Source organism: Pseudomonas sp. AC016, assembly GCF_979253365.1.
The window spans coordinates 57,672-115,342 of sequence record NZ_CEEDCC010000001.1 but is presented as its reverse complement, the minus strand read 5'-3'; the positions used below and the strand labels follow the sequence as shown (position 1 = coordinate 115,342).

Below are 57,671 nucleotides of genomic sequence, written 5' to 3'. Positions count from 1 at the left end.
CGGAAATCGGGTGTACGCATGCGAACTCGGCAAGCTTGCCTTTGAACTCATGGAGGCAACCCCAGCGCTTTTACGCAGGCTCGAATGCATCTACGACGAGATTTTGATCGATGAAGTCCAGGATCTTGCGAGCTTCGACTGGGAAATCCTGGAGATGCTGCTCGGCTCTACGATTGACGTGCGAATGGTGGGAGATGTCAGGCAGGCGGTTTTGTCTACAAATCCTCGTGGCAAAAAGAACAAGAAATTTGGATACGCCGCATCCCTCGAATGGTTCAGAGACCGAGAGGCGGAGGGTTTGCTGAGCATTGCCTACGCGACAACGACCTACAGGTGCAGAACAGAGATCGCGACTTTTTCCGATACCATCTTTGATGCCACCTGGGGCTTTCCTGGCACCACCTCGGAGAACCTGGACGAGACCGAGCACGACGGGGTATTCCTTCTTCACACTCAGCACGTCGATGAGTACGTCGGCCGGTATAGGCCGCAGTGCCTAAGAAATTCGGTGAGCTCGGCGAAGCACCTCGATCTAGATTTCCAGAATTTCAAAGGGGTGAAGGGGGCGACTTTTGATCGAGTATTGCTTGCACCCACTGTCAACATTGAAAACTTCATCAAGAAGGGCACGAGCTTGGAGGCCGCGGCTGCAGCGGCGTTCTACGTCGCGGTAACTCGCGCCCGACAAAGCCTGGCCATCGTTATCGACAAGGTCGGAACGTCCACGCTGCCGGTGTGGGCTCCATAGGTTCGATTGCGACAGGTTCGCAGGTTTACAGGCCCCTCCAAGGTTCGCTAGATCCGCCACCGCAGCTACGCAAGACCGGAACCTGTTGAGTAATTTCGCAGTCAGCGTCTCTGCCGAGCATCCTCTTCTAGGATACCATGTGCCAATTTGGCCTAGCCGGAGCAAAATGTCTGCGGCTCCCTTTTTAACAGGACGAAGTCATGGTTGGCAGGTACCGCGGAATTTCGGAAGAAGCAGTGGATGCTGGGATCGCTGATGGACGCTTTTCTGAAGCGAGCGTTCGCCAGATCACAGATCAAGGTGGGCGGTTCGTAAAGCACATCAAAAAGCCAGCTCACGCCAACTCGCTACTCCCGGCTTCCGTGATTCAAGTAAACCAGTTTTACATCTACCAGACTGACCTTCGCCCTGTCATGCAGGCTATTGCTCGCTCCCGTGATGTCAGGATCGCCGATGACCTAAGTGAGAGATACCGCTTGGTGCTATCGAAGCTTGAGCGGTTCTTGAATCACAGACGCTTTTTAGAGAGCCTCAATGAAGATGCCGGTGATGCTGCAGAAATATTTGCACTGCGGGTTAGTCCTTTATTGGACAAGATAAATCACAGAAACCCAGACGTCCCGGAGTGCAACATGCTCTTGGACATGCTGCGAGCACAGGTGAACATAGAATTTGTTTACCTCCTCTCGACCTTCTGGATCGACCGCGAGAGCGTCTCATCCGACACAGGCCTTCCGAGGCGCCTGGAAGCTTCAGAGCGCAAAATTTCTACTGCTCTGGAGCAGGTTCTCGCATACCAACACAACCCCAAGAATAGATTCATACTTCGAGATTCCCTGTACGGAAAGTATCTCGTGCAGGGAAGAGATGGCATATCCCACCTGCAGCTTTTTTTAGAAAGTGATTCTCGGTTTCAATCCTTTAACGAGTTCATTCAATTCGCCCTCAATCACAACCTCGAATATACGGGCGAGAAAGACTTTTACGGAAATCCCTCCGGAGATGCTTCATACGGCTTTAATTTCACGGTCGACCAAGTTCATTTCGAGAACGACGAACGTCACAGTTTGGCTCTAGGCCTTAACGAAGTGCTCCGTGACATAAGGCAGGTTCGTACCATCCTTGATGAGTTGACACAGGCTCGGACAATTGAACCTGAAGACATCGAGCGTGAGTCCGAGGGCGAGCTGGCTGGCCCGCTCAGCCTGATTGCTATACAGCCCCAGTTACCAAAGCTTAGTCTGGATTAGATAGCTGTTGGCTATCAAGGCTGGCTGCGCGGTCACGTTAAGTTCGGTAGCCGATAAGTAACCGACTATTACAAGGTGGAAGGGAGGGCTGGCGGTTCAAGCCCCCTTCGCCCGTCTACTGCGGCGCGTGTTGTTGGATAGTCACAACGTACCGGCTAGCCTAGCCTAGGCTGTGGCTCTGCGGATCATGATGGATCACCATAGATTCTGAGGCAGGGACTTCCAGCTCGATGTGGATCAGCCATTCGTGTGACCAGACCGCCAATATTCCAGTGTCGACTTCCGTGTTTATTAGGACATAGTAATCAGATGTCCTAGTGTACTGTCTCAAAAATAAATGCTCTGTAAAATCGTCTATGCTTGCTCGTTGATTACACCGTTGGAGGCGAAGAAATGAGCGCCCAAGATATCGTCCTGAGTCCTGAAGAAAGCGCCGAGCTGAGCCGTCGCACACGATCAGCCACCATCAGTCAGCGTGACGGTCGCCGCGCGAGGGTCATCCTGTTAGCTGCTCAAGGTTGTTCAAGGGTTGAGATAGCCCGCCTGGTTGGATTCTCTCTTCGCTCAGTCACTCTTTGGTGCAAGCGTTTTCAAGAACAGGGACTAGACGGTTTGATCGATAAGCCTGGCCGCGGACGTAAGTCATCCTTGCCGCCAGACGCTATGGCTCGAGTGCTTGAGCAAGTGGTTCAACCTCGTATTGGCCAACCTCGCTGGAGCTGCCGAAGCATGGCGCAAGTCGCAGGTATTTCTCCGGCCAGCGTCCAGCGTATATGGGCTGCCAATGACATAAAGCCGCACCTGACTCGTACGTTCAAGCTGTCCAACGATCCCAACTTCGAAGAGAAATTCTGGGACGTCATCGGGTTGTATCTGGACCCGCCAGACAAGGCACTGGTGCTGTGCTGCGATGAAAAAAGTCAGGTTCAGGCCTTGGAGCGTACCCAGCCGGGACTGCCTCTGGGCATCGGCCATATCCGCACGCAATCGCACGATTATATTCGTCACGGCACCGTAACCCTCTTCACTGCGCTCGATTACCTTGAGGGGAGGTTGATCAGTTCTATCGAGCGCCAACACCGGCATCAGGAGTGGCTGGACTTCCTCAAGAAAATCAATCGAGAAACGCCCAGGCACCTTCAATTGCACCTGATCGTCGACAACTACGCCACGCACAAACATCCGAAAGTGAAGGCCTGGCTCGAAAAGCACAAGCGCTTCCATATGCATTTCACCCCGACCTCAAGTTCGTGGATGAACATGGTTGAGCGCTTCTTTCGTGACATCACGGTATACCTGCGCGACGGTAGTTTCAGCTCGATTCGCGAATTGGAAAGCTCAATCACCACATTTCTGGCACTACGAAATGCCCAGCCGACTCGCTACGTTTGGAACGCCAAGGGAGAAGACATTTTGAACAAAATACAGCGAGCCCGCGCGGCAATGACCACGCAGGCATGAGAGAAGTTAATTTTGAGACGATACACTAGGGATGCACGCCCAGCCATGATCCGCAGTCCTCGGCGACATCTTAGATGGACTCGATATTTCAGGTAGCATGGTGGAGCCTCTGCGGGCCCGGCCGGGACTGCTCATGAACTGGTTAGGACTTACATATGAACAGGCATTCGGACGCCTTCATTCAGCTCGATCGTACATTCTCCAAAATCCTGCTGGCTTCTGATGCCTCCGATGACACCGACCTAGGCGGCCACCATGGTAGGCAAGGGGAGCTCTGCTGGCCTGACCTCCTCGGTCACAATCGAGTGGTTCTGCTGTCCGAGGCCGGTTCAGGAAAAACCGCTGAAATCCGTAATGTCGCTTTGGAGCTTCGCAGCCAGGGCAAATCCGCATTCTTTCTTCGCATTGAGAACGTAACCGCGGACTTTGAAGACGCCTTTGAGGTGGGCACGCATGAAGAGTTCGAGGCCTGGATCGATTCAGGCTCTGAGGGCTGGCTGCTCATGGATTCGGTCGACGAGGCTCGGCTGAATGATCCAAAAGATTTTGAACGGGCGGTTAAAAAGCTTGGCCGCCTCACCCGCAACATCGCATCCCATATGCACGTACTCATCACCGGACGAAGTACAGCATGGCGCGCAAGGACAGATCTTGCGTTATGCGAGACGGCCTTTGCATTTGAACCTGCAGCTCGGCAGGCATTTGTCACAAAGGATGACGGCTCTGGAAATGTTGTACAGACGGTACCAAGCCAGTCACAACCAGATACGGCGTTCCTCCTGGTGACGTTGGATGACATCCATGGTGAGCAGATTGATCGCTTCCTCATGGCCACTGGCGTTCAGGACATCAAAGCATTTCGCGCAGCCGTAGAGCGCAAGGAAGCATGGTCGCTCACCACACGCCCTCTAGATTTCCTGGAACTCGTCGACTTCTGGCTTGAGCACAACCGAATAGGCTCCCGCTTGGAGCTGATGCAAAGCAGCATTAATCGCCGCCTTGAAGAGCGAGACCAAGATCGGGCAGAACAAAGGCCCATCGCCCCGGATAGACTCAGGGATGGTGTTCGCCTTATCGCAGCAGCCACCACCCTGGGGCAAACTTCAGCAATCCGCGTTCCAGATGGTGAAGCCAATAAATCTGGAATTCCGATTCGCGCCGTCCTGAAGGGTTGGAACGACATAGAGTCAGCAGCATTGCTGAGCCGGCCAATTTTCGAGCCTGGCATCTACGGAACGGTTCGTTTTCACCATCGAACAGTTCGCGAATATTTAACTGCCGAATGGCTCCACGCGCTCATCTGTGGTGCAGCCTCGCGGGTCAAGATTGAGAATTTGTTCTTCCTGACGCAATACGGGTTGGAGGTTATCAATCCATCCATGCGGCCAGTTCTCCCATGGTTGGCGTTGTTAGATGAACGCATCTGTACACGTCTTGAGGAAGTTGCGCCGGAGGTATTTTTCGAGGGAGGCGATCCAGGACAACTCCCCCTGAGCACACGCCGTAGAGTGCTGCGCAAAGCGTGCGAGCACTTAGCGCAGCCGGCCCATAGCTGGACGATGACCGACTACTCGGCCGTACAGCGATTCGCGCACCACGATCTCACTGAAGACATCAAAGAGCTGTTGGTACTTTACGGTACCAATGATGACATCGCCTGGTTCCTTTTGAGAATGGTCTGGCAGGGCGAGGTGACTGGTGCACTTGCAGAGACCAAGCATTTTGCCCTCAACTCTGCGAATAAACACACTCGAATAGCCGCAATCCGTACCCTGATCGACCTTGGTACGCCGCAAGATCTTGCCGACATCCGCATTGGCCTGTTAGCAGGAGATTCAGAGGTGAACCGGGACTGGTTAGCTGAGGTGCTTGATGAACTGCCGCTGGACGACCTTTGGCTTCCATGGCTGCTGAAAGCGCTTGAGCGATCCGCCAATAAAGAACCTTATAGCGGTGGGGACAGCCTAGCGACCAAGCTTTCATCATTGGCAGCAGAATCGCCGCTGGAAAGTCTTCCCAACTTCATTCGCGGAATCAGTGCGCTTCTGAAGAAGCCCCCCGTTGAGGCACAAGGCTTCATCTGTATTTCGGAACGATACAGTTGGCTTGCCGAGATCGCTGGCATAGCGGTTCTCCGTTTGCTAAAGGCACGCGATCCGTCTGTATTCGACGAGTCAGTTCTCGCGATTCTGAGCACACTCTCCCAGGTGCATGGTCACGATGAGCGATCCGCTCGTGAACTTGACAAAGGGTTGAGGGAGTTCGTGCCTACGTGGCCCAAGCTCGATTACCGACTTTTCTGGTACGACGTTGCCTTGGCCCGCAAAGGAAAAGTGCATCGCGATCCTTTAGTTAATGTTCGGCAACTGCTCGGTTTCCGGCCGTTTTGGTCGGTGAATAGGGAAAACTTTGACGTCGCCTGTGACCAGATCGATAGCCTCCCTGAACATGACGATCGCCTGATGGCACTCAGCATGGCGTACAACATCTACACGGGGCATGGCGCCCCGGCCCCATGGGAGGTTCGGCTCCAACAGGCAACGGAGACCCACGTCGAACTCCGCGAGAAACTTGAATTGCTGTTGCATCCACCGGAGCGACAAGTAGAAGAGTGGGAAATCAAACAGGCTCAGAGGAAAGAAGAAGCAACCCGACAAAAGGCTGAGGAAGAGAAAAACCGACGAGCTTGGCGAGAAGGGCTTGCGGCCAATGTGACGCTGATTAACAGTCCTGAGGCTGGCGTCATGACGCGTAACCAGGCATATCTGATGGATCGGATGCGTGAAGACTCTACGGCCTCGAACACATGGAGTAGCGGGCATTGGCAGTCGCTTGTACCCGAATTTGGCACGACGGTGGCACAAACATTCCGGGATGGCGCTGTGCGCTTTTGGCGGGGATATCGACCGACGCTACCCTCCGAAGGGGCTCCCCCAAACTCAACGCCATATCAGGTGATATTTGGGCTGATCGGTCTAGCCATAGAGGCTCAAGAAGAGCCTTCTAACTTCTTACAGATGTCTATTGACGACGCAAAACTCGCATGCCGGTACGCTCTGCTTGAGCTGAACGGATTTCCGGACTGGCTCACGGAGCTTGCTAAGGTTCATCCGCTACCTATCCAAGATATTGTTTTGCGCGAAGTCGATTATGAGCTGGGTGTGGAGGACTCCAATCTGAGCACCAACAACGTTCTGCGCAAAGCGCGCTCAGGTGATGAGTGGATGCGTACGCTGGTGGCAGTCCCGCTGGTAGCCCGGATGCAGAAACCAATCAAAACTCTTGAAGCACTTCAGCGCGCATTGGGCGTCGTACAGAGCTCCTCAGTAGATGATCAAACCCTTGCTGGGCTCGCATCCAAACGTGCCGTAGAAGAACCCAACTTAGAAATGGCACCTAGCTGGTATGCCGTTTGGATTGGAGCGGAGCCCGGGATTGCCATTCCTGCACTCACAGCCCACATCGGCTCGCTTTCATCGGATGAAGAAAAGGCGAAGTTCGCCATGCGCTGCCTGACCTCCATTGTGGGAAACCACACCATCAGCCGGAGCCGTCAAAATTACAAAACGGTAGCGCATGCAAAATCTCTGTACCTGCTGACTCACACTCATGTACGACTCGAGGATGATATTGACCGCGCAGGTAAAGGTGTCTACTCACCAGGTCTGAGGGACGACGCCCAAAGCGCGCGTGATGGGCTTCTAGCATTCATTCGTGAGACGCCGGGGAAGGAAGCTTTTCTTGCCCTGGAGGAAATCGCTCAAGCGCATCCCGCTGAGCGTTTGCGACCATGGAGTGCATATTTCGCTCAGCAAAAGGCTGCCGCTGATTCGCAGACGCCACCTTGGCAACCAGCGAAAGTCATCGACTTTCACGAGTCACTGGAAGGCACACCGTCCACCCATCGTGAACTCTGGAATCTTGCGATCGATCGTCTGCTGGATCTGAAGCATGATTTGGAGGATGGCGACTCGAGCTATGCGGAGCTGTTGCTACTGACCAATCAGGAAACGTCCATCCGCAAGTTCATCGGTAACTGGTTGAGCGCGCGCGCGGCGGGGCGCTACGTCATTCCGCAGGAGGAACAGCTGGCCGACGACAAGCGCCCTGATTATCGATTCGAAAATAGTCAGATTTATGCGCCAGTACCTGTTGAGCTGAAGCTGTCGCAAAATTGGAGCGGTACAGAGCACTTCGAGCGGCTCGAAAACCAGCTTTGTGGAGACTATCTGCGCGACGTCAGCTCCAGCTGCGGCATCTTTTTGCTCCTGAACCATGGTGGCCAGGTTACCTGGGAGACACCCAATAAGGGCCCGCAACGATTTGAAGGTCTGGTCACAGCACTGCAGAAGTACTGGCTGACTATTGCCTCGAAATTTCCCAACGTAGAGGACATCAAGGTCATCGGAATTGACCTTAGTAAGCGAGGGGGGCGGGCAGCGTTGAAAGCCGTAGAGGCCAACCGAGCTCAAGTGGAAGCTAGCCGTGGGAGAGGCGGGATAAAGTCTTGAATTAAGCGGGGCTCTAGACACGGCCAGAGGAGGGCGGTTGTCCGGGCAATGACCCAACCCGCCTTCGCGCTCTGGACAAATTTGACCGGGGTGGATACGGTCGCAAGCGCCATAACCTCCGTGTCGCACGGACTAGCCGAACAGGTAGCCCTATGATTTCAGCAGTTGTCTTCGACGCCTTTGGCACCGTGCTCAACCTCCAAACCAAGCTTCATCCGTTTAGACAACTGCTCAAGGAAGGAATGGCATGTGGCCGCCGGGCTAGCTCAAGCGATGTGCGGGTGCTGATGAGCAACCCGTGGTCGCTAAATGAAGCTGCGGATCAATTGGGTATCCGGTTATCGCCCGCTCGCCTGCAAGAGCTGGAGGACGATCTGGATCGCGAAGTCGCATCGATCACTCCGTTCGAGGATGGCATTGAGGCGGTGGCTTTGCTGCGCGCAGAGGGCGTGCGAGTGGGCATATGCTCCAACCTTTGCGAGCCTTATGGGGCTGCGGTGCTTCAAGCTTTTCCGGAGCTCGATGGCTACGCCTTTAGCTATCAGGTCGGTGCGATGAAACCGGACGCCGAGATCTACCAGTCCATCTGCAATGCATTGCAGGTAACGCCTGGGCACTTGTTCGGCGATCAACATGACCAGATCGCGATGGTGGGCGATTCGCTAAGGTGCGATCAAGATGGGCCCAAGGCAGTGGGGATGCTGGGATTTCATTTGGACAGGTCGCGCAGGGGGCTGGTGCGGGATCTGGTTCAATTTGCCCAACTGGTCATCGAGTCAAGGCGCAGTAAGCAATTCCACGCGCATCAATGAGCAACTCCAACAATTCCGCATGGAAAAAAGCTATGGCAGGGACTCAGCAAAACTCGCAGGACACCTGGAACGGGGAGGAAGTGCTAGAGCCAAGTTTCATCACCATTCGGCGGCCATTGGAAACTGGCTTTTGCATTGACTTGTACCTTCAGGTTTTTGACAAAGTCGCCTCGAACAAATGGCAATCACTGCCCGAGAACAGATGGCATCGCCTGGCCACGATCGAGCCCGGCTGGATTACGATGTATCCCATCTACACCAATCCCCACACCCAGCGTTATCGTAGCCCCAAGCACGGAAATCTAGGCTGCATCATGTACAGCCATGAATCGACTCGCGACCTTCCAGACACTCCGGATGATGCCGTGTTCTACATCGACGTCAGCCTACCTCGGAAATTGTTTGATTCCTGTGATGAAGGGCTGGGGCTGGTGAAACAGCTCACCCCGCTCTGGCGAAGCTTGCGATTCGCCCCCGGTTTAAAAACCCTAGTCATATCGGATGATAGTGACACCTCGATCACAGACGATGTGGTATTTGTGAGTGAGGCAAGGGTGGATGAATGCCGTAGAACATGCATGCGGATTACGCGGGCCCGAAAAAAGAGTGAGACGTCAGCCCAGTTGCACTGGGTGATGAGCCAGGTCTTTCCGGCGCTCATGCCCAACGTGGTATTTGAAGGCAGCCGCCCTGTGCTGGTGAGCGATACGAATGCTCGTAAGGTCGGCAACCCGATTGCACAAGCTGCTGTGCGAGCGCGGCGTCACCAGCTTAGGTAGGTGAAGGTCGGTGTTGAGATGCTGGCTAAGGAAGTTCCTCGCGAACTCTTCGAGCTGCGCGCCGAGATCGAGAGGGTCACCTTGGCTGTGATGATCGAAAAGTTCGAGACCATGCTTGGCCAGAACCTCAGCGAGGGGTACTGGCAGCAGTTCTTCGAGGCCAACCTGTTCATCCTAGGGATTGTGTTCGCGCGACCGGTGGCACTTCTGCACACCCAGTTCCATGCCCATGGATCCATGGTCAATGGCGCTGGCGCCCACATCGGCGATCTGCTATTCGCGCAGGGCCGCGAGCTGGCGATCGTGGAGATCAAGAAGCCTTCCACTCCACTCATGCAGAGCAGGCCGTATCGCAATCGCGATGTATTCGGCCCTCATCTGCAGCTCAGTGGAGCGATTACTCAGGTACTACACCAGCAAGGCCTGATGCGCTCCAACTGGCTGTCGCATCTGCAAGATCCAACGATGCGAGACTTGCAACCTGACACGGCGAGGTGCGTTGTCATTGCCGGTACCAAGCCGACAGAAGATGGTCGGCGGCGGAGCTTCGAGATATTTCGCAACGCCTGCAAGGACGTCGAGGTCGTCACCTTTGACGAGCTGCTAGGCAAGCTGCGTATGCTAGCTCAGCACTTGGCACCAGCCGATCCGGCAGACATTCCAGATGTGTTCTGAAAGCACCTCACGAGTCCGTGAACGAAGACGCTTTAGTTGGTCGCTGGGGCAGATTAAGCCACTCGGCCATGAGCTCGGCATGGGATTGCATGAATGATCGCCAGGATCAACCCTCTGGAATTGAGCAGATTGCCGGGTTGTGTTGGCCGCAAGGTTGAGAAATGACGTCATGGCCGTGTTAGCCGGCAGCTATTTGGTAGCGTTCGGCAAATCTGGAGGATTTCCATGACAGCCATTACCCAGCCAGCACTAACTGCCCGCAAGACATGCTGACCGGTCGATATGCCGTTGAAGAGTACCAAGCCACTCTCCAACGGCAATTCGTTGATTACAGTCCTATAAATATCTGTGTATTACCGATCTCGGGCGCAGTCAACACGACGGCAATGTCATGCAGCGCCTTACCCTGCTCAACTGAGTCTTTTTTGAAGTCGAAAAGCTGCTGCTGCCGGTGACTCATGTTGCGATCCACTTGCCAATATGAGAAGCCCTGATCGAGACGAATCCGGATTTGTTTGCCAGACTCGAAAACCAGCTTCAACATGCGCCCATGTTCGATGCCTGGCTCACTCCTGACCTGAGCCTCAAAGCCTACGTAATCCAGAGCTTCCTGAAGCGCGTGGTCACGATCGACATCACTGAGCCAGTCATGCCAAATCCGCTGAGGCGCACGGCTTTTCGACTCAAATTCTCTGCCGGTTATTGCGACAGGCAACGTGCCAGACGCCACTGTCGCGCGCTCTCTCAGGGCCGTCAGGGCTTCGAGCAGCAAAGCGGCTGCCAATGGCGATACCACGTAGCGGTCAGTATATGCCACAGATTGGAGGGGATCATTCCCTTCCAGGGCCGCACGTAACCCCGGCGACTTATCACAGAGCAGAGCCCAGAGCCGGTCGCCGAATCGGGCGATGGTTCCATCCAAATCCTTGTGGATATCGACCTCGATGTCACCAGTTTTGGGTCTTATTTCACTCAGGGTGTAGGGACGGGTAGGTTCGGATCCACGGCTGAGCAATCCTCGCACCAGTGGGCTTTCCCCATCGCTTTCTCCCCAGTGAGGGTTGGCGATGCCTATATGGGGTTGCCTGCTTGCCCAGGTCAGTTCGCCGTCTATACCGCTCAGCCCGACTAACAAGTGATGGCCGCCCTGAAGATTCATGCGGCCTGGATCGCTTTCCTCGTAGGTAATGCCTACGTCGACCCAGGACGCCAAGCTGTAACGACTGGCTTCATCGAGCAGGGCAAGAGTGCCTTTTTCGGCGATGAGCGTTACATCGATCTTTCTATGGCATTGCCAGCCGAGCACTTTATCTCTCAACACTGTGGCCATGGGCAGATCCCAGAGCGAAACAGGGCCTTGAAGGTAGAGGGTCACTGCACCGTATTTATCCTGTGCAAGATACCGCTCTACAGCTTCAAGAAGCGTTGAGGTTTCAGCGACAGAATCCGCTCCGAATACCGCTTCGTCATCGGGAAGTGCGAGGAATGCTCTCCAATCCTTGGATATCCATTCCAACGCCTTGTGACGATCAAGCTTTTCGCCATCAAATCGGGTGTCAAATCCGATCAAGCATTCTTGGCATGCGCCGGTGCAATGGCATGAAAGGCTATCCAACACATTATCCCAAAGAACTGGGCTGTTCATCAGGTGAGCAGCTTGGGACGTATAGCCGCCACTGCGCAGGTCGAATACTTGTATGAGTCGAACGGGCTCTCGTTGCCACTGAACGTGCTTGGTACCAAAACCGAGCTCGTCGGACATCACTCCCATTTGATCGGCAATTGCATCGCGCAGAGCAACCGCAATGCTGAAGGCGGCAATTTCGTCATTGAGATACTCGCCCGTCATAGGGTTACGGATCATCACTTCCAAGGCATCTGCGACACTGTCATGTCCTAAATGAACATTGCGTTGTATTTTCCAGCTGTCGGAGCTGCCTGCGCAAATGCTCTCACCATCGTCGGTGCGACCGCCCCTGAGCCTTCTGTGTTGTTCGCCGCTGCGAAATTTGTGCGGAAGAAATTTCTCGTTTTTGGCAGCTTGCTCGTCAGGGTACTTAAGCATTGCCTCGGCACGACCACACTCCAGGCAGAGTGCAAACCCTTGCCCACCATCCCCGCTAGTATGGTTGAACAAGCGTGCTTTGGCGCTTGCTCTGAATGCGCCATTGGCTGGATTCGCGAGCGTCAACCAAGGCTCGTTTACGCTTAGCCAAGGCCGCTGGACGGGGATATAGGTAGGCTTGCTGATATCTGTGTGTGGATCCTTGCCGTAGAAGTCCACAGCGAATCCTGAAGGCACCAAATAGCGCAGAACATCCTCCTGCTCGTCCAAAGCACTTCCACACTGTCCGCAGTCGCCCGGTTGTTGCGAAAACGTACTCCCGCTTGCGCCGCAATGTGAGCAACGCCACGCATACTTGAAAAGCTGCGCTTCACGCAGTATTTCTTCGGACGCGGGGAGCCTCCAATTGAGTGAGATGCCCCGCGACTCATAAACCAATCCATCCATGACCACTTCGGCGCCGGGTGCATATTCCCGCAGCCCGGTTACACGGTCTCGTGTCGCGAGATCCAGATAGCGTCCGCGGTTATCTTCGCGTGAGTATTCCCGCGCTTTGTCAGGCGGCTGTCTGATTATGTTGTTGAAGCTGACGATGTCCGTGGGGAAACCGTAACCTGGAAGGAACCGGCGAGTTGCCAGCTCACTCAGCAGGTACTCCCCCGTGATCCGTTCCAGCTGAGCGTTCAGCGCGCGCAAAGCCGCGCTTTTCTTTTCTGAGCAGCCTTTGAAGTAGCCGAGTTCCTGGCTGGCGTTGGTATAGTCGTCTCTCCAGCTCTGCGCGGCATCTCGCATGGCGGCTGCGGTGTGGCGGGTTAGCGTTTCAGGATTCATGTCCACGAGCGGACTGCGATGAACCAGCTTCTCGATACCTTTGATGACCGCAGGCAAGCTGCCCGCGGTATTGGCGCACCACGCTTCGAATCGACCCGCTAATGAATCGCCTCGTTCCTCGATGCAGAAGGGGCCTATGGTCATGCTTTTGAGCTCCTCTCGCCCTAATACTGTCTTGAGCCAGTAGGACAAAAGGTAGGAATTGACGTGGCGCGCGACCAGGTCAGGGCTTCGCAGGGAGACGGCCGGAATGATCATGTTTGTATCGAACGGCCAGCGGGGCTTAGCGAACACGTGCTGGTCGTGGGGTGTCTTGCGGCAAATGGTTAACGCAACGGCGCGTCCTTCTCCGCGTCGTCCCGCCCGGCCTGCCCGCTGCAAGTAGTTTGCCGTCTGGGGCGGTACGTTGTTCATCGCGACGGCCGTGATACCGCTGATGTCGATCCCCATCTCCATGGTGGTCGAACAACTCAACAGATTGATGTGACCTGAACGGAACTGAGTCTCGTAGGATTTGAGCTTGGCTTTCGGTTGTTGGGCAGAGTGCTCCGCGGTACGGAAGTAAGACGCCCCCTCGATAATCCGGTCATGCAAGTCCGACCAAAGCCCCTCATCACGCAGTCCGATCACCTGTGGTTCTGAATTTAGCCAAGCGCGGGCGTTGAGGATTTTCTCTGAAGCATCTACATCTCCGCCGAATGCCTGAGGATAACGAGGCATTGAGACAGGCCGTATTGGCCGCAAAGGATTCTGCCCGCCAGGCGCTGAATAAGGAGAAAGGTTGCTGAACGAGGTGTCCAATAGCCGCCGGGTGATGGGGCACAGAAACACGTCGGAGCTCAATCGAAAATGGAGAGATTCAAGGTGCAGTTGATAGCCTGTTTCACTGCTTCGCAGAATCGTCGAAGTCGTCGTCAGGGCAACCCAGGCTTCTTGAAGAAGGTGGTTGATCTTGTCCTGATTATCTTGCGCGTCCCAGCTGAAAGCATTGCAGAGGAGCTGGATTGGTCGCGATTGGCGCTTAGAACCTAGATTAACCTGCGGCCAAGTCTTGATCCTTGAAGTGTTTTTTTCCTTGGAGGTTGGTGCGAGGAGCCATTTTGGGCTGATCTTTGCGCCGATGAAACGTTGCCACTCCTGGTCAAGGTGCAGGAAGCTGTTCTCGCGAACATAAAAGTCGAGCAGAATCTTCAGGTAGGCCCGCCAGCTCACAATGTTGCCTGTAGGCCACTCAAGGGGGGCTTTGACGACGTGCGCAAGGGCAGGGTAGGTGATCTCCACCAAGCCCATCGTTTCCAGATTGTTCTGTCGTTTGGGGCGACGAACAAACTCCCTCGCAAGCATCACCCCTGCAAGGGTTCTCGCACCACTGGTTTCAGGAAACGCGATCTTTGACAGTGTGTTGTAATAGCGCAGTAATCCCTCTTGCAAGTCCTTGTTTGTTGTCAAGCTGCTGACCATCTCCGTCCAAGGCAGTTCTACACCCTTGGCTAAACTGGCCTTACGATCCTTCAACTCCTGCAGCCGGCGCACATCACGTGGTCGGATAGTACCTGCGCGCTCTTCTTGCAGGTAATCCTGCAGATCCTGCTCGTCTTCTTCGGGCAAAGATGCTGATGGCGTCGCGCCTAGCAGCGAGTGGTACACCAGACTGCGGATTCGATTTCGTTCGGAGTCCTGCTGTAGCTTCACCGCGATTCGGGCAGTGCCCTGTCTGCTGTCGGTAAACGAAATCATTTTCCGACCGCGGAAGGGTTTGTTGAGAGGATCATTCCTGTCTTCGGGGCAGAACTCCAGCACCGTCGAGATAACGGTGCTCAGCATGAAAGGTGTGCCAATAGACGCTCTGCGAAATTGTCGGCCTGAAGGTGATTCCTGCGCACAACAAGGACATTGGTCACGCTGAATCTGATTGAAGACCCTGATCCCGATGGCATCAGGTGTGGAAGCGTGAGCTTCCACCTGCTTCTTGACGGGATTGAACCAAAGGCTCTCCGTCTGAACGCCAGCGACGCGGTTGACGATCAGCATATGCACATCTGAGGTGGCGCTGGAGGACTCATCCCCGTCCAACTCGGCTTCTCCATCCAGGTTGATAGAAAACTCATCTTCCGAATGATCGTCAGCACTTACCAGCGAAAGATTGCCACGTCGATGTGCAAGCAAAAATGGCTGGTTGCAGTCGTTGCAACTGACTAGGCCGATTAACGGACAGCCGCAATCGCAGCTCAAGCGCTCAGCGGTGTAAACCATTCCGTAAGGCCACTCGGGCGCGTCCAGGACGGTCTGAAGCTTTTGAGCGCATTTGGGGTCGATGCAAACCTTAATACCTGACAAAACGTTGTGAAACAGATGTACGCGCAGAGGAAGGAAGAACGGGTCATCATCCGTGGTACCACTTCGCGTGCCTGAAAGGATGTCCAGCATGGTCAAGATGTCGGCGGGGCTTACGTCTGCATTTAGCGAGCGATGAAGATCTGCAAGCGTGTTTACGCGAGTACCCCCTGGTTTCAGGAATGCAGTTCGGATTTGGCGTGCCAATGGATGCTGCGTGAGCGCGTGATACCGCTCTTTACTGATTTCCTGACCGCTCCCGATTTCCATCAGCTGATCAATGGAGTCATTCGAGGAATGTTGCGTCTGTAGGGGCGCGATTTCGGGAACGTGTCGGGAACCATGAACGACATGGATCTGGTCGGGTTCAATGCCGGCCATGTCAGCAAGGAAGGATTGCAGCGACTCAACGGTCTTTTTATCCGAACCAAACGTCGCAGAGGTGGCGATGAAGCGAACGTCAAGCGGATCTACGTCGAACGCGAGCATGACCCGACGTAGCAGGAGCGCCATTTCGGCAGCTTGGGAGCCAACATAAGTGTGAGCCTCGTCGAGAACGATCCAGCGAAGCTGCCCCTTGGACTGCTCAAGAATGGGGGCATCTTCCTTACGAACCAGCATGTACTCAAGCATGGTTGCGTTAGTGACGAGAACCGGGGGGGCGCTTGCGCGAAGGGAGGTACGATCTGCCACATGGCCCGCAGACTGTTTTGCAGTGCTCTTGACTTCGTTCTCTAGAGCACCCGTATAAAGGCAATAGCGCAGATCACCGTCAAACCCATCTGTCCAGGCGTCCAGACGATTCTGCTGGCTGTTGATAAGCGCGTTAAGCGGGTAGATAAAAAGGGCTTGAACACCCTGCAGTCTACCCCTGCGTTCGATATCACGGGCCAAACTGTTCAGAATTGGGACGAGAAAGCATTCGGACTTGCCCGACCCCGTGCCGCTGGTAACAACAAGGGATGCCGGTTCTTCCTGCCCCAAGATCTCCCATGCTTCCAGTTGGTGGGTAAAGATCTGCCTATCGCCTGGAAACGTATATTCATCGGCGAAGACTGCGGGCGGCCGCTGCATGCACTTTACCAGTTGTGAGCTGAGCAGCCCGCCTGACAAGGACTGCAAGGTTGCGCCGCTCTTGAGCCATCCGAAGGTGGGCTCAAACACAGGGTCGGCCAGCAGAGCATCTTTTGATCCGGGTGTTGCGGCCAGCTTCTCGCTCAAAAAGTCACGAAGAGGTTTGCTTTCGAGCGAGAGGAGACTCTGGATCGCCCGGGTGCTCCGGGTTTTGAGTTCAGTGATCAGTGATTCAAAATAAGCCATGGTTTTCCGTCCAGATGGAATGCTGTTATGCCGGTTTGAAGAAGTGAACGAGCGAATAGTGGTAGGCCGCATCGAACCATGCCGGATCAAAGCTCTGATAGGTTCGAAGTGCATGCAGCCTGTCTGGTCGCGCTAACCAGTCGCGGGCAGCGCCTCGGGTGACCTCGTAACCGACCCACATAGGAAAGGCGATTGTCAGCCGCTTGAAATCTCCCAATACCGGTGGAAACTTGGAGAGGATCGACTTGCCTGACGCGCTCCCGATGAATTTAGAAATGTCCTGATGAAGCTCGTTAGGCCACATGTCGCCACGGTCAGATTGGCGTACCAGTGATTGGAGCGGGCTGTGCTCAATTTCTACCAAAGCTCGAAGGAGATGGTCATCGAGCACAGCGTTGTGGTTCAGTAAAAGCTTTGTTTCCTGAGTCGGAAGGCTCATGGCTTCATGACAGGCCAAGTCGATTCCAAGCACGGTGCCAGGTTGCGACATACTCATGCTTTGTTTGATCGCCTCCAAGTTTCGCTTCAACGCGCGAACACCTCGATCGCCGTCATCCTGATGGTAATACTTCCTCAGTATTGCGACGCTGCTGACCCAGTCTTGGGGAGAGGCTAAGACCCATTCGAAAGGAAGCTCTTCGGTGATCCGCTGTGCGACGTGCTCGGCGAATCCTTCCAGGTGAACCAGGGCGGTGATCATGGCGGCGGGGCGGCGGGCGAAAACCCGCCATATGTCCAATCCCGCTAGCGGAAGGTGAGAAGTATGGATAAGCAGTTCTTCCAGCAGCCGCCAGTCAGCATGGCCAGGATCACTGGTCATCGTGTCCACCGCAGTTGTCAACGCAGCGAAGCGCGCTCCTGAGGACTCAGCAGCCAGTGCTGCGCGTAACCCTTCAAGAGGGATGACAGGTTGCGCGCTTGGTTGATCATGCGTACTCCACGCGAGGGGCCTGAACGCATTTCGCGACTGGGCATCCGGATAGATCAGCCATGCGCCTTCTTGTTTGGTCTCGGGGTTAAACCACCATCGCTCCAGGCTGTCTTCTTTGGATCGGGCGCGCGTGAGAGTTTCGGGCCCGTCTTCGGGGTGAGTAATGCACAGCGCGAGTACATCAAGCTGCTTGAGCGCGTCTTCATCAGGCACCAGCGCATGGGCTGGATAGTGCACGCTGCCGTTGCCTCTATCGATTTCTAGCCGTGTGGCATAACGTCTGACCAGCAGCTTCGCACGCAGGGAGCCGCCCTCCAAGGCTTCTATCTGAACGTACGCGTCCAGATCCTCGGTGCAGGCCAGCATTTGTCGGATCGGTCTCATGAACTCAAAGAGCCGAACCTCGCAGGAACGACCATAACTGAACACACGAGTTGCCAACTCCTGGCCGCCTCGTTTTGACTTCAACGACAAACACACCTTCCAAGTGACACCATGGCGGCCTGGCATCAGTGTGAGGCGCGAACCCAGGAGATTGTTGACGTCAAACTCCGCATCAGATGCTAGGCGCGTGCCTGCCGAATCAAGAAACACTGCGCCCTTTCCAGGAAACGGCAGGGTTATCTTCTGCGTTCTTCCACCCGCCCACGCCAGTTGCAGACTGACGTGCGAGGGAATCTGGTTGGGCTGCGCGGTTACTGCTACTCGCCAGGACATGCCATCTGGAGATGCGTCCACATGGCATTCGTTCCCAGCTGACACAACAGCCTGTGCTGGCCAGCCTCTCAGGTGAATTATCCCGGTCGAAGCAGATGAACCCGCTTCGGATTCGATCACGGCGTTGCTGGGTAGGCATACTGCTGTCTGGCGGATCTGAGTTTCCTTATCCAGCTTCCATGACAACGTGCCCATCCCCAATGCCGGGCGTGCGTCCGAAACGACGCGTTCTTCGCCAGCGACTGTGCTCCACACTATCTCTCCATCGGTTACGCGCGAGGAGGAGCCATCCTTGTGAACGCGGTGTAGTGATGGCATGCCTGCATATACAAATGCAGGTTCCGCTTGAACGTCGAGAATTCGGCCGCGCCACTGCAGCAGCTCGCTTTCGTTCCCTTGAACGCCACAGTGGATACGATACACATCGCCCTTGTATGACATTCGAGAGGTGCCAGAGGTGAGCAGCTTCAGCGATCTGCCATCCACGGGGCTGAGTCTGGACTCGAATTCACCTTCTTCACTGAAGAAAAATGCGGCGCCAGGGATGCAGGCTAGGGCAGTAGGTGCGCCGATACGTAAGCTCCCCACCTTCAGCAACCGGGCAACAGGGAATGTGTTTTCGAATACCCACGGTGCGTTTTCTTCCAGTCTTTCGCCGCCGGGGAGCATGGCGGTGTGGAGTGTTTCTCCATACCGGCTGAGCTGTAGCTGTGCAAAGGACATATGGCAATCATCAGGGAGCTGAACGTTCTGCACAGCCATGCGTATGCCTTGGCTACGCACCACGCACTCAGCTAACGCAAAGCGATTACCGCCTACGATCAACGAGATTTGAAATGACGCAGGCAGTTGTTCCGGCGCGCAGCCGAACAGCTGCGCTACAATGGCTGGTGTGCTCGTGGGCAGCACTTCGACCCTGGTCTCAAGAACGCACGAGCCGTCAACATCGAAGCTCAATTGGCGTCGCATCCAAAAGGGTATACGGCGATCACATCGCTCAGTTTCACCCGCTTCGCGTACCAAGCCACGAAGCAGTTGTGATGCTGCTTCCCCGTCTATGCGCAGCGGGAATTCGTCGGCCCATTCAGGGTAAGCTCGCTGAAGGGAAATGATGGGATCATCGGCGCCTTTGAGCGCGTAGCGATGCCGCAAATCCTTGACGACATCTACCACTTTACCCAGCAAGTCGTAGATCGCAGGTTGACGATAGCTTCGGGGAAGGAGAGAGTGCAGATTTTGGACTTCAGCCCTTATCGCGGCTGAGGACAGATCGAATGAGATCGTCTGACGCAGCACTGCGTGAAGCAGCCTAGATACGTTTCCTTGCGCAGTCTCAATTAAGCGAAGGGGAAGTCCGCCCTGAATGGCGACCTCACCAATGTATCGCTTCCCTCCATTCATTTCGCCTACGAGATGCCAATATTTTCTGCCTGCTGCAACCAACTGCTGAATATGTTGATGCGATGGTACGGGCGCATTGATGCTATCGAAGAGTGGCTTCCATGCCCAGGCACCGCCTCCATAGCATCGCTTCCACCATTCTGCGGCATAGAGCAGCCAGCAGGCTGCATATGTTGAGGGCTCGGCGGGCTGAAATGCCCCGGTGAATTGATGTTTGAGTTCATTGCGCAGGGACGCAAACTCATCATCCGTTACCTTCAGAGCGTACAGCGCGGAACCTGTCGGTTGCTCAGCACCTCGCGCTTTAGCAAACACCTGTAGCCAATCTCGCAGGCCAGACCGCGTCAATACACTTGATTCCATTCGTGTCCATCCTAATTGCCATTTTGCAAAGGCAGGCACTATGCTAGCCATCTGGGGCGCAGCGGTACTAGGCCAAATTTCCAGCGAAATGTCGAGCGGTAACTACTATCCCAGGTACTGACCGCATTCTTCACTCGCAACAGGCGTTTGCTCTTACTAATAATTGTGCCTGTAGTTAGTAGGTGGATCTGGCCAACCGTCAGAGTCACTCCAAACCCTCGCCCTCAAGATAAATAGCCCGCAGCTAAAGATTCTGATTGGTGACAGACATTGACCTGGGACGGGGCAGTCATGAAACGCGTCCATCCAATCTGATTACTTAGCCTTTCCAAGTTTACGGGCATGATTCATTGCATGGGCTGCTAGAGTCCCATCGCAGAGACCAAGCGGGCGGAGACACTGCGATGAGCCAACAAAACGATGGATTTGAAGACGCCTTGTTTGAGGCGAGCGCGGATGCGGTCGCGAAAAGCTAGGAGGAGGGGGGCAAGCTATTCAAAAGCGCTAGTCGCTGCGGCGACAGCTTGCCGCGGAGATCGGTGGTCTACGTGAAAAGGCACTAATTGCTGGCACGTCAAAGCGAGTGCGTCGAAGCGAAGCAGGAATTGCTAGATCAGCTTCTACCGGCCCAAAGCTTCCTAACTGGCCTAAGAGGAAGAGGTTTGCTCGAATGACCTGAATGTCATGAAAGTACTCGACTCCAGCCGATCCCGGACGCAACCCCGCATCGTCACTACGATTTGCAGCGGCTAAAAGCAGAGAACGCCCGGCTTTGAGCATGAGTCCGTCGCGTATCAGCATCCAAGAAGTGTGCATATAGATATGGGGCAGTAGTGTGCTTTTAATCTCTATCGCGCATCCCTAGGTCACGGACTGAACGACTGCGCTCTTGGTCATGCGAGTGGTAGTAGACGTTCTGAGTTGTGCTGAGACTGCTGTGACGCAAGTCCATCTGCAGATCCTTGGGACTTCGCAGCGGCGCATCGAGCGTCGCAGAGGTATGTCTGAGCCAATGTGCGGAAGCCGCCCGCAGACTATTCATCTCGTGTTCCTCGCGCCCCTCATCACGCATCCGCGCCAACGCGTTGTCGAACACCGATTGGAGGAGGGCGCGCACCTGTCGGCCAGACAGTCCTGAGCGACCTCCTAGAGTCATGAGCAGAGGCGTTTTTTCATCCCACTCAGGCAGCGGTGACAGCCCAACAAATCGCCGATAGCGAGTCAAATACTTGGAAATGTACTCCTCCCTGACCGCGACCTTCCCTGCCTTGTTACCTTTGCCGATAACGTGGTACCACCAGTTGCCCTCAGGATCTAGGCGGAAATCACCCATGACTGGGTGCCAGTTCGGTCTGCCTACGATATCGGACACTCTAAGATACATAGCGAACAAGGTTGAGACGATGAACAATGTACGCTCATGTCGCTCGGGCTCATCCACAGCCATCTGCTCAGCAGTCTCCAATACATAATCCCACTGCAAAGGGGTCAGAGCACGGTTTTTCCCTTCCTCTTGAGGAGTTCCTCGGTTGAGGCTTCTCTTTTTGATCATCCGGAAGGGGTTGGCTGCAACCGTTCCATCTTCAACCATATACTCAAAGAAACGGCTGCAAATCGTATAAATCTGGTTGATGGTGCTTTGGGAAGACTTGTACCGCGTGACGACACCAGGAGCTGCGGCAAGCTGTATATCCTGGGAGGTAGCGTCTGGTGGCGGTATCAGCCCGCCTGCTGAATCTTTGGGACACTTCAGACTGAATGGTCTCCACTTTGGATTTGGAATGGTAGGCTCACCCCAAACTGACTCAGTATGATCACAGGTCACGAACCGACCGCGCACAATTGGGCCTATCCACTCAGCCGGTGGATTGCGGCAAAATTCGAGATAGTCTTCAGCATCTTGTCGTTTGAGCTGAGAGAAAGGTTTTTGCCTTATGATAAGTGTCCATAACAACAAACGCTCAACATGGGTTCTATAAGAAGTGAATGTCATGCTGTTATCTGAAAACGCTCTCAGAAAATCTCGCGCTGTAAGATAACCCTTATGGGCATCGACTGAGGGCGGAAAGTTATCCATGTAATCACGAATGCAAGCCATACTGGATTGGCGCAAACTAAAGTCCATATCAATGAAGATCTCGTAAGTTTCAAAAATAGGCATTGGTTGCGTAGGCATAGTGATGCATTACCGTGTGATTTTTCGGTGATTAGAAACTTCCAATAATGGGAGTAACTGGAAGTTAGGATAGGGTAGCTGCATTCTTTAATCTCCGCTTACCCAAACTGATAGACATCGCTCGATGGTAGCCCTCCAGCGGCTCACCTGCAACTACTGGCGCTCAGCGGTAAAAGTTATCCTGTCGACTTGACAAAACATCGAATCATGAACTAGGTGATCCTCATTGGTGGGTTTTCCAGTTAATTCTTTAAATATAATTTTCCTTGTCGCCGGCCTATTTTTCGGTGAGCTAGAGTTTCTACGATTTAAGTGGTTATTGTAAAAACCATAATTACTCGCCAACTCTCGGTTTTTTTTAATTACGAGGTCGTCTCTCTAACTGTATTGTCAGACGGTGTTGATCCTAGAGGTTTCCAGGTGCGGCTGTTGGCTGTTCAGGCTCTGGGACAGCGATCGAGGATGGCTTCCGTGGCAAGGTTTTCCGCTTAGAATCGGTACTTGGCAATTGTTGGGTTACTCGTGTTTGCAGCCGAGAGCCTAACGGAGTGACTCGCAAGTTCGCACAATAAATGGCGGGTGATTTTTACTGCTAGGCAAGGTGCTGCGACGAGTCATGGCAGGGCTATGGCGAGAAGTGGCAACGCCGCATGGCGGTAAAAAGCTTCGTCAGAATTGTGCAGCCAACTTTTGATTCACCATACTAGGATCTGTAGAAAAGTCGGCGCGCGAAGCATCATCGATGCGCAGCCACTTTGGCCACGCAAGGCAAAAACAAGCGAGGCAGCGGAGTTGACTGGCTGTCAACGAGCATTCCTAGCCTTTTTTTAACGCCGCAATACCGAGCTCAGCCACTTTTCGTACAAAGCCTAGTCGAGCGTATCTGCCGCTGGCACTACAAGCCTCGCTGGTGGTTGACTGAATTCAGGTTGACTCTCTCTACCTGCCTGGAAAGAACTGCTTCGGAATGTACGCCGCATCGTTGCAGTGAATTGCGTGGAAATACTCGGATGGTTTTTCCGTTTAAATCTTTAAATGGAAATGCCCTTTGGAATGTCCACTCATTTCGTTGAGTTCGGTAGATCGGGCTGTTTGCGTAGGGTTTACGGGGGGTTAATGGATTTTGGTGGAGAAAAGCGAATGGAATGTCCACTCAATATTTTGAACAATTGCGAACGTCAGTGCATATGGCCGTGATCCTGCTCCATGCCTTTGACTGTGTCATTTAGAATCACTTGGCGCCGCCTTGTGGGTGTTAGGTGGCGCCCGCGACGCCTTATATATGCGCGCCGGCCAGGTATTACAAGGCTTTGAAGGGGCTCACTTCACGTTGGGCCCTTTGTGTACGTGACAGGCGAAGGACTTAGCAGATCTGGAGTACTTGGCTTGAAACGAGAGCTGGTAAGCGCTTAATTGCAGGGAATGTCCACTTATTAACCCTCAGATTTGGCGAGCTGGAATTTCCATTTAATTCTCATGAAATTGCTGGAACCCTTGTCCTGCGGGGCTTACAGGGCAGCCGCACGTTCGCGACTTAGAATCTCAGTCCACTAATTTCTCCTTGCTTCAGGGAGCTATTCCATGGGAGGAGACTCTTTAAAAATCTTATAAATCAGCAACTTATAGAATTAAGAGTGAGCAAGTTTTCCACTTATTTCGTTAAAAATCCTGTGAGGGTTGCTTGCCGAGTATGCTCAAGCCCACGGGAATCAAGGGGTTGAGGAGATTGAGGGGTGTTTTCCACTCAAAACGCGACTGGCGCACCTGAAAAGTCTCATATTTTCGTATTCGCAAGGGCGGCTCCAGCATCGCCAGTCACAAACAGATACAATTTAACATAATATACATTATGCGGTCCTAGACATTATCCATAACGGCACTGGTACACGCCATTTCAAAAGCCACACCCACCGAGATCATCAAATCCCCCCAATCGACATCAGCGACAAATCCCTCGACAATCCCGCACGCTCTTAACACGCACCATTCAAGGATGAATCATGAACCGCACCCTGACGTTCGTTCTCGCCTGCATCAGTCTGCCTGCCTGGTCAGCCAGTCCGAATGCCTTCGAGGCCGCGCCACTCAGCAAGCACATCCAAACCCTCGGCAATGCATTCGCCTGTGAAGTTACTGCCGGAATGCCTGGCGCAAGAAAGTCACCTCAGTGCCGCAACCAAAACAATCCAGCGCTCACGAACTCCAGAGACCTCAATAAAACCGCGGACAGAAAAACACTGCGCGAATGCATGAAGCCTGACAACCTGATCGATGAGGCTGTGCGCGCATGCATGAAGGGTCTTTAACCCGTAATCACGCAAACAGCTGCAGCGCGGCGTCGTCCCATTCATGTCCGGCAACTGACCAACCGTTATCCGCTGGTGGCGGGAATCCGGTGCGGCAATAGCCTTGTTTCGCCTGGAAATCGACGATTGCATGGGGATAATCGTTGATCAGCAGGACTGCTTTGCCGTGATCCAGAGACCAGCCAATCTTGATATTCGAGGGCTTTGCACGGTCAGTAACGTCTGCCACGTTGTAAATGTGCAGTGCGTCCTGGATGGGATTGTCGGTTGAGCCAGTGTCGAGTGCATAGCAATAGCCGGTGTCCCCGTCATCTTCGAATACCATGACGAAGGTGCCTTCCTGCGCTGGGGCCTCGACCACCAGGGCCTGTCCCACATTCAATTCGTGCTCAGCAGCCAGATAAACAGGCATTTGCGTAATCCTCAGGTGTTTGGACTTACTTGATAGTGACTTCGATATTCTGCCTTTGCATGCAGATCAACCTCAATGCTCCTAAGCTCCATGCGCCGATCAGCCCTTCAGAAACGGGCTGTTTCAGGCTATCCTTTCAAATCTATAATATGCAAATATCTGATAACTCAACTAAAGAGTCATTTAGTTTAGTTATGCAATACGGAGCTCAGAGTCGATCAGCCCTAACCCTCCAATACCAACGAAACATTCGGATATCTGGCGCACATGAAGTCGACGAATGCGCGGACCTTGGGAGCGGCCAGTCGTCTTGATGTATGCAATACCCAAAGCTCAGCTTCTACGTCCGACACTACGCCCCATTGAACCAGCTCTCCTTTGGCCAGGTTATTCCACACGATGGATTGCGGGATCAGAGCCACACCGCCACCGGCTATGGCTGCGTCGCGGATCATGAGAAACGAAGAGAACTTGAGTCTTGGGACAGGTTCCAGTTTCAGCGCCCCGCCGTCCAGAGCCCAAATGGTGGGCTGAAAATTAAAGGCCACGATTGCGGATACCGGGTTGATTGCATCAGATGTCGGCCTTGGTATTTCAGGCGCAGCGACCACGATCAACCGGTCTTTGGCAAAGCACCGCCCTACCAGATTGCTGTCTGGGCGAGGATTGACCCGAATGCACGCGTCGAACTGCTCTTCGACAGGATCAACCACGCGATCCTCGGCGACCACTTCAAGCTCGACCTCTGGATAGGCCGCACAAAAATCGGCACCTATGCGTCCCATCGCGAGCTGCGAGAACAGGATCGGGGCCGCGATGCGTAATCGTCCGCGGGGTATCGACACGCCCTCCTTCGCCGCTGTCATGGCTTCCGTCACCTCGCCCAACGGTCCTTCCGCTCTGTCCAACAGCCTCTGCCCGGCCTCGGTCAGCCTTAGTCCTCGGGCACTGCGCTCGATCAGTCTGACGCCTAGTTGCTCTTCAAGCTCGGCGATTCGGCGCGATAACGTGGCCTTTGATCGACCGCTTGCGCGACTGGCTTTTCCAAGCCCTCCATTGGCAGCAACGAGTGTGAAATCGATCAAGGCATTGAGGTTCATGGCGTTCCATTTTTGAGACGGCGTATCTACATATTGGCGTCTTCGTTTTATACCTGCAACAAAATACCTTTATCTCAACGCAGCGGGATTGCTCGCTGACTTCATCAGGTATTCATTGCGGGAGATTCAACCATGAGCATTCTTGTCATCGGAGCCACAGGCACTGTCGGTTCACTCATTGTCCAACGTCTGGCTGCGGCAGACGTTGAAGTCAAAGCGCTCGTCCGTCAGCCTGGCAAGGCAAGCTTCCCGGCTGGAGTCACCGAGGTCGTCGCGGACTTGACCGATGTGCCTTCGATGCGCGCTGCATTATCTTCGGTGCGAACGCTGTTTCTGCTCAACGCCGTTACGCCAGATGAGGTCACGCAGGCGCTCATCACGCTCAATCTCGCGCAAGAGGCCGGCATCGAACGCATCGTTTACCTTTCGGTCATCCACGCGGACAGGTTCACCAACGTGCCGCACTTCACCGGCAAACATACGGTCGAGCGCATGATCGAGAGCCTCGATATTCCCGCCACCGTTCTGCGTCCGGCTTACTTCATGCAGAACGAAGGCATGGTTCAGCAAACGATTCAGGACCATTCGGTGTACCCGATGCCGATCGGTGATGCGGGCGTTTCGATGATCGACGCACGCGACATCGCCGATATTGCAGTTGCGGAATTGCTGCGACGTGATCGGGCACCCGTTGCGCTGGAGCGCCTGACGCTGGAGCTGGTCGGTCCGCAGGTCCTCACGGGTCCATCAGTGGCAAAAATCTGGAGCGCCGCGCTGGGTCGTGAGGTGGCTTATGGCGGTGACGATGTCGCAGCCTTCGAGGCACAGATGGCTTCCTACATCCCTGCCTGGCTGGCTTACGATCTTCGCCTGATGATGTCGGGTATCCAGAAGTTCGGCATGCAGGCGGCCGACGGAACCGTTGATCGTTTGCAAACCATCATCGGGCGTCCGTTGCATACTTATGAAGACTTCGTTCGTGAGGCCACGGGCAGCATCTGATCCCGACAGATAAAAAGGGGGCAAACGGTGCCTGCCCCCTTCCCTGCGTTCAAACGCTTTCAACGACGTCCGTCTGTAACGACAACAAGACGCGGCCGGGCTTGTTGGTGGCGACGACGGCATCGATCAACATGTCCATGGAGCGCCTGGCGAGCGTTTCCACGGGATGGGACAGCACGGCCTGCACCAGTCCGCTTTGCAGAGCACTGCGGGTAAGGTCCGTCAAATCGTGACATACCACAGTCGGCAAGCGTGCCCGGCGACTGCGCATCTCCTCCAGTGCACTGACCACCCCTTCTATACCGCCTCCCGCCACATAAAGACCAGCCAGATCCGGGCATGCCGTGAGCAGATCCAGCGTGTTGCCGCGGGCGAACTCTTCATCCTCAAGTGTCAGGCGAGACGCCAGTAACTCCCAGTCGCCGGACGATTCAGCCATGTAGCTCTGAAAACTCAGTTCACACAGCTCCTGGCACTGGAACCGTTGACTGCCGACCATCACGGCGACAGGACCGGGACGTGCTGCCAGTCGATCGACGAACCAGCCGGCAACGCGCCCCATGCGGCGGCTGTCCACCCCGACGAAGCCGGCGCCGGCATGGCTTCCCAGCTCCGAAATCATGGCCACCACAGGAACCCCGCTGAGGCGAAGTTCGCAGACGGCGTCCTGCACCTCTTTGTGGTCGGCGGCCACGACACCCAAGGCGTCGACGTCTTTGCCCAGCGCCAGAATACGCTGGGCGACCACGCGCGGGTTCAGGTCGTCCAGATAGCCGATCATCACCCGGACCCGCGCATGTGGGCTGACAGCTGCCGCATCTGCCAGGGCCTGTGCCAGTCCCTGATAGAACGCCACCCCGCTCTTTTGCAACAGAAAACCCAGCTTCACTGTCGGCCGGCTTTGCTGCAGCCGCTGCTCGATGACGCTACGGGCGTGAAAACCGAGACGCTGCGCGGCAGCAGAAATGCGCTGCGCCGTGTCGACCCGGACTGTAGCGCGCAAGTTGAGTACCCGATCAACCGTTGACAGGCTGACCCCGGCTTCCCGGGCGACATCGGCCATCGTGGGCCGGCGTGAGTCGGAATCTTGCTCTGACATGAAATGAAAGTCTCTGACCGATCCATGAGGGGTTTTGACAGTTTTACAGGCTGGACTATAGCAGTGCCGAACAGACCGACCTAGCATCCTGATGCAACCAATCACCCCTCCCTGACAGAACAATAACAACAGCCGGAGTGAGCCAATGGCCATTCATTTATCCACCGCCCCCTGCTGCTGGGGCGTAGATGACGTCAACAATCCCTATCTGCCACCGTGGCGTCAGGTGCTCAGCGAAGCAGCGCAGGCTGGTTATCGGGGCATCGAACTGGGCCCTTATGGCTACCTTCCACTGAATGTCGACGAGCTTGGCGGTGCGCTGGCAGAGAATGGTCTGCACCTGATTGCAGGCACGATCTTCGACAACCTGGTCGACCCGGCAAATCTGCCCTCGCTACTGCAGCAGACTAACGATATCTGCGCGCTTCTTCGGGAGTTGCGACCCGCAGAGCAGCAGGAACCAAACCTCCCCGCGCCCTATCTGGTCATCATTGACTGGGGGCACGAGGTGCGCGATTACGCAGCCGGACACTCCCACCAGGCGCCCCGTCTGAACGCCACCGAATGGTCAGCAATGATGGCGCACATCCGCAAAATCGCAGACGTCGCGAATCGCTACGGAGTGCGGGCCGTGATTCATCCCCACGCCGGAGGCTACATCGAGTTCGCCGACGAGCTGGCGCAAGTGGTGCAGGATATCGCCCCAGATGTCGCCGGATTGTGCCTGGACACCGGGCATCTTTACTACGCGGGCATGGACCCGGCGGCCACCTTGCGCCAGTACGCGTCACGCCTCGATTACCTGCACTTCAAGGACATCGATCCGGTGATGTTCGATCAGGTACTCGGCGAACGCATCACCTTCTTCGCCGCCTGCGCCAAGGGCGTGATGTGCCCTATCGGGCGCGGAGTCATCGACTACCCCGCGCTGCGCACGCTCACTCGCGAACTGGATTACCAGGGCTATATCACGGTCGAGCAGGAACGCGACCCGCGCCAAGTCGGCGGCAGCCTGGCAGATGTTACCGAGAGCCGTACCTACCTGACCCGCTGCGGTTTCTGACAAGGAAAAGATCATGATCAACGGCAGCAAGCGTATTTCCCGCCCTGTTCGATGGGCGATGGTGGGTGGCGGAGCGAACAGCCAGATCGGCTACATCCACCGCTCGGCAGCACTGCGTGACCAGAACTTCGCGCTGATTGCAGGCGCGTTCGATATCGACCCTGAGCGCGGCCGTGCTTTTGGCGAACAATTGGGTGTCGACCCCGAACGCTGTTACCCGGACTACCTGCAGCTTATTGAACAGGAAGCCCGGCGCCCGGACGCTATCGAGGCGATTTCCGTGGCCACACCCAATGGCACTCACTTCAGCATCACCAAAGCGGCACTTGAAGCCGGTTTGCATGTGGTGTGTGAAAAACCGCTGTGTTTCACGCTCGAAGAAGCCGAGACCCTCAGGGAAATATCCCGAGCCAACCGGCGCATCGTCGGCGTGACTTACGGCTATGCGGGCCACCAGTTGATCGAGCAGGCCAGACAGATGATTGCCGCAGGCGAGCTTGGCGAGATTCGCATGGTGCACATGCAGTTCGCCCATGGCTTTCATAGCGCTCCGGTCGAAACGCAAAACCAGGCCACTCAGTGGCGCGTGGACCCACGCACTGCGGGGCCAAGCTATGTATTGGGCGATGTGGGCACCCATCCGTTGTACATCGCCGAAGTCATGTTGCCTGAGCTGAAAATAAAACGGCTGCAGTGCAACCGACAAAGCTTCGTGAAAAGTCGCGCGCCGCTCGAAGACAATGCCTACACCCTGGTGGAGTACGAAGGCGGTGCCATGGGCTGGGTATGGTCCAGTGCCGTCAACGCCGGGTCGATGCACGGCCAGAAGGTTCGGGTGATCGGCTCAAGGGCCAGCCTCGAGTGGTGGGATGAGCGTCCCAACCAGCTCAGCTTCGAAGTGCAAGGCCAGCCCACCCAGATACTGGAGCGCGGCATGGGGTATCTGCATCCAGACGCGCTGCTCGACGATCGTATTGGTGGCGGGCACCCGGAAGGCCTGTTCGAAGCCTGGTCCAACCTTTATTACCGCTTTGCTCTGGCCATGGATGCCACCGCCCGTGGCGATGCAGGGACGCTGCAGGCGTTGCGTTACCCCGACATAAACGCAGGTGTCGAAGGCGTGCGGTGGGTGCAGCGTTGCGTGGAGTCGGCCGATCAGGGTGGGATATGGATTGATTACTGAATTCCAGATCCTGCAAGGCCGGACAGATTTTGCTCAAGGTTCATCCACTGGAGAATGACAATGAAAATAGCCCTGGATCCCTACATGCACCGCCATCTCAGCCTGACCGAGGTATGTCGCAAGGCTGCAGAGATGGGATACGAATACCTGGAACTGTCGCCCCGCGAAGACTTTCTGCCCTGGTGGGTCAGACCCCGTGCGCATAAGGAGCGCATTGCCGAGTTCAAGAAGGCCCTGAAAGACCATGACCTGAAGGTTGCTTCGCTACTGCCCATGTACCGCTGGGCCAGCCCACACGAAGATGAACGGACGACCGCAGTCGACTATTGGAAGCAGGCCATTCAGGTCGCAGTGGAACTGGACTGCGACACCATGAACTCCGAGTTCGGTCGCGGGCCGTCGCCTGAAAGAGGACATAAAAGCAACTGCTGCGGCGGCAGTCATAGCCACGAATCCAGCGAAGCCGCGTGGTGGCGATCCATGGAGGAACTGGTGCCTGAACTTGAAAGGCAGGGAGTCAACCTGAACATCGAGCCGCACCCCGAAGACTGGTGCGAAACATTGCAACCTGCGCTCGACATGCTGAAGAGCATCGGTTCCAGTAACGTCAGGTTTCTATACTGCGCGCCGCATACCTTCTTCTTCGGCGATGACATGGCGAAGATGATTGCCGAAGCAGGCCCGATGATTGCGCATGTGCACGTTGCCGATACCTGGAATCACAAAGCGTCTTCAGGGCTACGCTATATCGTCAATCCACCCGGCGCCAAAGTGACAGTGCATCAGCATATGGACATGTATCAGGGCGAAATTGATTGGGACGTTTTCTTCTCTTCACTGGCCAAGGTCGGTTTTGATGGGATTGTAACGGCGTGCGTATTCGGCTGGGAAGAACGCGCCGATCAGTCCGGGACTTTCATGCGGCGAGAGATTCAGAGTTACGTGGACAAGTATTGGCCAGACACAGCTGTCAATCGAAGCTGACAATATTAAACACACAACCTGTAAACCTCCCTGACTCCGTTAAACAGTCAGGCTTATAAAAGCGCTAAAAAAAGGGGACGATTATCGTCCCCTTCTTTATTCGCTCAACTCAATACGTGTATCAGACCGCAGCAACAACCTTGGCCGGTGGCTGAGTACGACGACCCAGTACACCTGCACCGGCCGCGACCAGACCCGAGATCACCAGGGTGATCAACAGAATCCATGCGCCTTGCGATACGCGCTTGGCAGTCACTTCAGCCGCTTCACGTGCTTTCTGTTCAGCCTGAGCTTTCAGTTCCTGATACTTGGCATAAGCCTGACGATAGCTGGCCTGAGCCTGATCTACGATCTGGTTGGCTTCTGCATCAGTCTTGTTGCCACGCGCCTTGATCAGATTGACCAGTGCCTGACGGTCAGCGGCGTCCCACGCCTGATCACCCTTGGCCTTGATGCGATCCATCAGGCCGCCCAACTGCTCGTCAGCCTGCTGTGGGTTCTGCGCGCTGCGTTTTGCAGTGTTCTGCGCATCCTGCTGGGTCGCCTGAGCTTCCTGCTTGATGGCATCGGGGTTCAGCTCGGCCTTGCCGGTCTGACGCATGGCGGTCTCGATCTCACCTTGGATATCGTCCAGATTGAAGTCGATGCCCTGCTCACGCAGTTGGTCCTGAATCTTGCTACCGACGGCCGGGGCAACCTGAGCGATACCGCTGCCCAGTGCCGACATGCCGCTACCAGCCAGGTTAAGGCCGCCACGTACAACGCCAGTTACAGCGCTGGTTACCAGATAGACAGTGATCAGCGATACGCTCGCCCATACCAGCAGGCCATGGAACGCGCCTTCGCGCTGAGCCAGACGACCCGCTGCCCAGCCGCCGACAAACAGCGAGATGACCGAACTGACAACGACCCATATGCCGGCGCCGGTACCAATACCGGACATCGGATTGGCTTCCTGCATGGGATCGATGCTGGCGGTGCCAATGGCAGTACCCAAAAGATTCAACAACAGGGAAACAACCATGGCCAGTACCACACCGGCCAGAATCGCGCTCCAGGAAATACGTTTGAGCAAAGGTGCCATGGCGTGGGTGTCCTGATAGACAGGTGCGCCTGGGGCGATACGGTCATCGCGAATCATAGTGGTAATCCTTCGAGTCAGTGGCAGAACACGCTAAGTTATTTGGCGTACACTCCAATGACCCAAGGCCCTTTGAATAAGTTTAATGATTTCGACAACTTTTTTTGAAGAGCAAATGCTCTAAGAATATTATTCAAAACGCAACGGAACGGAACGGTTCACCCATGTTCCAACTCGCGCTCTATTTTTCCCGCATCTGAAAACCCGTTAATACGGTGTCATCGCCAGTCATCAGATAACTGTTGTTTCACTGCAAAATACTTATATTAAACAGGTTGTTTATTGGTATTAAACGGTAAGACTCTTCACCGTCCCCTTCAAACCTTTACCTTGAGAACGGGTTAGTTTTCCTGATCAATTGGCATAAAAAAGCCTGACCGAAGTCAGGCTTCTCAATTCACTGGACAATCATCGGTCATGCAATACCATTCGGCCCGTCCAGCACTTGCCTGACTTTTCTGGCCAGATCGTGAGGCATGCAGGGCTTCGACACCACGTCAAACTCCGAGCCGCCGATATCGGTCCGCTCTATCGAGCTCTCGGCGTAGCCGGTGGTGAGCAGCACTTTGATCTTGGGATAACGACGCTTGACCTCACGAGCGAGCATGACCCCATTCATTCCGCCCGGCATGATCAGGTCGGTGAACAGCAGATCGTATGTACTGCCGGACTCGAATTTCTTCAAGGCCTCCCGTGCGTTGAGCACGATATCTGAAGCGTAGCCATAATCATCCAGCACCATCTTGGCCAGTTCGGCAACATCCGGTCGGTCTTCCACAATCAGAATTCGCTCACTGCTGCCCAGTCGCTGCCGCTGCTCCAGCGCCTGAGGCGACTCACTGGCAATGGTCGCTTCGTCAACCGGGAAGTAAAGGCGCAAGGTGGTGCCCACGCCTTCTTCGGTGTAGATACGCGCTGCACCGCCCGACTGTTTGGCGAAGCCGTACACCATGGAGAGGCCCAGACCCGAGCCTTTGCCCTCCTCCTTGGTGGTAAAGAACGGGTCCATCACCCGGTCCCGAATGCTCGACGGCATGCCGATGCCGTTATCTGTCACAGCGATGCTGACGTAGCGTCCCGGCAACAGGCCGTCGTAAGACATGTTGGCCAGTTCATCGACCACCAGATTGCGGGTCTCGATGAATACCTTGGGGTTGGGCCGGCCAATCAGCGCATCCCTGGAGTTGATGAAGATGTTCAGCAGCGCGACTTCTGCCTGAGTCGGGTCGATCCGGCAGTTCTTCAAACCCGGATCAAGATCGGTCTCGATAGTCACTTCTGAACCGAAGGTGCGCTCGATCAACGGCTCGGTACTGGATATCAAACCATTGAGATTGAGCACCCTGCCATGCAGTTTTTGCTTACGTGCAAACGCCAGTAACTGTTTGGTGAGGGTGCTGGCGCGTTCAACAGCCGACTTGGCGTGATGCACGCTGCGCTGAACGCGCGGAATGTCGATGGTCGGCTTTTCGGCCGCCGTGCCGATCAGATCGATGTATCCGCCCATGACCTGCAGCAGATTGTTGAAGTCATGGGCGATGCCGCCAGTCAGTTGACCGAGCGCTTCCATTTTCTGCGCCTGACGAAGCGCTTCCTCGGCATCGCGGCGACGACTGATGTCCAGCTGTGACGCAAAGAAATAGATCAGATCGCCCGCGTCGTTGTACACCGGAGAGATGAACAAAGCGTTCCAGAACGACGAACCGTCCTTGCGATAGTTGAGGATCTCAGTGGAAATATCGTTGCGCTCATGAATCGCATCGCGAATGGTCTGCACCACCGCGCGGTCGGTTTCCGGACCTTGCAGGAACCGACAGTTGGAGCCAATGATTTCTTCGGAGGCGTATCCGGTCATTTCCAGAAACGCCTTGTTGGCAAAGATGATCGGGTTATCTTCACTGTTGGGGTCAGTCACGATCATCGGCATGCGTGTCGTTTCTACCGCTGCGAAAAAGATATCCTTTCCCTTATGGGAGATGTCACCACTCGCCGTATTGTCAACACGGGTCTTGTTTTCCGACACGCCACAACTCCCAGAATAATATCAGCGTGACTGCACGCACTCACCGCTTACGACTTCAATACCCTCGAAAGGGTTCTATGCAGCAATAAAAAAACAGAATTATATGCATATGGATGGGCCGGGAGAACCTGATTCATTCGCCGACGAGTGTCTGAGCGACCCAGAGCGATTCATAGACACCGCCCTGTCTGCGCAGTTGCATAGGCGGTCCATCTTCAATGATTTGCCCGTCGTGCAGCACGATGACCCGGTCGAAATTGGCCACCGTAGATAGCCTATGCGCCACTACCAGCACGGTTCTGCCGTGCATCAGTTTGGCAAGTGCCGCCTGAATCACCGCTTCGGAATGCGAGTCCAGTGCGGACGTCGCTTCGTCAAGAATCAGGATCGGCGCATTCTTGAGAAAGACCCGGGCCAATCCCAGTCTCTGTCGCTGACCGCCTGACAGTTTCACGCCCCGCTCGCCCACTAACGTGTCGTAACCTTCGGGTAGCGCGCGAATGAACTCGTCGCAGTAAGCCTGTCGCGAAGCTTGAATAACGTCTTCGTAACGCGCATCGGGTAACCCGTAGGCGATGTTTTCGTAAATGCTGCGGTTGAACAGCGTGGGTTCCTGCGGAACAACTGCGATCTGTTTCCTGAGACTGTCCTGGCTGACGGCTCTGATATCGCGATCATCAATCAGAATGACGCCACTGCTGACGTCGTCCAGACGTTGCAACAGACTCAGTAACGTCGACTTCCCGGCGCCTGAAGAGCCGACGATCCCGACACGCTGGCCAGCAGGAATATCCAGATTCAAGTGCTCGAATATTCGACGTCCTTCCGGATAGCGGTAAGCCACATCAATAATCCGGATCGCCCCTCGACTCGGTTTCAACTCGGCCTGGGCATCGCTCAACGTGTAGGGCTGGATGATGATGCGCAGCGTATCGGCGATCACACCCAGTTGCTGCGAGGTGTCGACCAGCGCCAGTGCCAGATCTCGAGAGCCGTGCAGGATACGGAAGGTCAGCGCGCTGACCAGTACCACGTCACCGGCGGTCACGGCATCGGCCCGCCACAACAGAATGGCCCACCCCAGCATTCCGCCTGCCATGACCGACAGGCAGATATCGTGCAGCACACGGGCCTTTTCCAGGTAGATCCAGCTGCGCCGCTGTGCACGTGCTTCAATGCCAATCGATGCCTCGAGCCGCTGGCGTTCGCGCTCGCGGGCGGAGAACGCCTTGATGGTCCAGATGTTGGAGACCAGATCCACCATCTCGCCACCAACCCTGGCGGACTGCGCGGCGAAGTCGATGTGTTTCGAGCGACCGCGCACCCCGACCACGGTGATCAATGCAGCGACCAGCAGCACACATAGAATCAGCACGTTCGCCATGGCCACCTTGACCGTGTACAGCACCACTACGGCCCCCAGAAAATCAACGCAGGGTGGAATGATCTTCCAGGCCAGACCACCGTAGATCGAGCCTGCCGCAGCACCGGCCGAGGAGATGCGATTGGCCAATGATCCCGAAAAATGCTGGGCGAAATAGCGCATCGGATGACCGGTAAGGTGATTGAACAGGTCCACCCTCAGGTCGGCGCAACTGGCGACCACGGTGCGACAACCCAGCCAGCCACCCAGCCGCCAGAACAGGTTTTCCACCACAATCAGCCCGAGGAACAGGAAGAACGGAAACCAGACGTGCTCGCTTCTGCGGTCGCCCAGGGTCATGACATCGACCAGCATCTTCATGCCGTACTGCACAGCCACCGCGCAACTGGCCGCGCCTACGATCAGTAAGAACATGGCGCCGAAATGCCAGGGTCGCAGGGACACGTAGCGAATCAAAAAGGGCACGGCACGTTCCGGCAGAGGTGTCGCAGTGCTCGCTCGCATGCTTCATCGGCCTCTGTCGGCATTCAGAGACGATGAATGCAGGGCTTCGAACGCCTCATCCGCTTCACGAATCGCCAGTTGCAACGGATGAAACGCAGCACGTTGACCCTGACCATCGGCGTAGCCCAGCAGACCCGCCGGGCAATACCGTCCGTCATCCCAGCCGGGATAATCCAGGATCGGATACCAGCAGATACCCTCAACCGGCACCCCCGCCTGCAAGGCTTTACTGACCTGATCGGTTACATAACGAAACCAGGGCACACGCTGCTCGTCCTCCGCACCTGTTTCCGATACCAGAATGGGTCTGCCATAGCGTGCGTGCAGCTCACGAAGCATGCCGCTGAACGGCCGGTACTCCGGGTCGCCACGCATCACGCGGCGACCGTTGAATATCCACTGGTTATGCGGATAGAAATTGGCACCCAGCACGTCCAGGTACTCGGGTCGCCCTCCGAGTCCGGGCCACTGGCGTCCGCTCAACAGGTCCCAGGCTTCGAACTGCGCCTGCCGATAGTTTTCAGCCGCCTCGATGTCATCGTTGCGCCCGCTTGACGGCATCACATGAATCAATGGATCGGCCTGCACGAAACGCGCGCCAGGCTCGACGTCGCGCACCGCCTCGATCGCAGCGATACTGGCCCTGATCAGCTGATGTTTGAGTTCCATGCCACGGCGTTCCGCGCCGGGATTGAAATACCCGACATCGCCCCCCGCCCAGCTCCAGAACGAAATCTCGTTGATCGGCGAATAGAACGGCACCACTTCGCCCTCATCCTTGATCACCTGCGCCGCAGCAGCCGCAAAGCGCGCGAAACGCTCCACGAACTGTGGACGCCAGATGTCCATATCATCCGGATAACCGTAATGGCAGAGGTCCCAGATCACCTGGGTGCCCTGAGCACGAGCCGCCCGCAGCATCGGCAGGAAACTGCTCCAGTCATAGACACCGGGGCGCGTCTCGATCAGGTGCCAGCGCAGCCCACTGCGCACCGTGCGCATGGAGCAGTTCGCCATCGCCGCGAAGTCCTCGCCTGGCCAGCGGGCGTGTCCAGTGGAATGCAGCAGGTCCAGGCGTTTGCCATCGCGTCGCCGGTGAGTCGAACACTCGAATCCGCCCACGAAAAAACTCTTGAACAGACCTGGCATGCTCAATTCCCCGCGGGCTGTTCGTTGCACACCGGCGGTTTCAGTTCTGATGCAGCAGGTGCATGTACTTCGGCAAGACGCTGATACAAGGCCAGCGCCTGACCTACGACCTGATCCATGTTGTAGTACTTGTAAGTGCCCAGGCGCCCAAGAAAAGTGACATCGTCGGACTGATCGGCCAGGGCCTTGTAGCGTTTGTACAGTTCGTTGTTCTCCTGACGGGGTATCGGGTAGTACGGATCGCCCTCGGCAGTCGGAAATTCATAGGTCACGCTGGTTTTCGGATGCTGCTGCCCTGTCAGGTGCTTGTACTCAGTGATACGGGTGTACGGGACTTCTTCATCCGGGTAATTGACCACCGCGACGGGCTGGAACCGAGTCTGATCAACCGTTTTGTGTTCGAAGCGCAATGAGCGATAGGGAAGCCGTCCATAACAGTGGCCGAAATACTCATCGATGGGACCGCAATACACCAGATGCCGATAGGACAATGCCTCACGCACCTTGGCAAAATCGACGCCCAGCACAATATCGATCCGTTCGTGATCCAGCATGCGCTCGAACATTTTCGTATAGCCGTGCAGCGGCATCTTCTGAAAGCTGTCGCCGAAATAGCGGCTGTCGGTCGTGGTGCGGGTCGGCACCCTGGACGTCACCGACTTGTCCAGTTGCGACGGGTCCAGGCCCCACTGTTTGCGCGTGTAACCCCTGAAAAACTTCTCGTACAGCTCTCGTCCGATCTGATTGATCACCACATCCTCGGAGGTCCTGATCATCTCCACCGGCTCGGCACGTTCGGCCAGGAACACCTCGGCCTGCTGCTCGTCCATCTGCAGGCCATACAGCGTATTCAACGTATCCAGATTGATGGGGATCGGCACCAGTTTGCCGTCGACCCGCGCCAGAACCCGGTGTTCGTAGCTGTGCCACTCGGTGAACTGCGACAGGTAGTCGACAATGCGTTCGGCATTGGTGTGAAAGATGTGCGGCCCGTAGCGATGCACCAGCACGCCCGCGCTGTCGAGATGGTCGTATGCGTTGCCTGCGATATGGGAACGACGATCAATCAACAGCACGCGCTTGCCAAGCCCAGCGGCCAGTCTTTCAGCCAGCACGCTGCCGGCAAAACCGGCACCGACAATCAGAAAATCGTAGGGCTGTGAAGCGTTGATGGCTGACTCGAGCGTTATTTCAGGCATTGGATCTGCTCCTTCATGGCTGCACAGGTCTTGTCCCAGGACTTGTCCGCAAGCACGGCGTCAGCAAGCTCGTAGAATTCGCTGGACTTGCCCCTCCCTAGCGCACGCTCAATGGCATCGCAAAACTGCGCAGCGTCAGCAGCGATGGTCACCACACCACTGTCTCCGTAGGTACTGACCACATCGGTGATCGGTGTCGACACCACCGGGCAGCCGCCCGCCAGGTATTCCGGAGTTTTGGTCGGGCTGATGAAGCGCGTGGACTCGTTGATCGCAAAGGGCATCAACGCCACGTCCCAGCCGGACAGGTAAGCTGGCAGGTCATCATAGGATTTGCCGCCCAGGTAATGAATGTTCGGCAACTGCGGCAGGCTGCCCGGATCAATCTTGACCACAGGGCCAATCAACACGATTTGCCAGTCAGGCCGGGCGCTGGCTACCTGACGAATCAGCTCGATGTCGAATCGCTCGTCGATGACGCCAAAGAACCCCAGGCGTGGGCCTGGAATGTCCTGTTGATCAGGCGGATCGCTCAACCCCCGTCTGGCCGTCGCAAAGTGCTCGATGTCCACACTGCTGGGCATGGAATGGACGTTGCTGTGCCGTTCCTTCTTGGCCTCCCAGAGGCTGTGGCCACCTGTGAAAACCACATCCGCACGCTCCAGCAAATCCTGTTCCATGTCGATCAGTTCAGGCGGCGCGCCCTTGAATGCAGACAGTTCGTCCATGCAGTCGTAAATGATCGCCTGCGGCCAGAGATGATCGGTGAACGCCAGGCTCATGGGTGTGAAGTACCACAGGAGCAGTTCGTTTGATGGATGCTGCTCAAGCCAGTGATCCAGCAACTGACGTTGCGCGAGAACCACCTGATCAGGCGGCAGATCACGAGGCAGATGAGGCACCAGCACGGTTACGCCTGAAGGCTGCGGCAAGGCTTCCAGGCGGCTATCGGGGGAATCGGCGAAGACCGGCTCCTCGAAAAAAAGCACGTCATAGTCGCGGGCCATCCGAGACATGATGTGTTGAGGACGCTGGTAGACAAAACCCCACCTCAGGTGAGAGAGACAGAGCAGAACGGGGCGTGTATCTGGCTTGGATTGCGATGCGGTCGACAGGTCTGAATGAATCGCTTCTGCACGGTTCATGAAGTTTCCCTTCTTATGAAAAAAAGTGCCCGGACGAATCTGAAGGGCGCCTCTGAGGGCTGAACTTCGACTGCATTCATTAATGAACTCAAGGCGGCCATGAGCGTTGAACCCCTTACAGGCTCTGCTGATGCCCGCCCTTACTGAGGGTATTGAGAGCGTTCCGGCCCGCCCGTTCAGTTCTCCCGATGAAGTGCACACACCACTGGGAAAAGTTCGTTGAACTCATGCGCGGGGAAATTTCCCTAGTCATAAGCGAATGCTTTTTTGGTACCTGCAGTACGTCACTGGTCTGTTGGGTCGATGGGTCCTGATTTTCGCTCGCAAACACTCCGTATTCCTGATCCATGAGGGACGGAGTCGTCAGCCTGCCTCTCCCCGAGGCCGCGAAAACCAAAGGAAGGACAACCATGATCCTAGTGACCGGTGGTGCGGGATACATTGGCGCTCATATCGTGCTGGCGCTGCTTGAGCACGGCAACGAGGTGCTGGTGCTGGACAACCTGTGCAACAGCTCGCGAGAAATGCTTGATCGGGTGGCAAACATCACCGGAAGACATTTCGACTTCATTCCTGGAGACGTTCGCAGCAAGGCCACTCTGCATGCCCTGTTTGCCGAATACCCCATAGAAGCGGTCGTGCACTGTGCGGGCCTCAAGGCCGTGGGCGAAAGTGTGCGTGAGCCACTGCGCTATTTCGAGACCAATGTCAGTGGCAGCGTCAATCTCTGCCAGGCGATGGCCGAGGCCGGCGTCTTCAACCTGCTGTTCAGCTCATCGGCCACGGTCTATGGCGAAGCCGACCGCATGCCGCTGGACGAAACCTGCGCGCTGGGCCTGCCGACCAATCCCTACGGCCATTCCAAACTCATGGCCGAACACGTGATGAAGAGCGCCGCCGGTTCGGACCCGCGCTGGGCCATTGGCCTGTTGCGCTACTTCAATCCAATTGGCGCGCATCCATCCGGAATGCTGGGTGAATCTCCACGCAACACACCCAATAACCTGCTGCCATTCCTGCTGCAGGTCGCCAATCGGCAGCGCCCTGCCCTGCATGTATTCGGCAATGATTACCCGACACCTGATGGCACCGGCGTACGGGATTACCTGCATGTGATGGATCTGGCCGAGGGCCATTTGCAAGCATTGGCCCGCATAGGCACCCAGCGCGGCGTGTCCATCTGGAATCTGGGCACCGGTCGAGGGTATTCGGTGCTCGAAGTGGTGAAGACCTTCGAGCGAATCTCGGGCGTCAAGGTGCCCCTCGTCTTCGAGCCTCGGCGCGCAGGCGACGTGGCCGCGTGCTGGTCGGATCCGGGCAAGGCGCAGCGTGAATTGAACTGGCAGGCCCGACATGACCTTGAAGCCATGCTGACCGATGCCTGGCGCTGGCAATGCATGAACCCGCAGGGCCTGGAACTCGAGGTGTTGGTCGGCTGATGCCTGTTTCAGGGCCATTCGTCACCCTGCCGGGCAAACCTCGGAACCGGTTCAACGCAGCATTTTTCTACTTTTTACCACTCACTCAGAAAAGGTACGCACCATGAGCACGACGACAAAACAGGACAACCTTATCGATTGGCTGCGCGATGCACACGCCATGGAGCAACAGGCGGAAAAAATGCTGACGGCCCAGGCGGAGAGACTTGAGCATTATCCGGTACTCAAAAAACGGATCGAACAGCACATCGAAGAAACACGGGGTCAACAGCAGAAGGTCGAGGCATGCCTCACGCGTCTGGACAGCAGCCCTTCGACAATAAAGGACATTGGCGGAAAGCTGATGGCAGTCGGTCAGGGACTGGGTGGCATGTTGATGTCCGATGAAGTCGTCAAAGGCGCGATGAGCGGTTATGTGTTCGAGAACATTGAAATCGCTACGTACACCGTACTCATCGAGGCCGCGGAGGCTGCGGGCGAACCTCAGATCCGCAAGGATTGCGAACAGATCCTGAAGCAGGAAGTCGCCATGGCGGACTGGCTGCGCGAGCACTTGCCTGAAATCACCAGAGCGTTCCTGAATCGCTCGGAATCGCCGAACGTCGAGGCAAAGCGCTGATAACGATACCCTAAAGACCAGACAGTGGTCGGGCGCGTATCACTGCAGTTGCCGCTCGACGATCCCGCTGTCATTGATTCGACGAGGAGTGACTCATGAATCAACTACCACTGGTTGCAGCCAGGTCCACCATCTGGCGCGTCAACCATCCCGAGCTGAAAACAACCGAACGCGCCCTGTCCATCACTGCCGGCAGCCTGTTGCTGTTCACCGCCCTGCGCCGCGGCGGTGTCGTCGGCTTGCTGGGAGCGGCCGCTGGCGCTTACTGCGTGTTTCGCGGCGCCACCGGGCGTTGCGCGATAAAGCGCAGCCTGGCCCCGACCCCGTTTGAACATCAGTTTCAGAACGCTCACGGCTGGAAGGCCAGTGAAGCCGTTTCCCGCAGTGTCACCATCGGCAAGCCCCTCAGCGAAGTACGCGATTTTCTGGAGCAACCGCAGAACATTGGTCCGCTGATTCCATGGGTCGACAGCATCGAAGCCGTTGACGCAGATACCAGTCGATGGACCGTGCGCGGCCCGCTGGGTCGCAAGCTGAGCTGGACCGTGCAACGACAGCCTTCGAACATCCACGACAGCCTTCACTGGCGTACCCGGCCCGAAGGCAAATGGCAGCACGATATCTCGGCATACCTCAAACCCGCACCAGGCAACCGCGGCACCGAGCTGAAGGTCGTTGCCGTCTGCGAGCCCGGCGCAGGAAGCCTGGGTCATGCACTGGCCAAGGCCATCAGTACGTTCAGCGACAAGGCGCTGCTCAATCTGTTGAGCAATCTCAAGCAGCATCTGGAGACCGGTGAAGTGAGCACCAATCAGATGCGGGCCAGCGAAGTGCGTGACTTCCTGTTCCTGCACGGCCAGACAACCGACACCCCCGAGCCTGCGCATGAACAGCCCGAGGTAGCGGCCCTGCCGCGTCCGCAACCGCTGCTGGAAAGGGGGAATGCCTGATGCGCGCGCTGACCTGGCAAGCCCCCAACAAACTGCAAGTCGATACGGTCCCCGATCCTGCGATCCTCAACCCCCGTGACGCGATCATTCGCGTGACACTGTCTTCGGTCTGCGGCTCTGACCTGCACCTGCTGGGCGGTTACGTCCCGGCAATGAAACCGGGCGATATCATTGGCCATGAATTTCTCGGCGAAGTGGTCGAGACCGGTTCGGCGGTGAAAACCGTCAAGAAAGGCGACAGGGTCATCACCATTTCAATTATCGGTTGCGGGCAGTGCGAGCCCTGCAAACGCAGTGACTTCTCCTGCTGCGACAACTCGAACCCCAACCCCTCGACCACTGACATCGCTTACGGCCAGCCCTGCTGCGGCATCATCGGCTACAGCCATGCCTTCGGTGGGTACGCAGGCAGCCACGCCACTTACATTCGCGTGCCCTTTGCCGACGTGAATCTGTTCACGGTGCCGGACGGGGTGAACGACGATCAGGCGCTGTTCGTTTCCGATGCTGCACCCACGGGCTACTTCGCAGCAGATAACGCCGACATCGAGCCCGGCGATATCGTCGCGGTCTGGGGCTGCGGTGGCGTCGGTCTGATGGCGATACGCAGCGCGTTTCTGTTGGGCGCCGAGCAGGTGATCGCCATTGACCGGTATCCGGACCGATTACGTCTGGCGCAACAGAAGGTCGGCGCAACGGTGATCAACTACGAAACCACCAATGTGCACGAAGCGCTGCTGGAGTTGACCGGGGGTCGAGGCCCTGATCGCTGTATCGACTGCGTTGGCATGGAAGCCCATGGCACGGAAATCGATTACGCCTACGACAAGGCCAAGCAGATGCTGCGCCTGCACACGGAACGCGGCACCGTGCTGCGCCAGGCCATACGCGCCTGTCGCAAGGGCGGCACGGTGTCAGTGGTCGGCGTTTATGGTGGGCTGCTGGACAAGTTTCCAATGGGCGCCATCGTCAACAAGGCACTGACCTTGCGTTCCGGCCAACAGCCGGGCCAGCGCTATGCCCCGACCCTGTTCAACCATATCCGCAATGGCGAGCTGGATCCTTCGTTCCTGTTGACCCATCGCATGAGTCTGGAAGATTCGCCGAAGGGCTACGCCATGTTCAAGGAAAAGACCGATCACTGCCTGCGGGCAGTCTTCGAACCCTGACCACCAGTTGCATCAGTCACGACGGGGTCAGCCCCCGTCGTGCTCGTCATCGATCCAGGTATCGATCAGCGATCCGCCCTGCCCTGTGACCGGATCGGTAAGCGGCGTCGGCACCTTGGCGATGCGAGCGACCGCCTGATCATGCACCGAAGGATCGACGCGTTGAATGTCATAGTCTTCCTGGCCTCGCGGATAGGCACCGACTACCAGAAAGTCTTCACTCTGCTCAAGGCGACAGTGACCGGTTCCGGCTGGAAGAACAAGCACATCGCCGGCCTTGACCCTGTGATCGCTGCCATGTTCACCACCCAGCCGCAGTGTGGCGTGCCCGCTGGCGACGCCCAGCACCTCATGGGCCGTGGAGTGGTAATGGTGGTAGTCGAATACGCCGTCCCGCCAGAGAGGCGACCATTCGTTGCTTTCGAACAGGCGCTCGAAAGCCGCCGCCACATCCATGTCCGGGTTAATCGCCAGTTCATAAACGAGCACCGGAAACCGGCTGTTGGGCGTGGCGCCGTCGTCTTCGAAGAACAGGACATGCGGCACCAGCAGTGAAAGCTCCTGGTACGCAAACTCCTCATTCAAGCTGTTCATGCAGTCACTCCTTTGTCGAAGCGCACTCACGCGGGCATCCCACACTCAAGGTGCAGGAGACCGGCTGTTCGTGCCTTTATCCTGTGCCCTCGGGGCTGGGTGATGGGACGCCGTACCGCTCGGATCGGGCAACTGGATGACCTTGCCATCCATCCAGGCGTTTGCACCCGGCAACACGGGGTGAGGCTTGATGTCCTTGCGCGCCTCGCGTTCGGCGACGCTGTCCAGCCCCATCCGTTGGTCACGCGCCTTGACCATCTGCGGGTCGGCCTGTCCGTCCCGGGTAAAGCCCATCATCAACTGAGGCACACCCAAGGGCAGTGATTTGTCCTTGTCGGTGTGCCACGTATGCCAGGTCTTGCCGTAGGTATTGACCAGCTTTTCCATAAGCGCGTGTTCGGCAGGTTCTGGAATACCGGGAGCAACCAGCTGACCCGACGTCACTTCATGGGAATGACTGTGCCAATAGGCTTTCTCTTCAGTTGGCAGACCTTCGAACAACCTGGCGCTGATGATGTACTCGACGCCCATCAAGTGCGCGTCCTTGACGTTGCCGTCGTAGATCACGCACTGAATGACCTCTTCGTTGAGAATCGAGCAGTAATGGTGCGCTTCCATCTGCGATTCGATCGTGCCGTTGTAGAAGTGAAAGCCATCCAGATACGTATTCAACGCATCGAGCGGCGGACGTGATTGAAGCATGGCGGCGCCGGTCTCAAGCACCGCAGTCGAGGCCTGCTTGTCAGCCCCCGGAGACGATACCGGCGGACGTGTATCCGTACCGTTGCAGGCCGAGAGCGCTGTCAGCGTCGCCAACAGCGCAATACGTCTGCTCACCTGCGAGTGCTTCAGATGACGCAGGCGGCAGTAGGCAGTTGAGAAAGTCACGATTCTGTCCCTTGAAAATGGTGTTGGCACAAAGCGGTATCAGGGCGAAATCGGGTCACTGGCAGGGAAGGTTTCCTCGATTGCCTCATCCAGTTTGTCTTCCGCCGCCTCTTCGCAATGACAGCCCGGCGACTGGCATTTCTCGTGATTGACGTGGTGGTTCGCGCAGGCCTCGCAGCAAAATTGCTGCCCGTCGCGTTCCGTTGCTGTGTCTGCGTTGATTGCACATTCACATTGCGGACAAGCACAGGTGTTATCAGTCATAAAGCTCTCCTGATTCAAAGAAGCGCCTGATTCAGCGCCTGTCATTTTCGAAACAGGCCAGCCTGGATAGTTGTCGGAATCTGCCCGGACACCGACCAGCGGTGACTGACACCTCTCCAGACGTGACGTGCTGGAGAAATCCGGCATCGAACCCTCTGTCCCCAGAACACGCATGGCCACCGGCTCTGCGATGGCCGTCACCTTCTGTAGTGCGTAACGGCCCCAGCCAAGAGGCCTTTTTACGTGCAACACACTCCCCCCTTCCCGCTTGCTGCCGTGCTGAAACTGCTTGGCGTGACCACAGCACTTGCCTGCGCCACTCAGGTTCGCGCGGAACAGACCGTGAACCTGTCCAGCATCGAAGTGGATGGCAGAGCCGTGCAAAGCCCTGCAGAAACAGCTCGTGATGCCTCGCGCAGCGTGCCTGGCGGCACCAACGTTGTGGACCTGAATCGAGTTGATCAGGGGCGCGTGGCCACCAACGAAGACGTGTTCCGCTATCAGGCAGGTATCTACGCAAAGGCAGCCAACAACGAAGGCGCGAAGATTTCCATCCGTGGTTCCGGGCTGAATCGGGCACCCGGCGCGCACGCCTCGGGGCTGTTTGAAATGCTCGACGGGTTGCCGCTCACCGGCCCCGGCGGCACACCGTATGAGCTCAAGGAGCCTTTGTGGCTGAGCCATGTCGAAGTGCGCCGTGGCGCGAACGGTTTTGAGCTGGGATCGCTGGCGCTCGGCGGCGCAGTCAACTACATCACTCACACCGGCTACGACGCGCCGCGCCTGCAAGTGCGCTATGAAGCCGGCAGCCACGGTTACACCAAACGGCAGGTCAGCTCCGGCGATGTGCTCGGCGATCTGGATTACTACGTCGCCCTGACCAATTCCAACTACCACGGTTTTCAGGATCACAGCGCTGGCGGCAGCAAGGGCATCGCCGCGAACGTCGGCTATCGTTTCAGCCCTGATCTGGAAACCCGCTTCTTCTTTCGTTACCGGGAAACCGACAACGACTCGCCGGGTCGGCTGACACGCGATCAGATTCGTCACGATCCGCGTGCCGCCAACACGCTCAACGCAGCACGTGATTCCAAGCGCCTGCAGCCGGGCAGCACCTGGCTGGGCAACAAGACCACGCTCTACCTGGATGACAGTTCCAGAATCGAAACCGGTCTGGTCTATCACGATTATCCGATGGACCTGCGCGAAGGCACCAACCGCCTGAAGGTCGCCTACACCGACATCAGCGGTACGCTGAATTACATTCGACAGGACACCGTGTTCGGCCGCCAGAGCAACACGACCCTGGGCCTGCGCACCACCAAGGGCTTGCCGAAAAATGGCGCTTCAGAATTCGTGCGCATCCCTGCTGGCAACACTGCGAGCTATACGCCAGGCACCAGAACCCGTGACTACAGCTATCTGGGCTCGGACAGCGTTCTGCAACTGAGCAACGACCTGGAGTTGGTTCCCGACCTGTGGCTGACCACAGGCGTTGCTGCGATTTACACCCGCCGCGAAACCAGTGTCACCTACCCCGCTACCCAGCAAGCGGTCAGCACCCACGACTGGGACTATGCGTCACGTCTCGGCCTGCGTTATGACTTCACACCGCAATTGCAGGTCTACGGCAATCTGAGCCGCTCGGTCGAACCGCCTCATGCGTGGTCGATGATCTGGGGCTCGAACCAGTTCTTTCCCGCTGGAAGCGGCCCGGCGACAGGTCTGCAACGTGTTGGCGTGAAACTTGAAAACCAGACCGCGACTACTCTGGAACTCGGAGGGCGCGGCCGGGCATGGATGGGCGACTGGCAAGCGGGGTGGTATTACTCACAGGTCAGGCACGAGTTATTGAGCGTCGAAACCCAGGCCGCCAGCGCGACCTATTCGCAGGTGATTGCCGAATCCAACGCCAGCCCGACGGTTCACACCGGCGTCGAGCTGAGCCTCGACAGCCCGCTGTGGCAAGGCGGTGCCGCTGGCAAGCTGGATCTGCGTCAGGCGTACACATTCAGCGACTTTCACTATCGGGACGATGACCGGTTTGGCGACAACGCCCTCCCCGGCATTCCACGGCATTATTATCAGGCTGAATTGCGCTACAGCCATCCGACCGGGTTTTACGCAGGATTGAATACGGAGCATGCCTCGAAGATCGCCGTCGATTACGCGAATTCCTTCTACGCCGATCAGTACACCTTGCTGGGCGCGACCTTCGGCTACGCCTCGCCCGAGGATGACTGGCAAACCTGGCTGGACCTGCGCAATCTGACTAACCGACGCTATGCCAACACGGTGACGCCGGGCTACGACGATGGCGGGCGTGACGTGGCGCGCTCGACGCCCGGCGATGGTATGGGCGTCTATGCGGGCGTGTCCTGGAGTCTGCGTTAAGACGCAGTCAGCGGGGATGATCAAAAGTTGGCGGGGGTGTTGGCGCTGATGATTTCGGCCTCATCCTGGCCAATGTTGCGGAAACGATGCGGCAAGGTTGTCGGGAAATAGTAGCCATCGCCGGGACCGAGAATATTGATCTGGCCATTGATGGTCAGCTCGACCGTACCGCGAGTGACCATACCGCACTCCTCGCCTTCGCTGTGCACGATGGGTTCTTCGCCCGAGTCGGCACCCGGCGCGTACTGCTCGCGCAGAAAGCGCATCTGACGGGTGGGCAGCGTCGCGCCTACCAGTAACAGACGCACGCCGTTGCGGCCCAGATCAGGCTGGTCGCCGCCTCGAAACACGTATTGATCCTGCCCCGGCGGCTGGTCGAATGTGAAGAAGTCGGCCAGCGACATCGGAATGCCTTCCAGCAGCTTCTTGAGCGAACTGATGGAGGGGCTCACGCGGTTCTGTTCGATCAGGGAAATCGTGGCATTGGTCACACCACTGCGTCTGGCGAGTTCGCGTTGCGACAGCTTGTAGCTTTCACGCACCAGCTTGAGTCGTGCTCCCGTATCCATAATGGCCTTATGCGAAAAAAATCCGGTGAAGAAACTCGGCTCCAACGCAGCGGTGCGCCTGGAGCCATGAGGCCGGATATTAAATCATGTTTGTCGGCAAGGCTCAGCAGTTGATCGCTGACCGTGCGCGTGCATAAACCTGACATGCATCGCGAAACGCTTCGAACATTTTCAGTGACACCGGATTCTCCATCAGCGCCCATTCGGGATGCCACTGCACGCCCAGCACAAAACCCGGTGCACCAGGCAGCGAAACAGCTTCCACCAGCCCGTCGGGTGCAAGCGCTTCAGCGCGCAAGTCGGACGCAAGGCGATCAATACCCTGACTGTGCAGGCTGTTCACTGCAAAGCCGGGTGCCAGCCCCAGAGACTCGAGGATGCCACCCGGCTGCACCGAGACATCATGTTGCGGCACGTATTGCTCGGCCACCACGTCGCTCTGCGGCTCGCGATGATCCAGATAGCCGGGTAAATCCTGAACCCGCTGGTGCAGGCTGCCGCCCAGCGCTACGTTCAGTTCCTGAAACCCACGGCAGATGCACAGCAACGGAACGCCCTGGGCGATGGCGGCCCTGAGCAGCGGCAGCGTGTTGCGATCACGGAACGCATCATGAGCGGTGCCTTCGATACTTGGCGTGCCGTTGTAATGATGAGGCTCCACATTGGAAGGTGATCCGGTGAACAGCAGGCCGTCCAGGTGCTCGAGTATCTGCGCTGGTTCGGTCGGTACATTCAGGGCTGGCAGGATTACAGGGATGCCTGCAAAACCGGCCGCTTCGACATATTTGTCGCCGGCCGTGTGGGAAGAGTATTTGCCCAGTTGCTGACGGCAGGCGGTGACGCCGATCAAGGGAAGTCGAGACATGATTCAGGTCCTGATTTGAAAGGTTGCGCACTGGGCTTGAGATGAATAAGACGCTATCCAGCGCAATTGAAACAAGTCTAGGATATTCAGCTACGCAATCGACATGGGCACTCAGGCAAGGAAACTGTGCAGCGATGCAATATGAAGTCAGCCATTCGGATCTTTCTCTGGTGCTCGCACTGGTCAGAGGCCGCACCCTCGCCCGTGCTGCAGAGCTGCTGAACGTCGATATTTCCACGGCATTCCGTTCAATCAAACGCCTTGAGGCTGCGCTGGGCATCGCCCTGTTCGAAAAGAACCGACGAGGCTACATCCCCACCGATACCGCCAGTGCCATGGCTGAACAGGCAGAACGCGCGGAGCTTGCGTTGAACGCAGCGCGTATCGCCTTGCAGCAAGGCGAGAACGTGGTGAGCGGGACCGTGCGCCTGACCTGCACCGACGCTGTGCTGCACAACCTGCTGCTGCCCGCCCTCGCCCGCTTCATGCCCAACTACCCGGCGCTCACACTGGAGCTGGCAACCTCCAATTCCTTCGCCAACCTCAGCCGTCGGGACGCTGATATCGCGTTGCGCCTGACCAACACGCCACCGGAACACTTGGTGGGTCGACGCATCGGTACGGCCGAATACGTGATCTGCGGGGTGCCCGGCTTTCGTGATGCACTGGAAACAGCGCCCTCGTCTGTGCCATGGATAAGCCCTGACGACTCGATGCCGGACCACACTTCTGTGATCTGGCGCAACCAGGCATTTCCGGACGTCGTGCCACGTTATCGCTGCAGCAGCATGTCCGCCGTGTCGCAACTGGTCGCGGCCGGACTCGGCGTCGCGGCCCTGACAGACTTCACCGCTCGCGGACTTTCAGGCGTCGAGAAACTGAGCGCGCCACTGGAAGGCTGCAGCACCGACCTCTGGCTCCTGACCCGCCCCGACTGCCGCGCCTTGCGTTCCGTCCAGACCCTGCTGGACGAACTCGCGCCCCTGCTGCGCGATGCCTTGCAGCCCTGATTCAGATCCACTGATCTTATCCACGCTCTGCGTCGCATTCGAGAGCGGACGCGGAGCGTCCTGAGAGGCGTTACCACGCTGGAGCGTGGGAACGATCAGGGATCTCAAGCGCACTGATCAGACCCAATCACACAACTTTTATGCCCGGGCCAGATCACATAGCCCTCTGGAAGGGCTCTTTTCCATGTCATTCGCAAACCCTAATGGATCCACTAAATAATAGTTAACCAATTTAATCATTTTATTTTCCCTCTCCTTGTGGCATTAATAGCTCAAGCCACATTTCTGGCTGAACCTGATGGATCCATAACAACAAAACCGAACCGTGGAGAACCCTCATGCATCCGAAAAATACGTGGTACGTGGCCTGTGCAGCGGATGAAGTCACAGACAAGCCGCTCGGCAGGCAAATCTGCAATGAGAAGATGGTGTTCTACCGCGATCAGGATCAGCAGATCGTGGCCCTCGAGGACTTCTGCCCGCATCGCGGCGCTCCGCTCTCCCTGGGTTTTGTCGAGAACGGGCAACTGGTATGCGGTTACCATGGTCTGGTGATGGGTGGCGATGGCCAGACGGTCGCCATGCCCGGTCAGCGTGTCAGGGGCTTTCCCTGCAACAAGACCTTTGCCGCCGTCGAGCGTTACGGATTCATCTGGGTCTGGCCGGGTGAACGGGACAAGGCCGATGCCGCCCTGATTCCTCATCTGGAGTGGGCTGTGAGTGATCAATGGGCGTATGGCGGAGGGCTGTTTCACATTCAGTGCGATTACCGCCTGATGATCGACAACCTGATGGACCTCACCCACGAAACCTACGTCCATGCCTCCAGCATCGGCCAGAAGGAAATCGACGAGGCGCCGCCGGTGACCACCGTCGAAGGCGAAGAAGTGGTCACTGCCCGGCACATGGAAAACATCATGCCGCCGCCGTTCTGGCAGATGGCGCTGCGTGGCAACAACCTGGCCGACGACGTGCCGGTGGACCGCTGGCAGATATGCCGTTTCACACCGCCCAGCCACGTTCATATTGAAGTGGGAGTCGCTCACGCCGGAAAAGGCGGCTACAACGCCCCTCGCGAATTCAAGGCGTCAAGCATCGTCGTCGACTTCATCACCCCGGAAACCGACACGTCCATCTGGTACTTCTGGGGCATGGCGCGCAACTTCAATCCGCAGGACGAAGCCCTGACGGCAAGCATTCGCGAAGGCCAGGGCAAGATCTTCACCGAGGACCTGGAAATGCTCGAGCGCCAGCAGCAGAACCTGCTCCAGCATCCGCACCGCAAGCTGCTCAAACTCAACATCGACGCGGGTGGCGTGCAGTCCCGCAAGATTATCGAGCGACTGATCGCCAGCGAACAGGCCGCCAGCGGCGACCAGATTGCCGTGGCCAACCTGAATTGAACCCGAGGTGCGACATGATCGACGTGACTGTGTTATCGCGCACGGACGAAGCGCTGGACATCTGCAGCTATGAACTGGTGCGAACCGACGGCGGACTGCTGCCGCCCTTCACTGCCGGTTCGCACATCGACGTGCACCTGCCGGACGGCCTGATTCGCCAGTACTCTTTATGCAACCCGCCCACAGAACGCCATCGCTACCTGATCGGCGTGCTCAACGATCCGGCTTCACGGGGCGGCTCTCGCGCCCTGCACCAACAGATTCATCCGGGCACTCACCTGAGCATCAGCGAACCGCGAAACCTGTTTCCGCTCGCCGAGCGAGCAAGCCGTACCCTGCTGTTCGGGGGTGGTATTGGGATCACGCCGATCCTGTGCATGGCCGAGCATCTGGCGCAAAACGACCAGCCCTTTGAATTGCACTACTGCGCCCGCTCGGTAGACCGCGCAGCATTCGTGGAGCGCCTGAAACAGTCCGCATTCGCCGATCAGGTCAGCCTGCATTTCGATGATCGACCGGAAACGCGACTCGACACGCTGACAGTGCTGGCCGATCCCGATGCCGATGCGCAGGTGTACGTCTGCGGCCCCAGCGGATTCATGCAGCATATTCTCGACACAGCTCACGCCCAGGGCTGGCCGGAGCATCAGCTGCATCGCGAATACTTCAGCGCAGCGCCCGTGGACACCAGCAACGACGGCAGCTTCTCGGTGGAAATCGTCAGCACCGGCCAAGTGCTCAGCGTGCCGGCCAACAAGACCGTCGCTCAGGTGCTGGAAAGCAATGGCATCGACATCCCACTGTCCTGCGAACAGGGTGTGTGCGGCACCTGTCTGACTCGAGTGCTCAAAGGCATTCCCGATCATCGGGACCTGTTTCTGACCGAGGCCGAACAGGCGCTCAACGACCAGTTCACCCCGTGCTGCTCTCGCTCGAAAACACCCTTGCTGGTACTCGACATCTGACTATTCGGAGCGCTGGATAACCTTCATGCGCTCATGAACGCCAGCGCCGAATATCTCGGCATAACGCAGCGTGGCGTTGGCGTGCTCGCGCATGATCGATTCGGCACGCGCGCTCTGGCCATTGATCAACGCATCCACCACAGCGTGGTGCTGCATGTGCGCGAAGTTGAAGCGCCGGAACTCACGCACCAGATCATTGCGATCCACGGCAAGCGCGGTGACCGAGGCGAACGGCAAATGATCATTACGCGCCAGCGCATCGGCAATCGCCGGGTTGCCACTGCCTTCGACGATCACCCGGTGCAGACGCATGTTCAGGTCGTGATAGACCTCAAGGTCATCCTCGGTCACAAAGCCCTTGGCGAACAGCGCATCGCCTTGCACCAGGCAGGTTTCCAGTTCATCCCGGGCCTGCTGACTGACCCCGATTTCCGCCATCTGCCGCGCTGCCAGACCTTCAAGCACGCCACGAACTTCAACCGCTCCGGCGATTTCATGCGGGCTGATCGAACGCACCTGAAAACCGCGACCGCCGAAAGGCACCAGCAGCCCTTCCTGCTCCAGCGTGCGAAAGGCCATGCGCACCGGCATGCGCGACACGCCGAATCGCTCGGCGGTGGGCACTTCCATCAAGCGTTCTCCAGCTGCCAGCTCGCCTGATGCGATCATCTTGCGCAGTGATACAAGAACGGTCTGGCCGGGTTTGCTCATGGAGGGGGTTCCGGGGAATGATGGCGTGCATCATAACAGGCCCCACGCTGAGCGCTCACCAGGCTCCTTGCGCTGCGTAAGACACAGTCACCCGAAGCCGCGTTCATCACCGGGTGTGTCGAGCCATTTCAGTGTGTCTTCAAAGCTGATCGGCGGGCTGTAGAAATAGCCTTGAACCAGCGTGCAGCCCAGAGTTTCCAGAGCACTGAGCTCTTCCTGCGTCTCCACGCCCTCGATCACGCAACCGAGCGACATGTCCAGGCTCAAGGCAACCAGCGATTTGACGATCTTGTAGCTGGCCGGGTTGTCGTGAACGCCGGTCACGAAGCTACGATCGATCTTGAGCTTGGTCAGCGCCAGTGCGTGCAACTGGCTCAGGCTCGAATACCCCGTACCGAAGTCATCCAGCGAAATCCCGCATCCCAGTTGCCGGAACTGGTTGACCGCCTGCTGCACTTGAGCGATGTCTTTCATCACGGCCGTCTCGGTGATTTCAAGATCCAGTCGCGATGGGTCAAAACCGCTGTTTTCGATGATCTCCACGATCAGATTGACGCTCTCGCACGTGGCAAAATCATGCGCCGACAGGTTGAACGACAATCTGATGGGCGCAGGCCATGACAGCGCCTTCTGCAGGGCATGTGTCAGCAATGGCGCAGTCAGTTTGTTGATCATGCCGATGCGCTCGGCGATGGGAATGAAGCGCGCAGGCGACACCGCGCCCAGTTCTGGACTGTTCCAGCGGGCAAGCGCTTCGAACGCGACTGTTTCCCGGCTCCGGCTGTTCATGATGGGCTGGAACAGCACGTAGAACTCGGTCTCCAGGCTGGCCCGGCGCAGCGCCTGCTCAGTGACACCATCGGCGTGCAGCTGTTGACGATGACTGGCAGAAAACAGGCAGGTCGAACCGGGATTGTGATGCTTTCCCTGATAGAGCGCGTAGTCCGCGTATTCGAACAACTGGGTGGCGTTGTCGGCTGTCGCAGGATAGGTCGCAATGCCAAACGTGGCGCCGATCTGGATCGGCATTTCCAACAGTTCGAACTGCTCATGCATCTGATCGCACAGGCGTTTGCCCAAGGCCAGCAAAGCTTCTCGGCTGATGTCGCCTTTGATGACCAGGGCGAATTCATCGCCACCCAGCCGCGATACGTGCACCGTATCGCTCGCCACCTGCTTCAGGCGATCGGCGACCATGACCAGCAATTGGTCGCCCGTACGATGACCGTAAAGATCATTGACCGGTTTGAATCCATCCAGATCCAGTATGCCGACCGCAAGCCCCGCGCCCTTCTCCAGCGCCTCCGTCATTGCCAGATCCAGGGTCTGGAAAAACTGACGCCGGTTGGGCAGTCCGGTCAGGCTGTCCTGATTGGCCAGCAGCAGGTTTTCATTACTCAGTCGCTCGGTCTGCACCTGTACCGTTACCAGGCGAGTGAAGTCGCGGTATTGATAACGAAGAATGATCAGCATGCCGATCGACACCAGCACGATGTTCACTGCCGTGGCGATGAAGATCGTGTTATGGGTCGAGGCGAAGAACACCACGAAGGCCGCGTTCACAATCACCGCCGTCGTCAGTGCGGCAGGCTGCAGGTGCATCATGCAGAAGATGCACACAATCACTGTGATGCCCATGAAAAAGGCCACATGGGCCTGTGCATAGGCGCCGCCGTATGGATAAAGCGCCAGTGACCAGCCTGCAAACGCAGCGGCAATGATTCCCGCCAGGCCATTGGTGCTGCGCAAGGTGGCGAGGATCATCGCTTCGGACGGCAGTCGATTGACCGTGCGCAACCACATACGGGCGCGAATGCCGCACACCAGTGTCAGCAATCCCGGTACCAGCAGGGTCAGCCACATCGGCGCGGAACGATGCGTGAACGCGAGCGCCCAGGTGTTGACCAGCAACACGAAGTACATCAACGGCAGTTGACGGGACAAGGCTATGTATTGGGCCTGAAGCAGCCGGGGTTGATCGGTGGGCACTGATATCAGGGTACGCAGCGTACCCAACAGGTTTTTCAGCATCGCAAGGCTTCTCTGTTACCACAGTCAAAGCGCACGTGGCTTGCTGTATTTCATGCGGGCCGGGCAACGTGCGGCTCGCTTGTCATGCTCTCGGCCAGGTCCACTCTTTCTTTAACACAAAATACGACTTTCAAGCGGATTTCCAGTTGAATAGTTTCCAACTTTACCGGTCTGCGCCGACTCGACGCAGACCGGTAGCTGTTGTATATATCAGGGCGATTTAAAATCCCCGCGAATTGAACCAAAACGCAGAAAAGAACTCACCACACACGCTTTTTAGCGAGCGCGCTTGTTTTCAGTCACTGAGTGCCACGCCCGGCCCTTTTTAGGAATACACGGAGAAGTAAGATGAACAGGAAAGTTATTATCGACACGGATATGGGCTGGGACGATGTGCTGTCCATTGCGTATCTGATGAAACGCCCGGATATCGACATCGTCGGCATCACGGTCACCGGCTGTGGCGAAACTGATCTGGGCTGGGGTGTGATCATCGCCCGCCATTTGCTGGGGATCGGCAACCGGCTTGATACCGTCGTTGCCCGTGGCACGAACACACCACTGGAGCATGACTACCGCTTTCCCCAGGACTTCAAGAACGATATGAACGATGTCATGGGGCTTTTGGGGACATTGAACCCTGCACAACTTCCTGCGCTCTCGGATACGCCCGCCTGGACGTTTCTGTTTGAAACAATCAAGAACAGCAGTGCCCCCATCACGATTCTTTCGCTGGGTGGCTTTACCAACATTGCAAAGATGTTGTCTTTGAGCACAACTCCGAGCGACTTTGCCAATCTCGACAGCATTTATGCAATGGCGGGTGCCGTTTATGTCGACGGTAACGTAGCCGGTTTGAACAACGCACAGCCTGCCTGGGATCAGGGGCCTGCTTATAGCAGCAACTATTATGCAGAGTGGAATGTGTTTGTGGATGCCGTGGCGGCCGACAGCGTATTCGGTTCGACGCTGCCCCTGACGCTGGTGCCGCTGGACGCGTGCAATCAGGTGATACTCGACCCGACCTACTCGACGCGGATCACCGCGACCGATCCTGTGGCGACCCTGGTGCGCAAGGTGCTTGAAGTCAAGTCCGGCACACACGCCGAAGGCAACCTGCCAGTGCCTATTTTCGACCCGTTGGCGACGCTACTGATGGCGGGTGGTATTAGCGCCACCAAAACCAATGCCGAGTACCTGGCGGTGAACACCATCAGTTCCGAACACGACAACCACTGCGGACAGGTTGTCGTCAAGAAAGACGGCTCAAGGCCCGTCTCGTTCGTGACTGGCGTGTCACAAACCGCTTTCGCCAACAATTTTGCGCAAGTGATCAACTGCCCGCTGAACTGACAGCGTTGCCGTGCCCAGGCATTTCGCGCGGGCACGGCAACACAGATGGATCCTGGCAGTCCTGAACCATGTACGACGCCCGGCAGTCAGAACGCTACTTCACGCCCTGTCCAGGACATCCGCATGTTCAGCCGTACCCTGCTTGTCGCTGCCACCCTGACCTGTTCATCGCTCGCACTTGCCGACGACACGCTGCGCATCGAGCGCCTGCAACGCTGTGACGACCTGCTCGACCGCCAACAGCAGACGTTTTGCCTCAGCGCAGAAGGCATGGGCAAGGGCCCGGTTGAAATCAGACTCGCCGGCAAGACACTGCCCGAGAGCGCCATCCAGCGTGACGGCGATCGCCTGCGGGTGCAGTTGAAATACGCCGACTGGC

The 57,671-nt window shown here is 56.7% G+C and carries 41 protein-coding genes (2 of these 41 cut by a window edge); 22 read left to right on the top strand and 19 right to left on the bottom strand.

The genetic code is table 11. The features are described 5' to 3' along the window. The 7 genes from AC0IXS_RS00455 to AC0IXS_RS00425 all read left to right on the top strand — a co-directional run. Positions 1-748, top strand: the 3' portion of a protein-coding gene (locus tag AC0IXS_RS00455) for a UvrD-helicase domain-containing protein (protein ID WP_054989538.1). Its footprint begins 317 nt before the window's first position; only the last 748 of its 1,065 coding nucleotides appear in the window; its start codon lies off the left edge, out of view; the stop codon is at positions 746-748. A 200-nt stretch (positions 749-948) separates the two neighbouring features. Next, entirely contained in the window at positions 949-1,998 is a 1,050-nt protein-coding gene (locus AC0IXS_RS00450; RefSeq protein WP_054989539.1) for a hypothetical protein, read from the top strand. 393 nt (positions 1,999-2,391) lie between these two features. After that, positions 2,392-3,459 (top strand): IS630-like element ISPsy32 family transposase, encoded by a 1,068-nt coding sequence (locus AC0IXS_RS00445; RefSeq protein WP_137203601.1) that lies wholly within the window; start codon positions 2,392-2,394, stop codon positions 3,457-3,459. A 155-nt stretch (positions 3,460-3,614) separates the two neighbouring features. After that, positions 3,615-7,970 (top strand): NACHT domain-containing protein, encoded by a 4,356-nt coding sequence (locus AC0IXS_RS00440; RefSeq protein WP_471823390.1) that lies wholly within the window; start codon positions 3,615-3,617, stop codon positions 7,968-7,970. A 152-nt stretch (positions 7,971-8,122) separates the two neighbouring features. Beyond that, positions 8,123-8,782 (top strand): HAD family hydrolase, encoded by a 660-nt coding sequence (locus AC0IXS_RS00435; protein WP_054989541.1) that lies wholly within the window; start codon positions 8,123-8,125, stop codon positions 8,780-8,782. Next, positions 8,779-9,561 (top strand): hypothetical protein, encoded by a 783-nt coding sequence (locus AC0IXS_RS00430; RefSeq protein ID WP_234778508.1) that lies wholly within the window; start codon positions 8,779-8,781, stop codon positions 9,559-9,561. The genes AC0IXS_RS00435 and AC0IXS_RS00430 overlap by 4 nt, the downstream gene beginning before the upstream one ends. 18 nt (positions 9,562-9,579) lie before the next feature. Further along, positions 9,580-10,236, top strand: a complete 657-nt coding sequence (locus AC0IXS_RS00425) for a Shedu immune nuclease family protein (RefSeq protein WP_234778509.1) — start codon at positions 9,580-9,582, stop codon at positions 10,234-10,236. Between the two features lie 328 nt (positions 10,237-10,564). Here AC0IXS_RS00425 and AC0IXS_RS00420 read toward each other — a convergent pair whose 3' ends face one another. The 3 genes from AC0IXS_RS00420 to AC0IXS_RS00410 form a co-directional block, all read right to left on the bottom strand. Then, entirely contained in the window at positions 10,565-16,786 is a 6,222-nt protein-coding gene (locus AC0IXS_RS00420) for a DEAD/DEAH box helicase (RefSeq protein ID WP_471823387.1), read from the bottom strand. A 25-nt stretch (positions 16,787-16,811) separates the two neighbouring features. Continuing rightward, positions 16,812-20,198, bottom strand: coding sequence for an STY4851/ECs_5259 family protein (locus AC0IXS_RS00415; RefSeq protein WP_471823385.1), 3,387 nt, complete (start codon positions 20,196-20,198; stop codon positions 16,812-16,814). 841 nt (positions 20,199-21,039) lie between these two features. After that, positions 21,040-22,374: a tyrosine-type recombinase/integrase gene (locus tag AC0IXS_RS00410; RefSeq protein WP_054989544.1), complete on the bottom strand. Its 1,335-nt coding sequence runs from the start codon at positions 22,372-22,374 to the stop codon at positions 21,040-21,042. Between the two features lie 2,000 nt (positions 22,375-24,374). Here AC0IXS_RS00410 and AC0IXS_RS00405 point away from each other — a divergent pair. Then, complete coding sequence (locus AC0IXS_RS00405; RefSeq protein WP_471823383.1) at positions 24,375-24,680, top strand: hypothetical protein; 306 nt, start codon at positions 24,375-24,377, stop codon at positions 24,678-24,680. Positions 24,681-24,687: 7 nt separating this feature from the next. On the opposite strand, the gene AC0IXS_RS00400 is transcribed toward AC0IXS_RS00405, so the two are convergent. Together AC0IXS_RS00400 and AC0IXS_RS00395 are read right to left on the bottom strand one after the other, a co-directional pair. Continuing rightward, positions 24,688-25,092, bottom strand: a complete 405-nt coding sequence (locus tag AC0IXS_RS00400) for a DUF2251 domain-containing protein (RefSeq protein ID WP_122416976.1) — start codon at positions 25,090-25,092, stop codon at positions 24,688-24,690. A gap of 224 nt (positions 25,093-25,316) precedes the next feature. After that, a complete protein-coding gene (locus AC0IXS_RS00395; RefSeq protein ID WP_057408263.1) occupies positions 25,317-26,192 on the bottom strand; it encodes a LysR family transcriptional regulator in 876 nt (291 codons plus the stop codon). Between the two features lie 132 nt (positions 26,193-26,324). On the opposite strand from AC0IXS_RS00395, the gene AC0IXS_RS00390 reads away from it, so the two are divergent. Further along, a complete protein-coding gene (locus AC0IXS_RS00390; protein ID WP_471823381.1) occupies positions 26,325-27,194 on the top strand; it encodes an NmrA/HSCARG family protein in 870 nt (289 codons plus the stop codon). Positions 27,195-27,243: 49 nt separating this feature from the next. Here AC0IXS_RS00390 and AC0IXS_RS00385 read toward each other — a convergent pair whose 3' ends face one another. After that, entirely contained in the window at positions 27,244-28,293 is a 1,050-nt protein-coding gene (locus AC0IXS_RS00385) for a LacI family DNA-binding transcriptional regulator (protein ID WP_137202105.1), read from the bottom strand. Positions 28,294-28,438: 145 nt separating this feature from the next. Between AC0IXS_RS00385 and AC0IXS_RS00380 the strand changes: the two genes are divergently transcribed. From AC0IXS_RS00380 to AC0IXS_RS00370, 3 genes are read left to right on the top strand one after another with little or no spacing between them, the layout of a single operon-like run. After that, positions 28,439-29,356, top strand: a complete 918-nt coding sequence (locus tag AC0IXS_RS00380; RefSeq protein ID WP_471823378.1) for a TIM barrel protein — start codon at positions 28,439-28,441, stop codon at positions 29,354-29,356. Positions 29,357-29,369: 13 nt separating this feature from the next. Beyond that, positions 29,370-30,539, top strand: coding sequence for a Gfo/Idh/MocA family protein (locus tag AC0IXS_RS00375; RefSeq protein ID WP_471823376.1), 1,170 nt, complete (start codon positions 29,370-29,372; stop codon positions 30,537-30,539). Between the two features lie 60 nt (positions 30,540-30,599). Further along, a complete protein-coding gene (locus tag AC0IXS_RS00370; protein WP_057408258.1) occupies positions 30,600-31,523 on the top strand; it encodes a sugar phosphate isomerase/epimerase family protein in 924 nt (307 codons plus the stop codon). A 121-nt stretch (positions 31,524-31,644) separates the two neighbouring features. On the opposite strand, the gene AC0IXS_RS00365 is transcribed toward AC0IXS_RS00370, so the two are convergent. The 6 genes from AC0IXS_RS00365 to AC0IXS_RS00340 form a co-directional block, all read right to left on the bottom strand. Continuing rightward, positions 31,645-32,664: a hypothetical protein gene (locus AC0IXS_RS00365; protein ID WP_191954888.1), complete on the bottom strand. Its 1,020-nt coding sequence runs from the start codon at positions 32,662-32,664 to the stop codon at positions 31,645-31,647. Positions 32,665-33,079: 415 nt separating this feature from the next. After that, on the bottom strand, positions 33,080-34,687 hold the full coding sequence (locus tag AC0IXS_RS00360; RefSeq protein WP_029242606.1) for a hybrid sensor histidine kinase/response regulator: 1,608 nt from the start codon (positions 34,685-34,687) through the stop codon (positions 33,080-33,082). A 133-nt stretch (positions 34,688-34,820) separates the two neighbouring features. Next, complete coding sequence (locus AC0IXS_RS00355) at positions 34,821-36,575, bottom strand: ABC transporter ATP-binding protein (RefSeq protein WP_122690243.1); 1,755 nt, start codon at positions 36,573-36,575, stop codon at positions 34,821-34,823. Positions 36,576-36,578: 3 nt separating this feature from the next. Continuing rightward, positions 36,579-37,724: a family 1 glycosylhydrolase gene (locus AC0IXS_RS00350; protein WP_137202109.1), complete on the bottom strand. Its 1,146-nt coding sequence runs from the start codon at positions 37,722-37,724 to the stop codon at positions 36,579-36,581. Between the two features lie 2 nt (positions 37,725-37,726). Then, positions 37,727-38,923: a UDP-galactopyranose mutase gene (gene glf / locus AC0IXS_RS00345; RefSeq protein WP_122690241.1), complete on the bottom strand. Its 1,197-nt coding sequence runs from the start codon at positions 38,921-38,923 to the stop codon at positions 37,727-37,729. Continuing rightward, a complete protein-coding gene (locus AC0IXS_RS00340; RefSeq protein ID WP_122690240.1) occupies positions 38,911-40,068 on the bottom strand; it encodes a glycosyltransferase family 1 protein in 1,158 nt (385 codons plus the stop codon). Before AC0IXS_RS00340 ends, glf begins: the two co-directional genes overlap by 13 nt. 410 nt (positions 40,069-40,478) lie before the next feature. On the opposite strand from AC0IXS_RS00340, the gene galE reads away from it, so the two are divergent. The 4 genes from galE to AC0IXS_RS00320 all read left to right on the top strand — a co-directional run bounded on the left by galE (position 40,479) and on the right by AC0IXS_RS00320 (position 44,245). After that, positions 40,479-41,507 carry a UDP-glucose 4-epimerase GalE gene (gene galE, locus AC0IXS_RS00335; RefSeq protein WP_471823372.1) on the top strand — a complete coding sequence of 343 codons (1,029 nt, stop codon included), beginning with the start codon at positions 40,479-40,481 and terminating at the stop codon, positions 41,505-41,507. A 103-nt stretch (positions 41,508-41,610) separates the two neighbouring features. Continuing rightward, a complete protein-coding gene (locus AC0IXS_RS00330) occupies positions 41,611-42,126 on the top strand; it encodes a ferritin-like domain-containing protein (protein ID WP_043303621.1) in 516 nt (171 codons plus the stop codon). Between the two features lie 95 nt (positions 42,127-42,221). Further along, positions 42,222-43,076, top strand: coding sequence for an SRPBCC family protein (locus AC0IXS_RS00325; RefSeq protein ID WP_471823370.1), 855 nt, complete (start codon positions 42,222-42,224; stop codon positions 43,074-43,076). Continuing rightward, positions 43,076-44,245, top strand: a complete 1,170-nt coding sequence (locus AC0IXS_RS00320; RefSeq protein WP_004882339.1) for a zinc-dependent alcohol dehydrogenase — start codon at positions 43,076-43,078, stop codon at positions 44,243-44,245. The genes AC0IXS_RS00325 and AC0IXS_RS00320 overlap by 1 nt, the downstream gene beginning before the upstream one ends. 27 nt (positions 44,246-44,272) lie before the next feature. On the opposite strand, the gene AC0IXS_RS00315 is transcribed toward AC0IXS_RS00320, so the two are convergent. From AC0IXS_RS00315 to AC0IXS_RS00305, 3 genes are read right to left on the bottom strand one after another with little or no spacing between them, the layout of a single operon-like run. Then, complete coding sequence (locus AC0IXS_RS00315; protein ID WP_057408246.1) at positions 44,273-44,839, bottom strand: cupin domain-containing protein; 567 nt, start codon at positions 44,837-44,839, stop codon at positions 44,273-44,275. Positions 44,840-44,884: 45 nt separating this feature from the next. Further along, positions 44,885-45,727, bottom strand: a complete 843-nt coding sequence (locus AC0IXS_RS00310) for an OBAP family protein (RefSeq protein WP_424481863.1) — start codon at positions 45,725-45,727, stop codon at positions 44,885-44,887. A 39-nt stretch (positions 45,728-45,766) separates the two neighbouring features. Beyond that, positions 45,767-45,991, bottom strand: a complete 225-nt coding sequence (locus AC0IXS_RS00305) for a metallothionein (RefSeq protein ID WP_137202138.1) — start codon at positions 45,989-45,991, stop codon at positions 45,767-45,769. 243 nt (positions 45,992-46,234) lie between these two features. Here AC0IXS_RS00305 and AC0IXS_RS00300 point away from each other — a divergent pair, with 243 nt between their 5' ends. Beyond that, on the top strand, positions 46,235-48,385 hold the full coding sequence (locus AC0IXS_RS00300; RefSeq protein WP_471823367.1) for a TonB-dependent receptor family protein: 2,151 nt from the start codon (positions 46,235-46,237) through the stop codon (positions 48,383-48,385). Positions 48,386-48,405: 20 nt separating this feature from the next. Here AC0IXS_RS00300 and AC0IXS_RS00295 read toward each other — a convergent pair whose 3' ends face one another. Both AC0IXS_RS00295 and AC0IXS_RS00290 read right to left on the bottom strand, forming a co-directional pair. Further along, positions 48,406-48,954, bottom strand: a complete 549-nt coding sequence (locus AC0IXS_RS00295; RefSeq protein WP_029242594.1) for a cupin domain-containing protein — start codon at positions 48,952-48,954, stop codon at positions 48,406-48,408. A 103-nt stretch (positions 48,955-49,057) separates the two neighbouring features. Then, positions 49,058-49,819 (bottom strand): gamma-glutamyl-gamma-aminobutyrate hydrolase family protein, encoded by a 762-nt coding sequence (locus AC0IXS_RS00290; RefSeq protein WP_449117416.1) that lies wholly within the window; start codon positions 49,817-49,819, stop codon positions 49,058-49,060. Positions 49,820-49,953: 134 nt separating this feature from the next. Here AC0IXS_RS00290 and AC0IXS_RS00285 point away from each other — a divergent pair, with 134 nt between their 5' ends. The 3 genes from AC0IXS_RS00285 (at position 49,954) to AC0IXS_RS00275 (ending at position 53,197) form a co-directional block, all read left to right on the top strand. Beyond that, positions 49,954-50,829, top strand: a complete 876-nt coding sequence (locus tag AC0IXS_RS00285; RefSeq protein WP_122434663.1) for a LysR family transcriptional regulator — start codon at positions 49,954-49,956, stop codon at positions 50,827-50,829. 338 nt (positions 50,830-51,167) lie between these two features. Continuing rightward, positions 51,168-52,232, top strand: a complete 1,065-nt coding sequence (locus AC0IXS_RS00280; protein WP_122523154.1) for an aromatic ring-hydroxylating dioxygenase subunit alpha — start codon at positions 51,168-51,170, stop codon at positions 52,230-52,232. A gap of 14 nt (positions 52,233-52,246) precedes the next feature. Continuing rightward, on the top strand, positions 52,247-53,197 hold the full coding sequence (locus tag AC0IXS_RS00275; protein WP_025996146.1) for a PDR/VanB family oxidoreductase: 951 nt from the start codon (positions 52,247-52,249) through the stop codon (positions 53,195-53,197). On the opposite strand, the gene AC0IXS_RS00270 is transcribed toward AC0IXS_RS00275, so the two are convergent. Together AC0IXS_RS00270 and AC0IXS_RS00265 are read right to left on the bottom strand one after the other, a co-directional pair. Beyond that, positions 53,198-53,908 (bottom strand): GntR family transcriptional regulator, encoded by a 711-nt coding sequence (locus AC0IXS_RS00270; RefSeq protein ID WP_057408242.1) that lies wholly within the window; start codon positions 53,906-53,908, stop codon positions 53,198-53,200. It lies immediately after the preceding gene. Between the two features lie 87 nt (positions 53,909-53,995). After that, positions 53,996-55,939 (bottom strand): putative bifunctional diguanylate cyclase/phosphodiesterase, encoded by a 1,944-nt coding sequence (locus AC0IXS_RS00265; RefSeq protein ID WP_122574503.1) that lies wholly within the window; start codon positions 55,937-55,939, stop codon positions 53,996-53,998. A gap of 348 nt (positions 55,940-56,287) precedes the next feature. On the opposite strand from AC0IXS_RS00265, the gene AC0IXS_RS00260 reads away from it, so the two are divergent. Both AC0IXS_RS00260 and AC0IXS_RS00255 read left to right on the top strand, forming a co-directional pair. Next, positions 56,288-57,292: a nucleoside hydrolase gene (locus AC0IXS_RS00260; RefSeq protein ID WP_122690235.1), complete on the top strand. Its 1,005-nt coding sequence runs from the start codon at positions 56,288-56,290 to the stop codon at positions 57,290-57,292. Positions 57,293-57,415: 123 nt separating this feature from the next. After that, on the top strand, positions 57,416-57,671 hold the 5' portion of the coding sequence (locus AC0IXS_RS00255; protein ID WP_057408239.1) for a S8/S53 family peptidase. The gene runs 1,508 nt beyond the window's last position; the window shows 256 of its 1,764 coding nt (coding positions 1-256); it begins with the start codon at positions 57,416-57,418; the stop codon falls past the right edge of the window.

Excerpts from the sequence above, each read along its gene's own strand:
- AC0IXS_RS00375 (WP_471823376.1), top strand. The coding sequence starts at position 29,370 with ATGATCAACGGCAGCAAGCGTATTTCCCGCCCTGTTCGATGGGCGATG.
- AC0IXS_RS00395 (WP_057408263.1), bottom strand. The coding sequence starts at position 26,192 with ATGAACCTCAATGCCTTGATCGATTTCACACTCGTTGCTGCCAATGGA.
- AC0IXS_RS00390 (WP_471823381.1), top strand. The coding sequence starts at position 26,325 with ATGAGCATTCTTGTCATCGGAGCCACAGGCACTGTCGGTTCACTCATT.
- AC0IXS_RS00430 (WP_234778508.1), top strand. The coding sequence starts at position 8,779 with ATGAGCAACTCCAACAATTCCGCATGGAAAAAAGCTATGGCAGGGACT.
- AC0IXS_RS00280 (WP_122523154.1), top strand. The coding sequence starts at position 51,168 with ATGCATCCGAAAAATACGTGGTACGTGGCCTGTGCAGCGGATGAAGTC.
- AC0IXS_RS00450 (WP_054989539.1), top strand. The coding sequence starts at position 949 with ATGGTTGGCAGGTACCGCGGAATTTCGGAAGAAGCAGTGGATGCTGGG.
- AC0IXS_RS00405 (WP_471823383.1), top strand. The coding sequence starts at position 24,375 with ATGAACCGCACCCTGACGTTCGTTCTCGCCTGCATCAGTCTGCCTGCC.
- AC0IXS_RS00445 (WP_137203601.1), top strand. The coding sequence starts at position 2,392 with ATGAGCGCCCAAGATATCGTCCTGAGTCCTGAAGAAAGCGCCGAGCTG.
- AC0IXS_RS00355 (WP_122690243.1), bottom strand. The coding sequence starts at position 36,575 with ATGCGAGCGAGCACTGCGACACCTCTGCCGGAACGTGCCGTGCCCTTT.
- AC0IXS_RS00270 (WP_057408242.1), bottom strand. The coding sequence starts at position 53,908 with ATGAGCAAACCCGGCCAGACCGTTCTTGTATCACTGCGCAAGATGATC.
- AC0IXS_RS00290 (WP_449117416.1), bottom strand. The coding sequence starts at position 49,819 with ATGTCTCGACTTCCCTTGATCGGCGTCACCGCCTGCCGTCAGCAACTG.
- AC0IXS_RS00265 (WP_122574503.1), bottom strand. The coding sequence starts at position 55,939 with ATGCTGAAAAACCTGTTGGGTACGCTGCGTACCCTGATATCAGTGCCC.
- AC0IXS_RS00295 (WP_029242594.1), bottom strand. The coding sequence starts at position 48,954 with ATGGATACGGGAGCACGACTCAAGCTGGTGCGTGAAAGCTACAAGCTG.
- AC0IXS_RS00440 (WP_471823390.1), top strand. The coding sequence starts at position 3,615 with ATGAACAGGCATTCGGACGCCTTCATTCAGCTCGATCGTACATTCTCC.
- AC0IXS_RS00420 (WP_471823387.1), bottom strand. The coding sequence starts at position 16,786 with ATGGCTTATTTTGAATCACTGATCACTGAACTCAAAACCCGGAGCACC.
- AC0IXS_RS00275 (WP_025996146.1), top strand. The coding sequence starts at position 52,247 with ATGATCGACGTGACTGTGTTATCGCGCACGGACGAAGCGCTGGACATC.
- galE (WP_471823372.1), top strand. The coding sequence starts at position 40,479 with ATGATCCTAGTGACCGGTGGTGCGGGATACATTGGCGCTCATATCGTG.
- glf (WP_122690241.1), bottom strand. The coding sequence starts at position 38,923 with ATGCCTGAAATAACGCTCGAGTCAGCCATCAACGCTTCACAGCCCTAC.
- AC0IXS_RS00305 (WP_137202138.1), bottom strand. The coding sequence starts at position 45,991 with ATGACTGATAACACCTGTGCTTGTCCGCAATGTGAATGTGCAATCAAC.
- AC0IXS_RS00410 (WP_054989544.1), bottom strand. The coding sequence starts at position 22,374 with ATGCCTACGCAACCAATGCCTATTTTTGAAACTTACGAGATCTTCATT.
- AC0IXS_RS00260 (WP_122690235.1), top strand. The coding sequence starts at position 56,288 with ATGAACAGGAAAGTTATTATCGACACGGATATGGGCTGGGACGATGTG.
- AC0IXS_RS00350 (WP_137202109.1), bottom strand. The coding sequence starts at position 37,724 with ATGCCAGGTCTGTTCAAGAGTTTTTTCGTGGGCGGATTCGAGTGTTCG.
- AC0IXS_RS00435 (WP_054989541.1), top strand. The coding sequence starts at position 8,123 with ATGATTTCAGCAGTTGTCTTCGACGCCTTTGGCACCGTGCTCAACCTC.
- AC0IXS_RS00325 (WP_471823370.1), top strand. The coding sequence starts at position 42,222 with ATGAATCAACTACCACTGGTTGCAGCCAGGTCCACCATCTGGCGCGTC.
- AC0IXS_RS00385 (WP_137202105.1), bottom strand. The coding sequence starts at position 28,293 with ATGTCAGAGCAAGATTCCGACTCACGCCGGCCCACGATGGCCGATGTC.
- AC0IXS_RS00340 (WP_122690240.1), bottom strand. The coding sequence starts at position 40,068 with ATGAACCGTGCAGAAGCGATTCATTCAGACCTGTCGACCGCATCGCAA.
- AC0IXS_RS00330 (WP_043303621.1), top strand. The coding sequence starts at position 41,611 with ATGAGCACGACGACAAAACAGGACAACCTTATCGATTGGCTGCGCGAT.
- AC0IXS_RS00380 (WP_471823378.1), top strand. The coding sequence starts at position 28,439 with ATGGCCATTCATTTATCCACCGCCCCCTGCTGCTGGGGCGTAGATGAC.
- AC0IXS_RS00365 (WP_191954888.1), bottom strand. The coding sequence starts at position 32,664 with ATGATTCGCGATGACCGTATCGCCCCAGGCGCACCTGTCTATCAGGAC.
- AC0IXS_RS00415 (WP_471823385.1), bottom strand. The coding sequence starts at position 20,198 with ATGGAATCAAGTGTATTGACGCGGTCTGGCCTGCGAGATTGGCTACAG.
- AC0IXS_RS00315 (WP_057408246.1), bottom strand. The coding sequence starts at position 44,839 with ATGAACAGCTTGAATGAGGAGTTTGCGTACCAGGAGCTTTCACTGCTG.
- AC0IXS_RS00400 (WP_122416976.1), bottom strand. The coding sequence starts at position 25,092 with ATGCCTGTTTATCTGGCTGCTGAGCACGAATTGAATGTGGGACAGGCC.
- AC0IXS_RS00320 (WP_004882339.1), top strand. The coding sequence starts at position 43,076 with ATGCGCGCGCTGACCTGGCAAGCCCCCAACAAACTGCAAGTCGATACG.
- AC0IXS_RS00370 (WP_057408258.1), top strand. The coding sequence starts at position 30,600 with ATGAAAATAGCCCTGGATCCCTACATGCACCGCCATCTCAGCCTGACC.
- AC0IXS_RS00285 (WP_122434663.1), top strand. The coding sequence starts at position 49,954 with ATGCAATATGAAGTCAGCCATTCGGATCTTTCTCTGGTGCTCGCACTG.
- AC0IXS_RS00425 (WP_234778509.1), top strand. The coding sequence starts at position 9,580 with ATGCTGGCTAAGGAAGTTCCTCGCGAACTCTTCGAGCTGCGCGCCGAG.